This window comes from Paenibacillus elgii NBRC 100335 (genome assembly GCF_004000865.1).
Lineage (GTDB): Bacteria > Bacillota > Bacilli > Paenibacillales > NBRC-103111 > Paenibacillus_G > Paenibacillus_G elgii.
In genome coordinates this window covers 1-57,069 of record NZ_BIMB01000006.1, presented here as the reverse complement: position 1 = coordinate 57,069, position 57,069 = coordinate 1, and the positions used below count along the sequence as shown (strand labels likewise).

Sequence of the window (57,069 nt, the reverse complement as noted above, 5' to 3'; positions counted from 1 at the left end):
ATGCGGGCAAATTGCCGAAGCCCCGCCTCATATTGCGCACGAAGCCCGTCATCCGCTTTGTGCTGCAAGAAATCGATTTGCTCGATAATTTTCCCCAGATTCGTTTCGCCTAGTTTTTGCAACCCGGGATTGATGGCAGCCATCGCTCCGATCAACGGCTCGTAGCTGGCGCGAAACTGCTCTTTCACCTCGGCAAAGCGAGCATCCAATTGAAGCTGGTCCTGCTCCCGAAGCCAAGCCTGCTGCTTCTCATCCAAGCGGTATAGCGCATCGTCGATGGCAAGCCCGTACTTCTGCATGTTTTTCTGGATCGTGCCTTCCACAAGCGTAAAGCCCAGACGCGGTAGAACGATCGGCATCCGCATGCCCACCGTATGAAACGCTTCGCGCGTCAACGCCCAATAAGCGATCTCCGACGGTCCCAATACGGTTCCAAGTACGGGGAACAAATAGTCCTGCATCAAAGGACGCGTCATCACGTTGTTGCTCAGCCGCTCCGGGGCCTCCTCCGCCCATTGCAAAAGCTGCTCCCGTCCGAAGCGGCGTTCCCCCTTGCGGTCCGTGTAACCGCCCTCTCCATCCGCGTAAAGCAGGATGCGCTCACCTTGTTCGTCGAAGACGAATAAGTTCGCGCCATTGCCGGAAACCTCCGCCTGCGGTACATATCCCGCTGCCCGCAGCTTGTCTTGCCCCCGCAGCAGCGCTTCGTTAATCGAGTTGCTTTGCTCCGCCAGCAGGCGGAACATCGGGCTTTCGATCCGCCGCAGCTCCGGATCGTCCGAATCGACCAGTACGAGGCCGTCCCGTCCAAACCAAGCGGAGAGAAGGCGCGCAAAGCTGTCCGTCAAAGAGACGGCCCCGTCGGTCGACGAACGCAGGGCTTCCATCAATCCGTCCTTGAACTCCGTAGGCATAAGCGTCTGCTCAAGAGCAGCCAGAGCCTCGCCCCACTGCTCCGGCGAGATTGGCGTCCGGCTGACGGAGGTGCGTAAGCCGGTCGGATGCTGCAGCTTGATCTTCTGGAGCTGCTGATCCGCCGTCAGAACCGTCACATGGTTCACTTCATCAAAATCATGATCCTCCCCGGCAATCCAAAATACCGGCACCACCGGCCGGCCCAGCTTCTCCGAAGCTTCGCGAGCCGCCCGAATCAGCGTAATCGCCTTGTATATAACGAGCAGCGGTCCGGTAAACAAACTAGCCTGCTGGCCTCCTACGATACACAGCGTACGGGAATCCTTAAGCAGCTCGATCGAACGCAGCGCTTCCGGCGAAGCCCCCGCCCGTTCGTTGAACCGGCGCAGCGTTTCCGCAAGCCGCTGGCGATCAGCTCCATGAATCCGCTCGCGGTCGATCCAAGCCGCACGTGCCTCCCAACAGTCGGCATCCGAAGGATTGTAATCGAAAAACGCGCTTGTTTTTTCGAAACGGTCCGAATAATCGCCTGCCAAAGGTTGGCCGGAATCCCACTGCATTATTTCTATCCGCAATCCGCCCGCCACCCTTCCTTTTAAAATGTAAGCTGCTTCTGGTTTGTAAATAACATGAGCATTACTATTTTACACGTGATCCGGGAAATCGTCAAAAGGTGGGGGAACTGATATGGATCGTTTCATTATAGTTAAAAAGCCCCTGCACATGCAGAGGCTTTCAAGGTTAATATAAATGGCAGGCCGTAAAGTGACCGGGTTGGACTTCTTTAAACTCCGGCATACTTGCCGCGCATTCCGGCATCGCCTTCGGGCAGCGTGTACGGAACGGACAACCGCTCGGCGGGTTCAGCGGGCTTGGAATTTCGCCTTCCAGAATGATCCGCTCGCGCGTACGCTCCACTTCCGGGTCCGGAATCGGGATCGCGGACAACAGCGATTGCGTGTAAGGATGCAGCGGATTCGCATACAGCTCCTCGGAAGTCGTTACCTCGACCAGCTTGCCGAGATACATAACACCGATACGGTCGGAAATGTGCTTCACCATCGCAAGATCGTGCGCGATGAACAAGTAAGTCAGACCGCGCTCTTTTTGCAGCTTCTTGAACAAGTTGACGACCTGCGCCTGAACGGATACGTCCAGCGCGGAGATCGGCTCATCCGCGATGATGAACTGAGGCTCGATAGCCAGCGCCCGGGCAATGCCGATCCGCTGACGCTGTCCGCCCGAAAATTCGTGCGGGAAACGGCTCGCATGCTCCTCGTTCAAACCTACCGCATTAAGCAGCTCGCTAACGCGCTGCTTGCGCTGTTTGCCGTCGGCAAGACCATGAATGTCAAGTCCTTCGGCAATAATGTTGCCAACCGTCATACGCGGGTTCAAAGAAGCGTACGGATCTTGGAACACCATCTGCATATGACGACGGAACTCTTGCAGCTTATTTCCGCGCAGTTTATGCACGTTCTCGCCATTGAACAGCACTTCGCCACCCGTCGCTTCATAAAGACGGATGATTGTGCGTCCGGCCGTCGATTTACCGCAGCCGGATTCGCCTACCAAGCCGAACGTTTCGCCGCGGCCGATCGAAATATTAAGCTTGTCAACGGCTTTTAACGTCTTGCCGCCGCCCAAGTGAAAGTGTTTTTGCAAATCGCGTACTTCCAAAATCGGATTGCCGTTCATCGTGCCGCACCTCCAGCTTCTACAGGTCGCTCTACTTTAGGCGCATCGGGATGCAGGAGCCAGCAGGCTGCCGAATGCGTCTCGGAAAGCTTCGTGTGCTCAGGATCGACTTCCAGACAGGCTTTCATGGCGTAAGGACAACGCGCTGCAAAAGCGCAGCCTTTCGGCGGGGCGAACAAGTCCGGCGGTGTTCCCGGAATCGGCACCAATTCGCCGTCCTTGTCTTGGTCCAGACGCGGAACGGAACGAAGCAAGCCCCATGTATACGGATGTTTCGAATCGTAAAACAGCTCATCTACCGTGCCCTGCTCCACGACTTTGCCGGCGTACATGACGATGACGCGCTGCGCCATTTCCGCAACGACCCCAAGGTCATGCGTAATGACGATAATCGATGCTTCTGTTTGCTCGGACAGCTTCTTCATCAGTTCGATAATTTGCGCCTGGATCGTCACGTCAAGCGCCGTTGTCGGCTCGTCGGCAATAAGCAGTTTCGGATTGCAGGCAAGCGCGATGGCAATCATAACGCGCTGGCGCATCCCGCCCGAAAATTCGTGGGGATATTGAGTGATCCGGCCTTCCGGATTGGAAATGCCGACCATTTTCAAAATCTCAACTGCACGCTTCCGCGCCTCGCTTGCGCTTAAGCCCTGATGCTTAATGAGCCCTTCGGCGATCTGTTTCCCGATCGTCATCGTCGGGTTAAGCGAAGTCATCGGGTCCTGGAAAATCATCCCCATTTCGGAGCCGCGGATTTTTTCCATTTCTCTATTTGAAATTTTGGTAATTTCCGTTTTGCCGTCGAATTTGATCGATCCGCTCTTGATCATGCTCGGAGGCGTCGGAATGAGCCGCATAATCGTTTGGGCCGTAACCGATTTGCCGCAGCCGGATTCGCCTACGATGGCGAGCACTTCCCCTTTTTTGAGGTCGAAGGAAACGCCGCGAACGGCTTGCACTTCACCGGCATAGGTGCGAAACGATACTTTGAGGTCGCGAACCTCCAATATATTTTTGCTCATGATTTGGGCACCTTCCTTACTTCCTCATCTTCGGATCGAGCGCATCGCGAAGGCCGTCACCGAGCAGGTTGAAGCTCATCAGGATCAAGCTGAAAACAATCGTCGGGAAAATAACCCGATGCGGGAAATAACGGATCGAGTTGGCTCCGTCGGACAACAGCGAACCGAGCGAAGCGAGCGGCACGCGGATACCGAGACCGATAAAGCTCAGGAACGCTTCGACGAAAATAGCCGAAGGAACGATAAACGTAATTTGTACGATGATCAAACTAAGCGCATTTGGTACCAAATGGCGGAAAATAATGCGCGCGCCTCCTGCGCCCAGCGTTCTGGCCGCAAGAACATATTCTTGCTCCTTCAAGGTCAGAACTTGACCGCGGACCAGCCGCGCCATCGGCACCCAGCCGGTAATCGCATAGGCGATGATGATCGTCATGAAACCAGGTCCGATAACGATGATCAGCAAGATCGAGATCAGCAGAAACGGGATGGAGTGAATGATTTCGATAATACGCTGCATAATATCGTCTACCCGGCCGCCGTAGTAGGCCGAAACGCCCCCGTAAATCACGCCGAATACGAGGTCAAGCAGCGCGGCAATAATCCCGATTGCCAAGGAAATCCGCGTTCCCCACCATACGCGCACCCACAAGTCCCGGCCGAAATCGTCGGTTCCGAACCAGTGCGCTCCGGAAGGGGGTAAGTTTTTGATATCGTAGTTTTGCGTCGCATAGTCGTGGCTCGAAAAAATCGGTCCGAACGTAGCGAGCAAAATCAAGATGACAAGCGTTGTCATGCCGAACATGGCCAGCTTGTTTTTCTTAAGCCTTCTCCACGCATCCTGCCAGTAGTTCATGGAAGGGCGGACGACAGCTTCCCGGCCGACTTGCTCTCGGACAACCGGCTGGAACAGGTCTTTGGACATCTGCATTACTTGCTACCTCCCTTAACCAAACGGATGCGCGGGTCGATGAAACCGTAGATAACATCGGTAAGAAAAAGCACGATGACAAGAATAAACGCATAGAAAATGGTCAATCCTGTAATCATGGTGTAGTCGTTGGAATAAATGGATTGAACAAAGTGCTTCCCTAATCCCGGCACGACGAAAATTTGCTCTACTATTAGCGTACCGGTGATCAGACCGACAAATACGGGACCCAGCACGGTAACAACCGGAAGGATCGCATTACGGATCGTATGCTTAATAACGATGGCCGACTGGGACAACCCTTTGGCTTTCGCCGTTTTGATATAATCCTGATTCAGCACGTCCAGCATGGATGTCCGCATAAGTCGGGCAAGAATGGCGATCGTACCGAACGATAAGGCGATGGAAGGCAGTATCCTGGATGATGCTCCCGTCCACATCCCCGGAGGCAGCCAGCCTAGCTTCACTCCGACAAAATAAGACAGCAAAGGCCCAAGAACGAAGGACGGAATCGAAATACCAACAATTGCCGTAAACATCGCTGTGACATCAAGGCCTTTGTTATGATTCAAAGCTGCAATAATACCGAGAATCAATCCGACCGTAATGGCAATCGCGAGCGCCCACAAACCTAGCTCCAGCGAAGCCGGGAACGCTTGATGAATAATATCCGTGACTTTACGCGTCGGGAACTGGAAGGATACGCCCAGATCGCCATGGAGCACGTTATTCATGTATTTCAGGTACTGCTTCCAAATCGGTTGATCCAAACCGTATTGAGCATAGAGCAGTTTTCTTTGCTCAATCGTCAATTTTTGCGAATCTTCCCCGAACGGATCCCCTGGCAAGTTTTTCATCAACACGAATGTGAAGGAAACAACCAACCACAGGGTAATTACCATATAAACCAGACGACGCAGCAAGTAGCGAAGCATGGCACACCTCCTGAACTAATTCAAAAAAGACAAGCAGCAAGGCTCGAAAAGGCTCGATTGGAAACAGCCGAACTGCTTCGCAAGCATAGACCGCTCCAAAGCAAGACTATGTTTGCGAAGCAGCTCCGCTTCCTCCGAACAGAGGGCAAAGCGTACAGAAAAAATCGGAGCCGTTCCAAAGATCAGAACGGCCCCCTCGTTGACGAATCAGCCACTACTTACTATAGTTCATCGGGAGAAACGGATTACTTAATGGAAACCCACTTCAGTTCCCACTCTTTGGACATAGGCGGCAAAATCAGGCCTTCTACGTTCGGTTTCTTCGCGTAAGGTCTCGTACGGAAGTAAAGCGGAGAAATCGGAAGATCAGCCATCAGCTGCTTCTCGGCATCAACCAGCATTTTGGAACGTTTCGCCAAGTCGACTTCTTTGTCGGCGCCTTTGACCAAATCGTCATACGCTTTGTTGTTGTATGCTACATAGTTGAAGGATTTGTTGTCGGACAGCCACATGTCGAGGAACGTCATCGGATCGTTGTAGTCGGCGCCCCACAGTGCGAACAAAGCATCGAAGTTGTTCTCCTGCATGTTTTTCACGCGCAGTGCGAAAGGCAGCGGCTCGCCGTCAACGTCAACCCCAAGGTTCTGCTTCCATTGAGCTTGAACGAACTCAATCGTCTTTTTCGCGCCTTCGGTATCGTCAGCCGTCAGCTTGAATTTCGGCAAGGAAGTCATGTTCAGCTCTTTCAAGCCTTCAGCCATGAGTTGCTTCGCTTTTGCCACATCGAAAGCAGGTTCAGTATCACCCGCTACTTTACGGAATTCCTGCTTGTTGCCGTCAAGAACGGTTACCGGAACCAGACCTGTCGAAGGAATGGACGTTCCGCCGTTGACAACTTCGTTGTAAGCTTTGCGGTCAATCGCCATGCCGAGAGCTTGGCGGATTTTCGCGTTCGCAAACGCCGGGAATTTCGAATTGTGGAACATCAGGTAACCCGTTACGAACTCTTTCTTCAGCGTCAAATCCGGCTTGCCTTGGTAAGCTTTAGCCTGCTCGCCGCGAAGCTCCGTCAGGTCGACTTGGTCCGTCTCGTACATGTTAAGAGCCGTGTTGGCGTCTTTCACCACGTTGACGGTTACTTTGTTCAGCTTCACGTTTGCAGCATCCCAGTACTTGTCGTTTTTAACGAGAACGATTTGCTGCTCGTGGTCCCATTTTTCCATTTTGAACGGACCCGCACCGATAATTTTGTCGGCATCGGCGCCGTTTTTGTCGCCTTGCGCTTTGACAAAATCCGGTTTTTGCGGGAAGAAGAGCGGCATAGCCAATTGGTCAGTAAAGAACGCAACCGGTCTTTCCAGCGTAATTTCAAGCGTTTTGTCGTCTTTTGCTTTTACGCCCAGCTCGGCTTTCTTCGCTTCCACTTCTTCCGGCTTCGCTTTATTCAATGCAACGCCACCTTTGATCCAGGAGAGCATCGTTGCGTATTTCGCTTTTGTCGCCGGGTCCAACGTACGTTGGTAAGCCCATACAAAATCGCTTGCTTTCAGCGGAGAGCCGTCGGCCCATGTCAAACCGTCGCGAAGTGTGATGGTATATACGAGACCGTCCGGAGAAATTTTCGGAAGCTCTTTCGCAAGACCTGGTTGCGGCTTGCCTTCTGCATCCAGACGGTACAGACCTTCGTTCACCGCGTTAAGAATCGTAAAGGAAGGGTTCGTCGTTGCGACGGAACTGTCGATTGCCGGCGGTTCTGCCGCAAGGTTGATTCTAATTTCTTGAGCCGGAGCTTTTTTATTGTCTGTGCCCCCCGCTTGTTGGTTATCTGCGTTGCCCGAGCAACCCGCAACGGTTGTGCCAAGCATAGCTGTAACCGATGCGAGGACGAGAAGCTTGTTATACTTCATAAGACTGACTTCCTCCTTTTTAATTTATGTAATTATATGTTAATTCCTGTCGTGTTATATAACATGACATAGAATTCACACCTAACATGACACCCTTTGATGATATAAGATTCCAGCGGAAAAGTAAAGACCCTGTTGGTTGTAACCGTTACCAAATAGAAATTATACAACCAGGGGTTAATAAAATCTAGTGTTATTTTTTGTTTCTGGCCATTTTTTGTAGTTTTTAGTATTATTATATCACTTTTCGTAGTTTAATCACAAAAAAATAAAGAGCCTTCTGGGTTAGACTCTCAAAAATGGCAGCATTTTATTCGTCAAATGCTGCAAAACGGATTTGCATTCTGTCTGCAGCCTCTTGTCCTTCAGGAAGACAAACACGATGTCTTCCATCAATTAATGTACGCACATTCCTTCATATCTTCTTCTATGGGTTGATCATATATTTGCCGATGCCAATGAACAGCAGGAGAATATAGCATGCCGTCAGCAGCACAAAGCCAAGTCGTCCCAGCGTTCTGGCGATTTTGATCAAATCGATCTTTCCCTTAAGCCGGGTTTGCATATTTCCAAGCAAGCCGGCGGCCACAAGAAACAGCAGCACGATCGTCCACAGCACCATTCCCGAATCGAACAAATTCCGGCTCATAAACGCAACGGAGCCGATAAGAAACAACGTGGTGATATCCATGCTGAGGTGCGTGGCTTTGCGCTTATCTTTAGTATAGTAGTAAACGGCAACCCATACACTGAAAAATGCGACGAACGGGACGAGCGCAAGAAACGTATAAAGCTGCTGCAGCCATCCAAACAATGCACTCATGCGATATCACCCCGATTTCAATCGATAATAATGTTCAGCCGTCAGGACCGATGCCTGGCCTCCGCCGCCTTGATCAACCGGTATACGGTAAGATGCGTCGGAAGCGCTATTCCGCTACGACCCGCTTCCCGCAGCAGTCCTCCCGTAATGGCGTCGATTTCCGTAGCACGTCCAGCCGTCATGTCCTGCAGCATAGAGGACCGGTTGTTTGCGGTTCGCCGGCATACCTCCAGCAGCTGCTCCCACAGATCCGGCTCCAACCGGATATCAAGCGCACGCGCCAGAGCAACCCCTTCTTCGTGCAGAGCACGCATCAGCTCGCCGGCTCCCGGCAAACACAGAAGCTCGCCATTCGGCACCCGCAGCAAGGCGGTGAGCGGATTGATGACCGCATTGATAAGAAGCTTTTGCCAAATACGGCTAGAGATGTTTTTCGACATAGATGCGCTAAATCCTGCCAATTGCAGCCAATAAACCAGATTTTTTTGCACGATTTCCGAAAATTCGACCGTTTCGTCCCTCGCTGCGCCTATCCAGGTCGTACCACTCCCCGTATGAACCGCTTCCCCGGCGGAGGAGATCATCGCGCCTTCCGTCGTCACAGCTGCAAGTAACCGCTCCGCCGGTACATGCGCCGCCAGCGTCTCCAGATGCCCGATGCCGTTCTGCAAGCAAACGATCCACACCGAGGGGCCCATCCGCCGTCCGAGTTCCAGCCCGAGCTCCCGGGTTATGGCCGATTGCTTTACGGCTAGCAGGATAAAATGCGGCCCGCTCCCGTCCTCCCCCCCGAATGCTTCCATCTCGTCCCATAAGCAAACGCGGGGAAAAGCAGTAATCACTGCCCGAGCGCTTTTTTCCTCCGGTCCGGAAACAGCATCGATCAAGCGCAATCCTGCAGCTTCCATTTCAGCTCGCCGCTCGGCACGGCGGACGACGATCTCAACCTCGTGCCCCGCTTCGGATAATTTGACTGCAAACAACGTTCCGAGCGCCCCTGCGCCAATCACCGTAAACCGGCCCATCGTCTCTCCCCCGTGCGCTAAAAGTTTGTTCAGTCTATCATAGCAAAAAATGGCGGGACACGCACAAAAACCCCGGAACGGGTGCTCATGGCAACCCGATTCGGGGGGTTCCTTCCTTTTTATGAGACGGTTCCGGTTATTCGATCCGTTCCAGATTCCCGTTTTCATCCATTTTAAAGCGGGTTTTGCTTTCCTCTTCTTCCTCTGCCAGAAAAGCAAGCTTGCGAGCCCGGTCCATAATCTGGATAAGCGCTTTGTAATCGTCGTTCACGACGCGATAATCGGTCGAAACGTCGCTGACCTGCCGGCTCAGTTCGTCGTTGAGATTACGCAGCCGTTCAAGCTCATCCTGCTTGTCGTTCAGTTCCTTCTCAAGCTGCCTTACGTGCCGCACCATTTCCTGGTAGCTTCCTTTCCATTGCCGCAGAAAGCGGATAACGGCGTCGATCGACAACTCTTCCACGATCCCGTCGCTGCGCACCGCGCCTTCCGAGGCCAAGGGGCCTCCCATGCCGCTGCCCGCAATGGATGCGAACGCGCTCGCCTGCTTGCGGTGCTGGTTTCTTTTTTGTCGCTGCGCTTTGGCGATCTGAATCGCCGCCTCGTATTTCTTGCGGACGAAGCTGTTCCAGCGGAAACCGCAAGCGGCCGCCGTTCTACCTATTTTTTCGCCCACTTCCTCAAAAGCGGACAGCTGCGTGCTGCCTTCGCGAATATGTCTTAACGTCACCTCCGCCAATATCAAATCGTCTTCCTCGCTCCAAGCGTCTTGTCTGATTGCCGTCATCAAGCCGTCCTCCTAACCCCTATAGGTTCATCCGCATCTATGTTCGTGATGCATAAAGTGCTGCGTTACTTTATCTCTATGCCCATGGTAGAGTTCATAGAATACTTTTCTAGTAATTTGTATTGCCAATTTTCAAGGCGGTCATACATCGTTTCAGCGGATTTGGGCAACGATATGTTGCGAAGGGCTAAAAATTTGACTAAAATTCGTCACGGATTGGGCGTTTACAGGCAGGAAGGCTTTCGCTATAATGTTGGATAGTACATAAGTATCGATCGTGAACGAAGAGAGGGGGATACAGGATGGATCGCATGTTTCGCGTTCTTGGCTTCTGGACGCTTGTAATCGGGCTCATGGCGTTGGCCGGCGACTTTATTCCAATGGCGCTCATCTTTTTCGCCCAGACGGCGATTTTCACGCTGTTAGGATACATGAAACTGTCTGAACGTGCCTACATATTGATTTTTTGGGGCTACATGATTGTTTCGTTTACAGGGTTTACCTACTGGTCATTTTTCAAAATGTCCATCTAAACCTGCCAGTCCGGAAAAAAGTAAGCGAATACGAGACAAGAAAGGCGAACCGCAAGCTTCAATGCGGTTCGCCTTTTTTTTGAATCAAAACCTTAAACAGCTCGCTCATCTGGTCGCTGAGAAGCAGCTGGCGAATGGCCCGATTGCGCCGGGCCTGCGGCGAGAACGGGTCTCGGGCGTCATGATCGCTCAACTCGTCCAGCAATCCCTGCTCCAGCAAAAATTGCTTCTGGCTGAGCAGGCCCGAAGGCTCCAGCCCCGCTTCCTTCCCGGCATCGATCAACGCGCTGAAATTGACATGAGCGGTCATGTCCTGCTCGCCTGGGAACTGCAGCGGCGTATCGGAAGCCTGATGCTTCCGGTAACACAGCAGCGTTCCGTTCATCCGGTGCGGAGCGTAAAGCTCTTCCCTCACGTGCCCGTAGTCGATCGTCAGCAGCACACTGCCGTTCCCCAAGCTGCCGGCAACCGACCGGAGCCAGCGCAGCGCGTCCAAATTGACTTCGAACCGCTGACCCGCTCTCGGCGGAATCGCTTCCTTGATGATAAAGGCCTCAAGCTCGCCGCCCGATAACGGTCTTTCCACCTCCGTCAGGCAGCTCTGTTCGTCATCCCAGCCCACCATAATTTCCCGCCAGCCCGCTTCACGGCTTACGATCAGGTACACCGGAAAGGCGTCCGGCAGCTCGTTGGACAAAACAAGCGTATTGGGCCAAGGGCCTGCCGCGTGCCACTCCTCGGCTGTGAGGTAGCTCACAAGCCCCATATGAGGCGCTAGCGCCTCCGATTGAAGGCTCCGGTGCACCGGGCTCTTTTCGATGCTGATGAAGCGCAGCCGCGCATACAGCGCGGGAGAGCCGCTCCGGATGGCGTCAAGCATTTGTCTTGCTAAAGTTCCGTCGCCCCCTCCCCACTCTGTTAAGCAGATATCGCCGCTCCGCGTTTCCGCAAAGCTTCGAAGGTAGGCAGCCAGCATGTCGCCAAGCACGCTGCCGACCGAAGCGCTCGTATAAAAGTCGCCAGCCCGGCCGATTTTCCGATTCGAATTCATATAATAGCCCAAGCTCGGATGATACAAGCACAAATCCATATAGTCCCGGAACGAAATCGCCCGGCCCGGCTGCATATCAATCTGTTCCCGAATCGCTTGCAGCAGCGGGGAATCGTTCGCCTGCTCCGTTTTCATACGCCTACCGCCTCTCGCCAAATTACTAAAGACAAAACCGCCCCCACTCGCTATAATAGGATGAGAAAAATAGGAGAGGAAGCAGAGCCTTGTTTAAACCACGAACGATCTTCTGCGCGGCCCTTATAAGCTGCACTGTTCTGCTCACGTCCGCCTGCACCGATCATCAGCAGGTGAAGCAGGATTTGGTGCAAGCTGTCGCCAAGCAGGAGCAAATCCAAAGCTACCGATATGCCGGGGAAGCGGAGCTGAAGCTGGACGCTTCTTTATTTTCAGGCTCGCAACCGGTAACTGCCGCTTTGCTTGGCCTGGTTAAAGAAAGCAAGTTCGAATACAGCGGGCTCGTTTCGCTGGCAGATCCGGTCCGAATGGAAGCCTCGGTCAAACTGACGCCGAAAGGTGCGGCCTCACCCATCGAACTGCCGTTTCTTCTTAAAGATAACAAAATGTATCTGCAGATGCCAGCCATTACGAAGGCGGACGAATATTTGATGCTGCCGCTGGATAAGCAAGCGGACAAGCTCAAGAACACCGGAAGGCTAAGCGCCTCCCTTATCGGCAAGCTGCTCGAAGGGGTCGATCCGAACTGGCTGGAGCCCGGCAGCAAGGACGAGAAGCTTGCCGAGGGCGAACCTGCGAAGCGCATTACGCTTACGGTGACGGACAAGAACAAGCAGGACATGGCAAAATATTTCGCAGCCGCACTGCCATCCGTGCTTAACGAGCTGATGACCAGCGGGCTGAGCGGAACGGGACAAGCCGAGGAATGGAAAAAATCGCTGGAGCGGATCAAGATCGAAGCTCCTACGACGCTAAGTATCCTGATCGACAATCAAGGTTTTATCCGTGAGCAAACCGGAAAGCTTTATTTTTCGGTCGAAGGCGGAAACGACGCAAAAAACAGCGTGGAATGGACGTATAAGGTGCAAGAGATCAATCAGACCCCTGCCTTTACGAAAGAAGCACCGAAGCAGGTCAAACATGCGGAAGACATTTTACGATTGCTCCCTAAGCCTCAAGCGGGCAAAAAGTAACGTGACGGAAGCCCTTCCATGGCACAGCGCCGTGGAATTTTTTTGTCATGTTTTTCCCATTCCTATGATAATCTTTAGTTGAAAGGACGGGAGGGACATGCGTGTGAATATACGCCAATGGGCTATCCTTGCGCTTTTCTCGGTATACGGATGTTTATCCGCCTTATGGCCCTATTCCGCGTATGCGGAGAGCGGACAAGCGGATAGAAGCTTGCTGCAGAAAGGCCTTACCATCTATGAGATCGATCAGGAGCTAAGCCGCATTGCCGATCAGGAAATCAAGCTCCAGGCGCAAATGCAGAGCGCAGAACAGCAAATTCGCGAAGCGGAGCATTCCACAAGCGAGGCGAAAATACATGCCGCCAAAGTCGTCCGCTCTTATTACATGGGCGACCGCGATTCGCTGTGGGTGCTGCTGTTCTCGGTAGGTTCGTTCTCCGATGCGGTGTCGGTGCTCGACTATCTGCAAATGATTCTGCGCAACGATAAACAAGCGCTGCAGCGTCATACGGATGCATGGCAGCGGCTGACTTCGGTCAAAAAAGAGCTGGCTGATGCCCATACCTCCCTGCAGCGGACGAAAGAGCGTTACTTGCAGCAGCGGGAACGGCTTGCCGCGCTCCAAAAAGAAGTGGACGCTCAGTTGGCCGATAGCAAAGAGCAGGCGGCGCTGCTTCAGCAGATGCTCGAGCTCAACAAGCTATGGGAGAACAAGGGCATTCCTCTGTTCAAGACGTACTTTCAGGCGCTGGCGGGTGCGATGCAGCAGCTTCCCGAGCTGGTAACGTCCGGCGGCGACAAAAACAAGAACGGCAATCTGGTCATGAACGGGGTAAATTATACGTTCCAGATGACGGACAGCGAGCTTAACGACTTTTTGCGTAAAAAAAACGAACGGTTCCGCAATCTGACGTTTCATTTCTATCCCGATCAAGTATCGGCCTCCGGGCAGGAAGGCGATATTGCCGTCATGATCCGGGGAAGCTACGAGATGGCCGTGATGGACGACGGCAGCGAAAAACCGTTTATCCGGTTCCGGATTCTGGAAATGCAGTTTAACGGCTTTTCCCTGCCCTCCACGACGGTGGAGGAATTCGAAAAAAGCTTTGATCTGGGGATCTACCCCCAAAATATCGCCTCGTTTTTGCAAGTAACCGGCGTCCGGCTGGAAGAAGGAAAATTAAGCATCCTGCTGAAGCTGGCCTTATAACTTTTAAGCTAAGCCGCCCCGGAAGAAAAGGAGCGTGAAGACGTTGACGGAGCCCGTGCTCAAATATGCTGCAGCCTTGGATCTGCCCGAAGACAAGCAGGCCGGCTATTATGCCCAGATTGTCAAAGCATTGGCGGGAAAGACCGCCTTGTTCGACCGCGACAAGGAGCTGATGATTTTTTCGTCCGCGGATGAGCTGGAGCGGCTCAGGCCGATTTTAGAGCAATATGCCGTTCCTTCCGAAGAGCTAAACGTGCTCCTGCTTCCGGCTCCGGTCACGAAGTATCCGGCCTTCGGCGATTACGGCTTTGTCAGCCGCCTGGAGAACGTTTACCTGTATGCGGATCTCGTCGCCGTATTCCGGCTGCGGGCTGCGACGGAGGCGAATGGTCTGCTCGGGCGGGCCTTCGAGCCGCGGCAGGCGGAAGCTCAGCTTGAGGAACATTTGCTTGCCGCTTGGCCGGAGCCGGGAGGCGGCTCTGCCTTCGCCGTCGATGCCCAACTGGCCGAGCTTGCGGAAGGCATTGCCCGCGCTTACGGCGGCGCTGTGGAATGGATTTATTCGCCGGAACGGTGAAACCGCAGAAACAACAAAAAACGGTGGTGCCGCGATAGATTCCTATCGTTGGCATCACCGTTTTTTTCATTAAGGTAAGGTTCCCTTACAGCAAATCGGCGGCTAGCTGCGCCAGATGCGAGCGCTCCCCGCGCTCCAGCATGATGTGTCCACTGATCGTTTGCTCCTTAAAGCGCTCTACAACATACGTAAGGCCGTTGCTCGACGCATCCAGATATGGGTGGTCGATCTGCTCGGGATCGCCCAGCAGAACGATCTTGCTGCCCGCGCCCACACGAGAAACGATCGTTTTCACCTCGTGCTTGGACAGGTTCTGCGCTTCGTCGATGATGATGAATTGCCCGGGAATGGACCTCCCGCGGATGTAGGTCAGCGCCTCGACTTGAATGCTGCCGAGCCCCGCCAATATTTTATCGATATCGCCCGGCTTTTTCGTATCGAACAAATACTCCAAATTATCGTAGATCGGCTGCATCCACGGCCGCAGCTTTTCTTCTTTTTCTCCCGGCAAGTACCCGATGTCCTTACCCATCGGAACGACGGGACGGGCAATCAGCAGCTTCTTATACTTTCTTTCGTCCTCGACCTTCAATAAGCCTGCAGCAAGCGTCAGTAGCGTTTTCCCCGTGCCTGCTTTGCCCGTCAGCGTGACCAGCGGAATATCGTCGTTAAGCAGAAGCTCGAGGGCCATCCGCTGCTGGGCATTCCGCGCCGCGATTCCCCAGATCGGATCGTTGCTAAGATAAAGCGGCTCCAGCTTCTTCCCGTCGGCATTCACTTTAAGCAGTGCCGACTTGCTGGTACCCATCTCGTCTTTCAGAATGACGAATTCGTGCGGATGAAGCGCATAGCCGAGCTGCAGCGAATTGATGCTTAAATAGCGGTACGTGTAAAACTCGTCGATAACCGAAGGGTGCACCAGCAAGGTCAACTGCCCGGTGTAAATGTCTCCGGCCACGTTCACGACCCGGTCCGTCAAATAATCTTGTGCTGTAATGCCCAGCACGTCGGCTTTGATCCGGACGAGCACGTCCTTGCTGACCAGAATAACCGGCTTCGGGTCGGATTTTTCCTTCTCTTCCAGCAAATAATTTAGTGCCACCGCCAAAATGCGGTTGTCGTTCGTCACTTCGGCGAACACTTCCTGCAGCTTCGCAAAGCTCCGATGGTTCAGCTCCACCTTCAGGCTTCCGCCGCCGGGAAGCCCGATGCCTTCAAACAGTTGGCCGTCGCTGCGGAGCCCATCGAGCATCCGGGAAATTTGGCGCGCATTGCGCCCCAGTTCGTCGGCGTTGCGTTTCTTGGAGTCGATTTCCTCCAAGACGACCGCCGGAATAATAATATCGTTATCTTCAAAAGCGTAAATCGCGTTCGGGTCCTGCAGCAGCACATTGGTATCCAGCACATAAATTTTTTTCATCATGAGTCCCTCCCAGGTTCGGTGGTTGGTTCGGCTCGATACATAGGAATTTCCCCGTCAGGACAAACTAGCCAAAGCCGATGACGAAAAGAAAGGACGATTGTTGATGAAAATGTTTGTCGTGACCCTCTTGATGTTGTCCGCTGTCGTGTCAGGATGTAACCAAGCACCAAAAAATGGAGCTGCCCCCTCGCAGACCGCCGATGCGAACCGGCAAGTACAAGTGAAGCAAACGGCACCGCAGAAAAAAGAAATTCAGGACCCCCGCGCCGTAGCCCACAGGCTGGAGCAAATCGCCGTCAGCGTGCCGAATGTGGAGAGCGCCAACTGCGTCGTCTTCGGCAACACGGCCGTCGTGGGAATCAACGTCCCGCCTGCCATGGACCGCGCGAAAGTCGGAACGATCAAGCTGTCTGTCGCGGAGGCGCTCAAAAAAGATCCATACGGAGTGGATGCGTTAGTAACCGCGGATATGGATTTGAACCAGCGCTTGTGGAACATAAGGCAGCAAGCGATGAACGGTAGACCGATCAACGGCTTCGCTGAGGAAATGGCCGCCATTATCGGGAGAATCGTTCCGCAGATGCCGCGTGACGTGAATCCGCTGCAATCGCATCCGCCCGCTCAAAGGTAATCCGCAGTTCCAGGCAGCAATCTGTACCGGTCTTTTGAGGTGGAAAAAAAGCCTAGGACGTCAAACGGTCTTAGGCTTTTTGCATCGCGTCGAACACTTGCGTGTCCAGCTTCTCAGCGGCACGCTTGTCGTACGTTTTTTCATATTCAGGGGCAACGGAAATGCGCGCTCCGTAGAACATCGCATCGCGCACCGAAGCAATGTCAATATCATAGCAAGCCAGCTTGAACGGAACCCCGTCAAGAGCTTCGGCAACCTGACGCGCGCTTCCGTAAATCACGAAGACGGAGCCGGCGCCGATAACCGTCAAATTTACATGCGCATGCTGCTTGATGTTCGTCAAAATGCGCGAACGCTGGTCGACGGCAAAACGAACCGTCGTCCGGTCTTTAGCGAATAGCCACGAAATGGCGTTTGTCGCAGGCGAACCGGTTTCATGATCGATCGTGCTCAAAAGAGCAAACGAATCCTTTTGGAGTAGATCGAAGAGCTGTTCCGACAAGGCTATGATCGTTTCGGCCATAGGTTCCCCTCCTGTAAAGGTTTGTCTCCGAATCTAAGACCATTATAGCATACGGGCTAGGTAACAGCTACCAGCAGTTATCACGGACACTCCCTTCGGACAATGATATTTTATTGTATCTCATCGTCCGGGGTTATATGTCAATCATTGTATTTCGGATTGGAGTTAATGTCCGTTAAAAGCTGTTCGGCGAGCTCGCGGTCGAACCTTTTCGTATGACGGACGCCTCCGGCCTCTTCGTACTCCACGGTATAGGTCTCTTCATCGGCCGTACGGACGAACCGCTCGAGATGATGATCCTCCCGCAGGATCGTTTCAAAAAAATCTCTCGTTTCCGATGCTGCCATGTCGACCGGCCGGGCCTCCGCCACAATGCTGATCTGCAGCCAATTGAACACCGCATCCTGTAAATTCACAAGCCCTCAGTCCTCTCTCAGCAAAATCACTTGACGGCCGCCTGCCGTCCATGTCCGCATGGCATCCAGCCAGCGCTCCGCCTCCGACTCCGGATCGGCTTCGGCTTGCCGGAGCAGCGCTGCCGCCTCACGTGCCGTCAGTATCCGATTCAAATACGCTTCGGCACAATGGGATAGCCGCCAGGTCGGATGTTCACCCGCATCATCGTTCATAGCTTCCGAAGACTCAGCGGCGGACAATCGAATATCGCCGGATTGCGCGAGTGCGAACGGGAGCTCCTCCGTACCGCAGACCTCGCCCGACTCGTCCTCCGGCAGCAAATGCGCTTTGAACATCATCAACAGCCGCGGGTGGATTCGTCCCATCGTTTCCAGGAAACGCATCCTGAGGTCCTCGGGCTCTAGCCGGAGCCTTCCCCCGCCAAGCACAGCCGTTTCCCCGTTCCATGACAAGGGGACTAGCCAGAAGTCCGACATCAGCCAAGCACCTCCATCGGGCCGAGCCCTTACGATTTGCGGTTTTCCCGCTCCTGAACGTAGTAGCGAATCCGCACCATCAGCATCAAAACGACCGCCACGGTCAGGCTGAGTACGATCGGCAGCCCCGCCAGTTGAAAGAACAACAGCATCCCCGATCCGAGAGCCAGCATTAGGTAAATGATAGCGTCTTTCAAAATCGGCAGCTTCCGCGTCTTGAATACTTTATTGTACACGTAAGTAATCAGCACGAAGATGATGATCCATGTCACAAACGGATGCGCCCTCAGCCATTCGAGCATCGGAATCCTCCTTTTTATGTAGACTTGCAAAGAAAGCTCCGATTGCTCAGAGCTTTCCCGCGTCTTCTTTATTGAGTTGAATTAAGCATTGGCTTCCGCCATTTTACGCTGCTTTTCGAAACGTTCGCGCTCGCCTTTGTTCAATATTTTTTTGCGAAGGCGAATCGATTTCGGCGTAATTTCGCAATATTCGTCGTCATTCAAATATTCGAGCGCCTGCTCCATCGAATAGAGCCTCGGCGTTTTCATTTTGACCGTATCTTCTTTCGTTGCCGAACGGACGTTCGTCAACTGTTTTTCTTTGCAAATGTTTACGATGATGTCGTTATCGCGGTTGTGCTCGCCAACGATCATGCCTTCGTAGACCTCCGTGCCTGGTTCCAGGAACAGCGTACCGCGGTCTTCGACCGATAGCATACCATAGAATGTGGAAGTACCTGTCTCGCTTGAGATCAGCACACCTTCATGACGTCCGCCCACGCCGCTGCCCGCATACGGACCGTAGCTGTCAAACGCGTGGTTCATAACGCCGTAGCCGCGGGTTAGCGTCAGGAAGTAGGTCCGGTACCCGATCAAGCCGCGGGCCGGAATGAGAAACTCCAGACGAACGTTGCCGGAGCCGTTGTTGATCATATTGACCATCTCGGCTTTACGCGTCCCGAGGCTTTCCATCACGGAGCCCATGCTGTCTTCCGGCAAATCGATAATAAGACGCTCGATCGGCTCCATTTTTTGGCCGTCGATCATACGAATAATGACTTCCGGCTTCGATACTTGCAGTTCGAATCCTTCGCGGCGCATATTTTCGATCAAGATGCCGAGATGCAGCTCGCCACGGCCGGATACGATAAACGCGTCGGGGCTGTCCGTTTCATCGACGCGAAGGCTGACGTCGGTCTCCAGCTCCTTGAACAGACGCTCGCGCAGCTTGCGGCTCGTTACCCATTTTCCTTCGCGGCCCGCAAACGGGCTGTTGTTGACAAGGAACGTCATCTGGAGCGTCGGCTCGTCGATCTTGAGCACCGGCAGCGCTTCAGGGTTCGCCGGGTCGGCCAACGTTTCGCCGATATTGATGTCCTTGATCCCGGAGATCGCGATGATATCGCCCGCGCCGGCCTCTTCGATCTCGATGCGCTTCAAGCCCTGGAAGCCGAAAAGCTTCTCGACGCGAGCTTGCTTCACTTGTCCTTCGCGGTTGATGACCGCAATCGGCTGACCTTGACGCACCACTCCACGGTTTACGCGGCCGATGGCGATCCGGCCCAAATATTCGTTATAATCCATGAGCGTAACCAGAAACTGCAGAGGCTCGTCGACCTTCTCGGTCGGTGCCGGGATATGGCTGACGATCGTATCGTAGAGGTCCTGCATGTTTTCGCTCAGCTTTTCCGGGTTCAGGCTCGACATTCCCATAAGACCCGATGCGTAAACGACCGGGAAGTCAAGCTGGTTGTCGTCCGCTCCCAGTTCGATGAACAGATCGAGCACTTCATCGACCACTTCGGCCGGTCTGGCGTTCGGACGGTCGATTTTATTGACGACGACGATCGGCGTCAAATGCTGTTCCAGCGCTTTGCGCAGAACGAATTTCGTCTGCGGCATCGTTCCTTCAAAGGCATCGACGACAAGCAGTACGCCGTCGACCATTTTCATAATCCGTTCCACTTCGCCGCCGAAGTCGGCGTGGCCCGGGGTATCGACGATATTGATCAAGTAGTCCTTGTATTGGATGGCCGTATTTTTCGCCAAAATGGTAATGCCGCGTTCCCGTTCGATATCGTTCGAGTCCATGGCGCGTTCCTGCACCGCCTCGTTTTCCCGGAACGTTCCGGATTGCTGAAGCAGCTTATCCACCAGCGTTGTTTTGCCGTGGTCGACGTGGGCGATGATGGCGATATTACGAATTTTGTCTCTCGAATGCATGTAGTCTCAAAATCCTCTCTTTGAATTTGGCTAAAATCGTGCTCCTTGTTGCCGGAGCGCAGCCCGTTCACAAAAGAAGCGTCGGACGTAAGCGCCGACGCTACAATTCACACTTTATTATACGTGCAGATGCCGCAAAACGCAAGATAGCTTGCAGGATTAACCGATTATTTACAATACCTTTTCATGACTGGAAAGCGGCGTTTCCGAAGTCCGCCAGCACGCTAAGTATGCCGTTGACGCGGCCGGAACACCCATTTCTTAAGCACGCCGGATGCAAGTACGATCAACGTCGTGACGATCGGCAGCACATAATGCGAAGTATCCCCGAGCAGTCTGGTTGCCAGTTCCTCGTCGGCGATAAACATCTCCCCTGCGGTATAGCCAAGAATGCCGGCTCCCAAATAAACGAAAATGGGGTACCGCTTCAGCAAATTGACGACCAAGGTGCTCCCCCAGACGATGATCGGAATGCTAAGCCCGATCCCGAGAATGATTACTCCGACCTCTCCCTTCGCTTTGGCTGCAATGGCCAATACGTTGTCGAGGCTCATGACGAAATCGGCCAAAATAATCGTGCTGACCGCTTTGCCGAGGGTAGCCGCTTGCTTCACGTTGGAATGATCCTCTTCGTCGATCAGCAGCTTGATGGCAATCCAGAGCAGCAGCACCGAGCCGAGCGCTTGAATGAACGGCACCTTCAAGACATAGACGGCAATAACGGTGAGCACGACCCGCAGGGCGATCGCCCCGAAGGCCCCCCACCAAATCGCCTGCTTTCGCTGATGCAAAGGCAAATTTTTACTCGCCAAAGCAATGACGACGGCATTGTCGCCGCTCAGCACGATATTGATCAGCATAATTTGGAGAAACAAAATGAACCAATCCAGCATGGTCGTTACCCTCCATCTCATTCAATTCGATCTGGAGTCCGGCGAACGATGGCATAGGATAATCTAGAAAAAAGAGGAGAATCGATCTTCTTGTTCCGCCCGACGGTCCGTATCTATCCATAGGGTTTCCGTATTCCGCACCGCTTCATCCATTTCTTCCTGAAGCCAGGGCATTCCCTCTTCGATGCTTTCGACAACCTTCAAGTTCGGGTTAGTGCTCGGACTTGGCGGCAAAAACAACGTGCAGCAATCCTCATAAGGCAAAATGGATACTTCGTACGAATCAATCACCTCGGCGAGGCGGATAATTTCCAGCTTTTCCATACAAACGAGCGGACGGATCAACGGAAGGTGCACGGCCCGGCCGATGGCATTCATGCTGGCCAGCGTTTGGCTTGCCACTTGTCCCAAGCTTTCCCCGGTAACGATCGCGCCCGCCCCATTCGCCTCGGCCAGCTTCTCTGCGATCCGCATCATGGCTCTGCGCAGCACCGTGATCAGCAGATTTTCCCGGTACGTCTCGTGAATCTTGGTCTGCACGCTCGTGAACGGCACCATGTGCAGCTTGATCGGCCCGGCGTATACGGCAAGCTTCCGAACCAGCTCCTTCACTTTCTCTTGCGATCTTTCGCTGGTGTAAGGATAGCTGTGAAAATGGACAGCTTCCACAGCCAGCCCTTGGCGCATGGCCAAATAGCCCGCTACCGGACTGTCGATGCCCCCGGACAGCATGAGCACCGCTTTACCGTTCGTGCCGAGCGGAAACCCGCCGGCGCCCCGGTCTACTTGGCTGTATACGAGCGCTTGCCGTTCGCGAAGCTCGACTTTCAGCTCCGCTTCCGGCCGGTGCACGTCCACTTTCAGGTCGGGCATAGCCCTTAAGACATAGCCTCCGACAAGCCGGTTCATCTCTTGCGAATCGTGCGGAAAGCTTTTGTTCACGCGGCGCACGCTGACCTTGAACGTTCGCGGCTGCGTGTCCATGGCCCGCATCGCCATGAGCGCCGTTTCCTGCACGCGCTCCAGCTCCAATTCCGTCGTAAGCACGGGGCTGAACGACACTATGCCGAATACCGTCTTGAGCGGCTCGTGCACCGCTTCGTAAGGCGTACCGTTCAAATGCAGCGTAATTCGCCCGAATTCTTTTTCATACTTGATGGCTCCCCAAGGACGCAATACCCGTTTCAGCTGCTGCAAAACCGCTTGCTCGAACCGGTGGCGGTTGCGTCCTTTAAGCGTCAATTCCCCCAAACGGAGGACGACCTGTTGCGGTGTCATAAGTTACCTCCGTTCGTTCTTGCCGGCCATGGCCGGTTTTAACTCTTCTACAAGCTGTTTAAGCACGCGGCAAAAGCGGTCCGCATCGTTCTCGGTCTGCTGAAGCGAGTAACTGAGCCGGATGCCGCTCACCGCGACCGCCGGGTCCGCCCCCATGGCCGACAGCACGCGGCTGGGCTTCTCCGCTCCCGAAGAGCAGGCCGAACGGGTCGACACATAAATACCGTGCTGTTCCAAAGCATGCACGAGCACTTCGGACTTCATTCCGGGAAACGAAAAATGGACAATATGCGGCGCCATATCCTCCGGCCGATCCGAACCGTTCAAGAGAAGCTCCGGAATTTGGCGGATTCCCTCGGTCAAACGGGAGCGCAATCTGGCCGTATGCGCCGCAAAGGAAGGCTGCTCCTGAACGGCCATCCGCACCGCTTTGGCCATTCCTACCACAGCCGGGACATTTTCCGTTCCCGAACGAAGTCCCTCCTCCTGCCCGCCTCCAAATAGAAGCGGCTGCAATTCTACCCCGCGCCGGCAGTATAAGAACCCGATGCCTTTCGGACCGCGAAGCTTATGGGCGGCACAGGACATCAGATCGATGCCATGCCGCTTCGGGTCGACCGGAAGCTTCCCGATAGCTTGTACAGCATCGACGTGAAACAAGGTCTTGGGACGGTCGCGCAGCATGGCACCGATCGCTTCAATCGGTTGAATTCGGCCCACTTCATTGTTTACATGCATCACGCTGACCAGAATCGTTTCGTTGGTCAATGCTTGCTCAAGGTCTGACAACCGAATTTGACCTGTAGCGTCGACCGGCAAATAGGTGACTTGAAAGCCCTCTTCTTCCAGTTTACGAAAGGTTTCGTAAACTGATGCATGCTCGATGGACGAAGTGATCAAATGATTGCCCCGGGACCGGTATCGGTAGGCCGCTCCGCGGATGGCCAGGTTGTTGCTCTCCGTTCCGCCGGACGTAAACCGAATCTCATTCGGGTCGCAGCAAAGCGCGTTCGCAATCGTTTCACGCGAACGGCTTACGAGCTGCTCGGCTTCCAGGCCCAGCTTATGTAAGGAAGACGGATTGCCGAAGTGCGATTTCATCACTTCGGTCATGACGCCGATGACTTCGTCATACATAGGCGCGGTAGCCGCGTAATCCATATACAGCATTTGTCATTCCCCTTTTTGTAAGTCTCGACGTGGTCCAGGAAGAAAATAAGACCAATGGTCGGCCCCGCAAACGGAGTGCCTACGATTGGTCTCGCTCATTTTATGCCTCGTAGTGCTCTTTCAATGCCAATACTTTGCGTACGTACTGCTGGGTTTCGGCAGGCAGCAGATGCAGCTTTTCGGCTAGGTCCTGATCGTTTCGAATGCCGAGCCGATCCAGTCTGGTAGGTCCTGCATTGTAAGCGGCGAGCGCGGTGCCCAAACTGCCACCGTATTTGGAGAGCAGGTTGGATAAATAGCGGGTTCCGCCGTGGATATTTTGCGCCGGGTCGAACGGATTGTCCACTCCCAGCCCTTGGCCGGTTGCGTCCATCAATTGCATTAAGCCTTTAGCTCCCGCACCCGAAACGGCATTGGCATTAAACGACGACTCCGCATGGATGACCGCTTTCACTACGCTCGGCTCGACGCCGAATCGGCGGCTGGCTTCCTGAATCAGCGGGTCGTAGGCTGACGGCTTCGAAGCCGGGGCGAACTTCCTTGTAAGTGCGCCGGCGGAAGCGGTAGATAACCCGCTTAGCATAGCCGGCCCCCAAGCTTGTCCCGGGACGAGCCCGGCTCCTGCGGACATGCCGGCCAGCATCCCGTTCAATATGGAGGCAAAGTCCGTATTATCGCTTTGCTCGGTAACGGAATTTCTGCCCGAGGTCAGCAAGCTTAATTGGTTCATCACCTGAAGCTGCAGCAGCTCTTTAATCGTATAGGGATCGATAGCTTTTGTCGATAAGTTCATCGGTTGCGGAAGTCTCCTTATACCGGGATTCTTTTCCCATTGTACACTTTTTTGGGCGGTTCAGCCACTATAAAATTTAAAAGAAAAACGGCAGACCGGTTGCCGGCCTGCCGTCTCCGCCTCAAGCGTATAATGGAACCAAAATGAAATAACCGGCCAGCGCGATCAATCCGATGATGATCGACCAAGTGCCCAGCGAACGCTCGCCCAACATATAAGCAAACAGCCCTAATAAGGCTGACGTCGAGCCGAGCAGCGCCGGATAAAGAAACCATGCGAGAATAGACAGCACGAGCGCCGTGTATCCGAGCCAGCGGTAAGACGTTTCCGCCTTCTCCTTCGTACCGTTTTCCGTTACGGCCACAGGGTGCATAATGCGGGATCTCTCCTCCCGCGACCCGCCGCCTCGATAAGCGAGCTCCGCAGCGAATTCCTCGCGCGTTTTGCGGCCGGTTTCCCTCCGAAGCTGCTCGTTCTTGAACTTCCGCAGCGACTTGTCATCCCGAACCGAACCGGGATGTCTTCCGAGCTTCCGTTTCATTCGGTCCCCTTCCCTTCCTGAGAGAAATGAACGCTTGACACTTCCGAAAAAAACGGTGCTTATTTCGATTTTTTCGGCTCGAAGGTGTGACAACAGGTGTTCTGCGAGCTGGCGGCCCGGTCTTGATGATCTTCGAACTCGGCTCCGAACTCGGTGTCATACTGGACGTCCGCATGCTTGTCGATCTCGATCATAATCGCGTTGGCGTTGCAATTGTTTCCCTGCGCCCAATATTCGCAGTTAGCGACGCTGCATTTGACATCTGGCATCGTAATCACCCCTCTCTCAGCTTTCCCGCATCGAAAAGGGGATATACTCTAGGCCTTAGCCCGCAGCTTGTAATATAGCACCATGAACATCGCATGCGACCACAGCAGCGGCGTTGCCGGAGGCCCCCAGCGGCGAACCCAATCGTCATAGACTTCCTCATTGCCCTGGGAACGCCTCACCTGCTCCGGAAACCGGCCCAATTCGTCCGCCCGCGCTGCTATCCACTCGAGCGAACGTACGGCTTCCTCCCGGTTGCCCATCTTCAGTTGAACCAAGCCGTACCAAGCCGCCAGCAGCAGCCACTCTCCCCCGCCGTAATAGGTATCGCTTACGTAACGACGGACGCCTCCGGTCTCTGAGCGCAGCTCATTTTTGATTGCTTCGATCGTTTTCTGCATAGCCGGATGCTGCGAATCGAATACGCGAAACGGCTCCGCCAGCCATAGCAAGCTCGCGTCCACTCCGTCGTAACCCGTTACGTATGTTATAGAATCCCCTTGGGGGACAGGCGTTATATTTTTGACAAAATGGCCGTTTTCGGCATGTACGCCATGCTGCAGCAGAAAATCCTTTATTTCCGTGCAAATATGATGCAGCTCCGCATTGCCGTCCAGCCGGGCAACTCCCTCCAGCCCGCCGTAAATACAGGCCAGCGTCGAAGGATGTACGTGCTCGCCGTACTCCTCCCAGCAATCGAAGTTCGGATACCGCCAAAACGCGCGCAAATAATCGACCGCAGCATCCACGCTAATCCGGTACGAATCCGGAATCCGGTCCGAACCGACCGCGCGAAGGTGTTCCGTCAATCCCCAGAGCCACGCCCCGTAGCCATCCAGTTGAAAATGCCCCCATTCCGAGCTCGTATCGTCCCGGCCGTCCAGATGATAACGGGTATGTAAAAATTCATGAAGCGCCACGTGCTCCCCGCGGGCTTGCTTGTCTGTCAAATAGCGGATATGACCTTGCTTGGAAGCGATAATCCGGTTGGCCCAGTCATAAAATAAAGCGGCGCTGTCATGCTCTCCCGCCGTATCCATGGCGTATGCGACGAAGCTGCCGTCCCTTAGCCAGCCGTAAGCGTAGTGCGCAAATAGCGGACAGGCGACGTATCCCCCTTCCGGATGCTGGTTTAACCGGATCAGCTGTATGGATGCTTGCACCAGTTCTTCCTCATTCATCTTTGGCCGCATCAGAGAACCCCTTCCTTCAGCTTAATGAAACAAAAAGAGATGCCCGCATCGAAGCATCTCTTCACAATATGTCTCGGATCGGACGAATTATACTTTCTCGCCCTGCATCCGTTTTTGCGTAATATAGTCGGTTTCGTAATAAGCCAAATCTTCACGCAGCGTCTCAAAAATTTTGGACAGCTCGATCGTCAAGTCGCGCACGTCGCGTACAGGCTTTTTACGGAAGCGGATGGCATCCTGACCGGTATAAGCATAGCGGCCGTCTTCGGAATAGCATTCGTTTTTTGGATAAAAAAAGCTGTTCACGCAGCTATGATAAACGTCGTAAAGCACTTTTTCGGCATAATCTACGTTAAAATTCGGACGCCGCAGCGCTACGCCGAGCTTCTCGTACGTCACCTCGGAAAACACTAACAAATGTCTCGTATCGGTCAAATAACCTTTATAAAATTCTTCCATCGCTTCGTCATTATCGGTACTCAGCTGCTGCAAAGAATGTCCGTTCAGGAATTGTTCCATTTTGGCGATTGCCTCGCTCAGCTTGGTCCTTGTCGTTTCACAAAGAGTTTTTACATGAAATACTGCCATCGCTTAAAAGACCTCCTCAACTTTAAAACAGAACGATATGGGCAAAACGACCTCTCCATCCCATCGTACCACAAAACGCATGTAAAAGTAATATGAAAAACATCCATGAGACCTTTGTTTCGGACTGCTCCTTTTTGGATAACTTTGCTGCTTTTTAAACTGCTCGCGAAGGGGACTCTAATTGACGTACACACTGTTTCGATCAGGAGGCAACGGCCCATGTGGAAATACGCTTTATCGATCGCTCTTGTTATTGCCGGGGTAGCGATTCTTTTCCCCCGCGGCGATCAGGCCCCCGCACCCGAGAGGGTTACGCCTGCCGCCGAGCTGAAAATGAAACAAACGATGCTGAATCAGGATGTGGCCCGCACAGATGAGCTTTGCCGCAATCAGTGCAGCCTGGAATTGCATCGGATTGTTCAGGACACACAGGCACAGACGGACGGCAAAGCGCGGGAAACGCTGCAAGCGACCCAAGCGGAGCATCCGCATATGGAACGTCTGATACGCATCAAACGGGACCAAACCTTGGACCAGGGCATCGCCGCAGGCACGCTGAACGAGGCGGCGGCAAAAGCTTCGCGGCCCTATATGGAAGAAGCGAAGCGGCAGGTTGACGGCGGAAAGACGTATCAATCTCCGCCGTTTCAAGTGGACGGCAGCACCTATTTCGTTCTTGGCGTTCCTGCAGCGGATGGCGCATCTGGAATCGTCGGCGCGGTGCACCAGCAAATTCTGGCTCAGGTAGCCGATCACCAGAAGAAAAATTTGAGAATCGAGCCGTACCCGGCCGCAGGCCGCTATAAGATTGAATCGGTCGATTCGAAATCGCTTCAGAACGTACAGGTTCGCCATCCTGAAGATAACCAGGGAACGAGCCATTATCACACGAATCAAGTCGTCGTCAAATTCAAGCAGCCGCCTTCCGAGAACGATCTCGCCCGCATCCGGCAAGAAATTGGCGGAGGCCATGTCCACAAGCTCGGCTATACTTACGTCTTCGAATCGCCGGGCATGGAAGCCAAGCAGCTCATGGGGTATTTCGGAAAATGGAACATCGATTACGCCGAGCCGCATTTTCTTTACTTGACGAACGATATTGCGCCCGTTCCGCACCCGAATTCGGCAGCGGTGATTACGCCGAACGATTCGCTGTACCGGAGGTACCAATGGAACTTGCCGCAGATCGAAACGGAAGCTGGCTGGAACGTCTCCAAAGGGTCGACGGACGTCATCGTCGGGGTCGTCGATACCGGGGTCGATGTGAACCATTCGGATTTGAAAGGCCATTTGATGACCGGCTACAATGCCGTTCAGCCCGGAGCCAGACCGCTTGACGATGTCGGGCACGGCACGCATGTGGCCGGAGTTATCGGGGCCGTCGTGAACAATAACTTGGGCGTCGCCGGCATGAGCTGGTATAACCGCGTCTTGCCGGTCAAAGTACTGGATTCCAGCGGCGCAGGCAGCACCTATGCCGTTGCGCAGGGCATTATTTGGGCAACGGATAACGGGGCCAAGGTCATCAACATGAGCCTTGGCAACTATGCCGACGCCCAGTTCCTGCACGATGCCATCAAGTATGCCCACGACCGTGACGTCGTTTTGATTGCCGCTACCGGTAACGATAATACGGATCGGCCCGGCTACCCGGCCGCTTATCCGGAAGTGCTTGGCGTGGCTGCGGTGGATGCGAGAAAGCAGAAGGCGGCCTTCTCCAACTTCGGCGACTATGTCGGCGTAGCCGCCCCGGGCGTCAACATCGCCAGTACGTATCCGAACAACCAGTATGCGGCACTATCTGGAACTTCGATGGCCAGCCCGCACGTTACCGCGCTGGCGGCGCTCATCCGTTCGGTCAATCCGGCGCTGAAAAATACGGAAGTGGTCCGGATCATCAAAGAAACGGCGATGGATCTGGGGCCAGCCGGAAAAGACAAATATTTCGGTTACGGCCTGATCGACGTGGTCGCCGCGCTCAAGGCAGCGGATCCCAAAACTTCCGGCCAAGCGGCCAGCGCCCCAACCGAGACGGCTCCGAAGCCGGGATGGCCGGACTGGATGCAGCGCTGGTTCAGATGATAATAGAGGATGAGAAAAAGCAAAAAACCGCCTCCTGAGGCGGTTTTTTGCATGAAGCTCTATTGCGTAAGCGGCTGAAAGAAAGTTTGCCGTAAGCCGGGTTCTGTGCTTCCGGTGGTCGTAGCGGGTGCCACCCTGCCACCATTGAAGCGACAATCATCTATCTAGGCCGTCCATTGCTGAACAGCTCAAGCGACCAACCCGAACGCGTCTCGGGCAAAGACTGTCCCTTGCGGGACGTGCGTTCCTCTAGGTCTTGCTCCAAATGGGGTTTACCAGGAACTATGTCACCATAGCTCCTCGTGGTCTCTTACACCACGGTTCCACCCTTACCTGTGCCGGCGGCGATCGAAGATCGCATGCACGGCCATCGGCGGTCCGTTTCTGTGGCACTAGCCTTCAGCTCGCGCTGACTGGACGTTATCCAGCATCCCGCCCTATGGAGCCCGGACTTTCCTCTCGTGGCGAACGCCACCAGCGATTGTCTGTCAAACTTTCCTTTGCAATAGATGCATTTGCTAGTATACAAGGAATCGGAGCAAAACTCAACTGCCGGATTCCGGCAAATTACACGAATTGGAACGGTTCCGTATCGATTTGCGAAGCGATGACCTCCGTAGCCCACTTTCGCTCCTCCAGCTTCCGCCGCAAGTGGTCGGCGACGCCGCGCTTCATAATTTTTTCAACGTTGTGCCCCGGGTCGATCAGCGCGATCCCCGCCGCTAAAGCGTCATGCGCCGTATGATAATCGATATCGCCGGTGACTAGCACATCGGCCCCGGCGAATTGCGCATGCTTCACGTAGCGGCTGCCCGATCCACCGAGAACGGCCGCTTTGCGCACATTCCGCGATAGATCGCCGACGACGCGCAGCATCGGCACGTCAAATACCTGCTTGACCCGTTCGCACAGCTCCTGCAGCGTTACCGGCTGCGGAAGCTTTCCGGATCGGCCGAGCCCGAACGTGCGCGTCTTCAAATCGAGCGAATACAGATCGTAAGCGACTTCCTCATACGGATGCGCCTTCAGCATCGCCTGCACCACTCTGCGTTCGACACTCTGGGGGACGATCGTTTCGACGCGTATTTCCTGCGCCGTCTCCAGCTTCCCGGGCTGACCGATAAACGGATTCGTCCCTTCTTCCGGCTTGAACGTTCCGACGCCTTCGATGTTGAAGCTGCAGTGGCTGTAGCGGCCGATGCCGCCCGCTCCCGCTTCGAACATCGCCTGTCGTACCGCATCGGCATGCGTCGTCGGCACGAAGACGACGAGCTTTTTCAGCTTATCGGTATGTACTTCGTCAAGCGGCTGCGTATCGGTCAGGCCGATCGCTTCCGCCATCATGTCGTTGATTCCCCCGTCGGCCACATCCAGATTCGTATGGGCGATATAGACGGCGATGTCGTGCTTGATCAGCCGTTCGTAAAGCCGCCCTGCCGGCGTATCCGTCTGAATATGCGGCAGCGGACGGTAAATGATAGCGTGATGCGCAATAATCAGATCGGCTTGCTCATGAATCGCCTCGTCTACTACTTCTTCCGTCACGTCGAGAGCGACAAGCACCTTGCGGATTTCCTTATGCAGTGTGCCAATTTGCAGCCCGATTTTATCGTTCTCTACGGCGTACGATTTGGGCGCGAGCTCTTCCATCAATTGAATTACGGCTTGGCCTTTGGCGTACATGCGGCTAATACCTCCTCGATTCGTTTCATCTCGGCGCGAAATTCCGCTTCCTTGCTGCGGGACGCTTCCGTTTCGGAGCCGGCCAGATTATCGCATATTTTACGTAGCTTATCCAATTCATAAGTCCACTTCTTCGTCCAGATGGCGGAAGCCTCCCGCACTAAATACGGCCCCATGCTCAGGAGAACTGCACGATCCGCGGTTATTCCGTCCGCCAGGGTCAGCGGTTCATACAGCGATTCCGGGTCTGCCCCAGACTCCGTTCTAGGAACCGCCGTCAAAATTTCATAGATTTTTCCGTCTTCCTCCAAAATGTGCTCTCCGGTCAAAAACCAGCCGTTCCCAAGCAGCCATTCCCGGACCGCCGCTTCGCCGACATTCGGCTGAAGCACCAAGCGGCGCACGCCTTCCAGCTTCGCCTTTCCCGCTTCCAGAATCGAAGCGATCAGCACTCCGCCCATCCCCGCGATCGTAATGACATCCGCCTCGCCCGGCGCGATGACGGCCAGACCGTCGCCCAGCCGGACGTCGATGACCTTCTCCAGCCCCGACGCGCGCACCTGCTTCACCGCAGCGTCATACGGACCGGGATTTACCTCGCCGGCAATCCCTTGTATGATCGTGCCTTGCTTCGCCAAATAAGAGGGGAGCAGCGCATGGTCCGAGCCGATGTCCGCCAAGCGGCTGCCCGCGGGAACCTCCTGTGCAATTTTACCCAATCGTTTTGATAATCGTATCATCTCAGACAACCCATTCTGTCCATTTTTTTCTCCACACAAACAGCAAGGAAGCCTCCGTCACAATCTTCACCAACAGCATCCATTGCAGCGTCGTTTCGCCGTACTGCTCGGCATACAGCATACCATATAATTCAGGCATATACCAAACGATCAAACTAAGCAAAAAGAAGACGAGTCCCATATGGCGGCTCTTCTCATGAACCATCCATCCCATCCAGCAGAACAGGATGCTGAGCGGCACCCAGCTCAGCTCCAGCGTAACCCAACTGATCGAATCAAGCTGATAATGCAGCAGCCAGCCGTAGCAAAATACAAGGCTCACCCATCCGCCGAGATGGAACGGTACATGCCTTGCGAGCAGACCCGTGACAATCCACACCAGGCTGCATAGAAACACGTAGGTTACGACGAAAACGGACGATTGCATCCCGTGGAGCTTCATCAGATAAACACCAATAAAGAGCAAAAACAACGAAGCCATGCCGATCAAAATTTGCGAGCCCATCGGGTCCTTTTCCCGCTTGTACCCCCCATAGCCGTAACAGCAAGCGAGAAACAAAAGCGAGACCCCTATTTGCATTGGTAATTGAAAAGCGTTAAAATGAAGAACAGTAAAAGAAAAAGCGCATGCGACAACCAAAAGTAGAACCCATATTTTCCAATTGCTGTCGCTTATTTTGGACGCGGTAATTCCGAACAATCCACCGGAGCTTCCCGGCTTTTCTTGATCGTCTTCCAAGTAAATATTCAGCAAAAAGTCACAGTACTGCCCAGGCAGCAGCTTGCTTCGCCGCCAATGCTCAATTTCGCGGATAATCGTTTTCTTTTTATCATCCATAGCTTATTGGTTCCTCCGAAGCCCGTCATCGCTTAATACATAGGATACATGATACATAATTCATTCATCGGCTTGGAGCCCGCAAAAAATTAGACCTTCCCGCAGACGGCGGAAAGGTCGTAGTGACAAGCTAATTATTCAAGAAAATCTTTCAACCGTTTGCTGCGGCTCGGATGGCGAAGCTTGCGCAGCGCCTTGGCTTCGATCTGGCGAATCCGTTCCCGGGTAACCCCGAATACTTTACCGACTTCCTCCAGCGTCCGCGTCCGGCCGTCATCGAGTCCGAAACGCAGCCGAAGCACGTTTTCCTCGCGCTCAGTCAACGTATCGAGGACATCTTCCAGCTGCTCTTTGAGCAACTCGTAAGCCGCGGCGTCCGCCGGAGCCAGCGCTTCCTGATCTTCGATAAAATCTCCGAGGTGCGAATCGTCTTCCTCGCCGATCGGCGTTTCGAGTGATACGGGTTCTTGCGCGATTTTCATAATCTCACGCACTTTGTCCGTACTTAGATCCATTTCCTTCGCAATTTCCTCCGGCGTAGGTTCGCGCCCCAGCTCCTGCAGCAGTTGACGGGATACCCGGATCAGCTTGTTGATCGTCTCCACCATATGTACCGGAATCCGGATCGTGCGCGCTTGGTCGGCAATCGCGCGCGTAATGGCTTGACGAATCCACCACGTGGCATACGTACTGAATTTGAAGCCCTTGATATGATCGAATTTCTCAACCGCTTTGATCAAGCCCATATTGCCTTCCTGGATCAGGTCGAGGAACAGCATCCCCCGGCCGACATACCGCTTGGCAATACTGACGACAAGACGCAGGTTCGCTTCCGCCAAACGGCGTTTCGCTTCTTCATCGCCCTGTTCGATCCGCTTCGCCAGATCGATCTCGTCCTCTGCGGAAAGCAGCGGAACCCGGCCGATCTCCTTCAAATACATCCGTACCGGATCATTGATCTTAATGCCAGGCGGCAAGGACAAATCGTCGTCAAAATGGAACTCGTCGTGCTCATGCTCCATCGGAGTCAGTTCGTTGTCATCGTCCGATTCGTTCCCGACATCGATCCCCATCTCTTGAATTTGCTCAAAAAATTCATCGATTTGCTCCGGGTCCTGATCGAACGGCGCGAGCTTCTCCATAATTTCTTTGTACGTAATTGCCGAACGTTTCTTGCCTTGTTCGATCAACTGTTCTTTTACTTGTTCGAGCGTCAACTCTGTCTCTAGTTCCGTACGTTGATCGTTCGCCATAATCCAACTCCCTCCTCCCTGGAATACACCCCGGCACCGTCTCGAGACGAATCAGGATGATTTCAACTGCTTTTCCAAGGATATAATCTCACTGCCTAGTTGCAGGGCTTTGGGAATATCACCCAAACGTTCTGCTTGCTTGATTTCTTCTCTTTTTCGTTCCAATGTCTGCAAGAGCGGGAACTTTTTGATTTGCCGGATGTAATCGTCAATTACGGCATCGTTGATACCGCTACGATTGTCTATTAAGGTTAAGGAGCTAGCCAAGCTCTCAAGCTTGTCATCCTGCAGCATGCCGATGAACGTGCTGGCGTTGGGCTCAAATCCTTGTGCATAGTAAGCGTACAAGTAAGCGGCAAGCGCCGCATGAGCTTCCATATTGAATTCGTCTCCCAGCTGACGCTCGACATAACCGGATATGTCCCGGTCCAGCATCATGACGGCAAGCAGTTGACGCTCTGCATTCTGATAGGCAGGGACCATCGAAGGGGGTTGCGCGCGAAGCCTTCCGTCATTCATAACATTATTCCACGAATTGTCTTTATTATCCCCGGAACGGTCCTTTTTTTCGGCTTGGAGCCTGATCTCGTTCAGATTTTGCATCGCGGATTCAAAGGTTAGTTGAAATTCGGAACTAAGCTCTCTCACATAATGCTCTCTCTCAATGGGTGAAGTCAGTCCTGCGATCAAGCGGAGCGCTTGTTGAATGTAGCGAAGCTTTTCCCCATCCTCCTGCAGTTTATAATTTTTACGATAATAAAAAAGTTTATATTTGATCGACGGTACGGCGGTTTCAATAACCTCTCGTACGAATCGTTCAGAGCCGTGAGCGGAAATATATTCGTCCGGGTCCAGCCCGTTCGGCAGCATGGCAATTCTTACAACGCACCCTGCATTTTCCAGCAACGGGATGCTCTTATAAGCTGCGGATTGTCCGGCATTGTCCCCGTCGTAAGCGACGACCACCCGTTCCGCAAGACGCCTGATCGCTTCCGCATGCTCCGGTGTGAGCGCCGTTCCCATGGTCGCCACGCCGTTGTGCACTCCAGCCTCCCAAGCGCGAATGACATCCATATAGCCCTCGAACAAAACGAGCTCCTGGCTTTTCCGGATTTGGGGTCTGGCGGCATTCAGATTGTACAGCGTACGGCTCTTATGGAAAAGCATCGATTCTGGACTGTTCAAATATTTGGGCTGTACGTCGCCCATCGCTCTTCCTCCGAAGGCGATGATATGCCCTTTCCAATCGCGAATCGGAAACATGACGCGGTCTCGAAATTTGTCGACATACCCGCTTCCGTCCTGCTTCGCCGAGATCAGCCCTCCTTGCTCCACCAGGGGCAGCGGAAACTGCTTCTTATCCAGCAGATTCGTCAGCGTATCCCAGCGCGATGGCGCGTAGCCGATGCCGAACGTTTCGATCAGCTTATCGGTCATTCCCCGGGCGTGCAAATACTGCTTCGCCTCTTTGCCCTGCTCGGTGTTGTGCAGAAGATATTCGTACAACTTGCCGGCAAGCTCATGAGCATCGATCAGTTTCGCCCGGTCCGCGTGCTCCTTCGTTTCGGCTTGGCCTTGCTGCGGCCCGAGTCCGATGTCGAGCTTCGCTTCATCGGCTAATTTCCGGAGCGCCTGACCGAAAGACAGCCCTTCGACTTCCGAAACGAACCGAATGGCGTTCCCGCCCGCCCCGCAGCCAAAGCAGTGATAAATCTGCTTTTCGGGCGTGACGGTAAAGGAAGGTGTCTTCTCTGAATGAAAAGGACAAAGACCTTTGAGGTAATGTCCCTGCTTCGTCAAATGAACGTGTCTTCCGACGACTTCGACAATATCGTGGGCTTTTAAGACCGCGTCGATGACTTGCTCGGGAATGCGTCCGTTACTCATCCTATCCACCTTCATTCAAATTAACACGTATAGGTATTCGCTACTTTGCCCGATTCTCCTGCAAGCCCGACAAAACTTTTGTCAAAGTTTGTAGAAAGGCTTGGCGATCCTCGTCGGTGAACGCCTTAGGACCTTTCGTATGCTTGCCTCCGCGGCGCTGTTTCGCCTGCTCGTGCCTTCGTTCCAGTAAAAAATCAATCGTCCGTTCATTGTACGTTTGGCCGCGATTCGACAGCGCCAGCGCTTTTTTGCCAAGCGCCAAAGCGGCCAGCCCGAAATCCTGCGTGACCAGCACATCTCCGGGTGCGATACAATTGACAATATACAGGTCTACCGACTGATCCGACCGGTCCACTTGAACGATATCGACGCCGTCCATCGGCTGCAGCCGATGATCGAACGAGGCGACCATTAGCACCGGGATTCCGAAACGTAAGGCCGTTTGCGCAATTTCCGTCTTCACCGGGCATGCATCGGCATCCACTACAATTTTATACGTCATAGATCCCCGCCGACTGTAAAATTCAATACTGAAGCATTACCGTAATATTATATACGATGAAAGGATAAAAAATCCTGCTTCCTTTCCTCAAAATAGACCGCTACCGCGAACGGTACATATCGATGATGATGCTGGCCGTTTCTTCAACCGCCTTGTTCGAAACGTCGATCACCGTGCAGCCGATTTTTCTCATAATCTTATCCGCGTACTCCAATTCCGCGTGAATCCGCTCGGTGTTTGCGTAGGTGGCATTCCCCGGCAAGCCCAGCGTCTTAAGCCGTTCGGTGCGAATGACATTCAGCTTGACCGGGTCGATCCGCAGACCGACGATCTTCTTCCCGGACACCGTAAACAGCTGCTCGGGTGGCTGAATTTCCGGAACAAGCGGTACGTTGGCCACCTTGAATTTCTTGTGTGCAAGGTACATCGACAGCGGGGTCTTCGACGTGCGGGATACCCCGACAAGCACGATGTCCGCCTGCAAAATCCCGTTAAAATCCCGGCCGTCGTCATACTTGACGGCAAACTCGACAGCTTCCACTTTTTTGAAATAATCTTCGTCCAGCTTGTGGATCATGCCCGGCTGATGCCTTGCCTCCTGATGCAGCGTTTGCTCCAGCGTCCGTATGATCGGACCGAGCAGGTCGATATAAGGAATTCTGTAGCGCTCCGCCTGTTCGATCAAATAATCCCGCAGCTCGGGAATGACGAGCGTAAAAACGATCGCGCCGCTGCGCTCAATGACTGTCCGGATCATCCGGTCGATATCCGACGTATCAATCAGGAAAGGCACCCGGCGAATATCCACCTGCTGAGGATGAAACTGCACGGCCGCCGCCCGAACTACCGCTTCTCCCGTTTCCCCTGCCGAATCCGATGCTACAAACACTACCGGCTTAACCGCCCGTTCCATGCGAACCCGCCTTTCGTTCTGGCTTTTTACAGAGATGGCTGCAACAAAGGCCGATCATTAGGAGAAGATCGGCCTGTCTATTACTACTACGTTGCAGTGGCAAAAAATGTTTCAAGTCTTCGGTCAAACGTCTGCCCCGGAAAAGAGCTTCTCTTTCCGGACAGCAAAAAACCCCGCTGACAAAGTCATAGCTGAGACTTCGTAACAAGAGGTTTTCTAATGGATGTATCATATTATAATAGCAAACGGGTAAAAACATGTCAATTATTTAGTTACACGCCGTATTTGTCCATTTGATCCAAAAAATCTCGCGATTTCAGCTTCAGTCCGACATGCGTATCGAAGTAGGCCCGTAAAATCGTCTTGAGCAGCTGTTTCGTTTGCGGCTTCACGTCGATTTGACCGAGCCGGCGCACATCCATTTGAATGAACAGCCGAAGGAGCTTGTATACCCCGGGTGTCAACGGAATGGCCTGCGGGTCCCGCAGCTTGCAGCGCTCGCAGAGCATTCCGCCCATGCCGACACTAATGGCGAACGGTTCCGCATTCTCGCGGCAAACGACGCATTGCTCCAGCTCGGGGGTATATCCGGCCAGGACGAACATTTTCATTTCGTACAAGTGGTCGATAATTTGCAAATCCTTGTCTTCCTGGATCGCTTGCAGGCTGGCTTTCAGCTGATCGTATAAAAAAGGCTGTCCCTCTTGATCCCCCAACATCCGGTCGGTCAGCTCCGACAGATAGGAAGCATGGGCAGCCTTGTGCAGATCTTCCCTTATTTTATGAAAAGGCTCGATAATTTCCGCATGATTCAGCGTGCCGAGCTGCCCGGACTTGAAAAACAAGTAGTCGCCGCACGTAAACAGCTGAGCAGAGGACCCGTAACGGCTCTTCACTTTTTTGGCGCCCCGGGCCACGACGCTAAGCTTTCCGTGTTCCCGGGTGAACAGCGTAATAATTTTGTTGCCTTCCCCGTAGTCCATGCTTCGGATGACGATACCTTGTACTCTGTACTGCACCTTACAGCCTCTCCCCGCGTTACCGTACCGGTAACCTGATATTGGGCGAAACTTACTGTACCCAATCGGAAGCGTCCAAGGCGTCCTCTTCTTCCGGCTCCGCCTCGTCGCCGTCCCGGGTATTCACTTCTTTGTATAGCAGGTAAGCATCCACATCTCCGGTCATTGAAAAGTACTTCCACGAAAAGTCTCTCATGGTACATCCTCCCCTTGATGACATGACTACAACCTGTTTCTAGGATTAGGATGGATCGATCCGATGCGAAGTATGCTCTGCAAAAACTGCCATGTATTCTTTGCCTGGTTATGATGGATTAAACGCGGCGGAGCCTGATTGAAACAGGCCGGAGCGCCGGTTTACTCATGCCGGAAGCCGAGATCCCGCAGAACCCGGTCCTGATTGCGCCAGTCCTTCTTCACTTTGACCCACAGCTCCAAGAACGTCTTCGAGCCGAGAAGCGCTTCGATATCAGCGCGCGCCTTTTGTCCGACTTCTTTCAGCAGCGCACCCTTTTTACCGATAATGATGCCTTTCTGCGAATCGCGTTCGACATAAATAACAGCCGAAATATGAACGACGCCGTTGGCCTCCACACGCATGTCTTCAATAGAAACCGCGATCGAGTGAGGAATTTCCTCCCGGGTCAGATGCAGGATTTTCTCCCGGATCAGCTCCGCGCAGACAAATTGCTCCGGATGGTCCGTCACTTGATCCGCAGGGTAATACTGCGGTCCTTCCGGCAAAAATTTGATAACCTGCTCCAAAAGCGTATTGACGTTATTGCCGTGCATCGCCGAGATCGGCACAATTTCGGCAAACGGGTACAAATCCTTGTAGGTCGTAATGACCGACAGGAGCGCTTCCGGGTGAATCTGGTCGATTTTGTTCATCACCAGAATGACCGGCGTTTTCACCTTTTTCAGCGTCTCGATAATGTACCGGTCCCCGCCGCCCAAGCCTTCGACCACATCGATCAAAAACAGGATCGCGTCGACTTCGCTAAGCGCGCCTTCCGCCGCCTTGATCATATAGTCGCCGAGCTTCGATGACGGTTTATGAATGCCGGGCGTATCCAAAAAGACGATTTGTGCCTGGTCGGTCGTGTAGACGCCGTGAATTTTGTTCCGGGTCGTCTGCGGCTTATCGGACATGATGGCAATCTTTTGGCCGATCACCTGGTTCATCAGCGTCGATTTGCCGACATTCGGCCGTCCGATAATCGCTACAAAACCGGATTTGAATTTAGAGTCAGCCTTGCTATTCGAAGACATTAATCAATCGTTCCTCCGTCCAAATCTAAAGATGTGAATGCGCCGGGAAGCAGCTCGGCTACGGTCGTCTCGCTGATATCCCCTTTCAGATTAGCCAGATATACCGGCATATCCGGAGGACACAGCTCGACCAGCACCTGCCGGCATACGCCGCAAGGCGAGATCGGCTGAAGCGTATCCCCGATAATCGCCATGGCCCGGAACGACTTCGCCTGTTCGCCGTCCGCGATTGCACGGAATAACGCCGTACGTTCGGCGCAGTTCGTCGGCCCGTAGGCGGCATTTTCCACGTTGCAGCCGAGATGTACCTGTCCTTTGGAATCCAGCAAAGCGCTGCCGACTTTAAAATGAGAATAAGGTGTATATGCTTGCTCTCTCGCCGTTTTGGCCAATGCGATCAATTCCGTTTTTTCCAAGAGAAGCGCCCCTTTCGCAACCTACATGGGATATAAATAATAGGCGAGTACCGTAATGAATCCTCCAAGCAGAGCACCAAGCAGCAGCGAGCTGAAAGGCCGCTTGCGTTTGTCGTGAAGCGCCAGCAGCAGTACCGTAGCCAATAAAAAGCCCAGCAATGCGACAAGCGTATCTTGAACCCGGCAGGCGATCAAGGAGGCGACCGCAAAAGCGACGGCCGTCAGCAGGCTCGGCTTCACCCCATTTCCTTTAGAGGAAAAGCGAGTCTGCACCGCAATCACTGTCAGGATGACCAGGCAAAGCAAAATCCATACCGTTCCCGCGGTGATGGGATGGGCTCCCGCCCGGCCGGTTTGAATGAGCCGTTCGATCGGATCGTAAAATACGATCATTCCCGTTACGGCAGCAAAAGCTGCCGTGACCAATACGGAAGCCGCAGCCACGTCCTTGGCGATTTTCGCCAACGGATGCAGGTCCGGCATAGCCAGATCGACTGTTTTTTCGATGGCGGTGTTGATCAATTCCGTCACGATCATAAGCGTCACGGCAAGTAAAATGAATAAAATGTCCGTCTTCGGCAGGCCGAAGAACAAGGCGAGCGCCAGGATGACCAACGCGGCGAAAAAATGAAATTTCATGTTCCGCTGGGTCGCGAGGGCGTATTTTACGCCTTCGTAAGCATACCGAAAGCTGCGCTGCCATTTGACCGGCTGCTTCACCGCGTCAATCCCGCCTGCTGCAGGATGTGCTCCTGCTTGCCGAACATGACCTTCTCTTCTTCCTCGTCCTGATGATCGTAACCGATCAAATGCAGAAAGCCGTGAACGAACAGAAACCCGAGCTCCCGCTCGACGGAATGGCCGTATTCGTCAGCCTGGGCGATCGCCCGCGGTACCGAGATGATAATATCGCCGAGAGGCTCTTCATAGCCGTCGTCGTCGCTATCATCGTCCTCTGTCGTCCCGGCCTCTTCTCCGTCCGTCTCGTCCGCGTACTCCACTTCCTCGAAGCCGTCGTCGCCATAAATGATCTCGATCTCGTCTTCGCCCATTTCCCGCATGGCGAATGAAAGCACGTCCGTCGGCTTATCCAGTCCCCGGTATTGCTTGTTAAGCTCTTGAATAGCCTCGTCGTCGACGAATGTCAACGCCACTTCGCCATCCGGCACCTCTTCCTGCTTGCCGGCAAGGCTAAGCAGCGTTTTCAGCTTCTCGATGAGAGCCGGCGTAATCTCGTAAGCGGTCTGCTCGCTGTTCCATGAAAGCTTCAGGCTCATGGCTTCACCTCTTTCTTCATTTCCGACATCTTCGCTTCGGACTTCGCCTTTTCCTGCTTCGTCGCCGTTTTCTGCTCCGGCATATCCGCGGGATATTCGATTCGCGAGTGGAAAATGCCCAGCAGCGTCTCGTTCAAAATCTTAACGATCTGATCCAGTTCCTTGATGGTCAGATCGCATTCGTTAAACTGGCCGTCGTCAAGCCGGTTTTTAATAATTTTGCGCACCATCGAGTCGATCTGTTCGACGGTCGGATTGCGCAGGGAGCGGACGGCTGCCTCGACGCAATCGGCGATGCCGACGATCGCCGCTTCTTTCGTCTGGGCTTTCGGACCGGGATAGCGGTACTCCGCCTCTTCCGGCGGTTTCTCCTGGCGCTCTTCGGCGAGCTTTTTCGCTTTATGATAAAAATATTGCAGCAAGGTCGTGCCATGGTGCTGCTCCGCAATATCGCGGATCGGCTTCGGAATGTTGTGATCCTTCAGCATTTCGACGCCATCGCGCGCATGGGCCACAATGATCGATTTGCTCAGCGCCGGTTCGATTTTATCGTGCGGGTTTTCCGAGTGCGACTGATTCTCGATAAAATAACTCGGTCGCTTCGTCTTCCCGATATCGTGATAATAGGCTCCGACCCGGCAGAGCAGCCCGTCGGCACCGATCGCGCCGGCCGCGGCTTCCGATAAATTGCCGACCATGACGCTGTGATGGTAGGTACCCGGCGTCTCCGTCAGCAGCTTGCGCAGCAGCGGATGGTTCGGGTTGGAAAGCTCGACCAGCTTGAGCGGCGACAAAATGCCGAACGCGACTTCGAAAAACGGCAGTAGGCCCATAACGAACACAGCGGTAAGCAGCCCGCTTCCCAAGGCGAAGGAACCGGCAAACAGCGCGTTCGTTCTCGTTTCGTGATCTTCGAGCAGCAGCAGCGCGGATACGAGTGCCAGAGCGAAGAGCGAGACCATGATCCCCGCTTTCAGGATCGAGGAGCGCTGGCTTGCCCGCTGGATCGAGAAGATCGCCGCAAACGAGCTGGTCAGCGTCAACAAGCCGTATTTGAATTCGAACGACTGCAGATGATCCGAGTTAAAAATGACGCTGGAAATGACGCTCAACACGACCGCGGTCACAAAAGCAAGGTGCGAGTTGAGCAAAATCGTCACCATCATGGCTGCCATCGCCGTCGGGGCCAAGTAGCCGATATACGGGTAATCCAGATTTTGCAGCAGCGAGAACAGCTTCATCCCGGCAATCGTTAGGACGACAATCAGCACGTACATAAACAGCTGAGCGTTATTCTGATTGATCGGGAGCGAGCTTTGTCTGACATACATATACAAAAACGCGCAGCATAAGACGATAAATAAAAAGAGACCGAGATTTGGCCAATAGCTGGCCTCGTCTTTCAGCAAATCGAGCGAAGCCAAACGTTGATACAGTTCTTCCGTTACTTTTTCGCCCTTGGGAACGAGCACTTCGTTTTTGTTGATCATCACTTGCTTGACGTTGTCACGCGCGTGTCCCTTGGCTTCCTCGGTTCCTTTTTGGTCGTAAAATTTGTTCGGCGAAAGCGCCGCCCGCACGAGCTCCTGAACCAGCTCACGCGCATTGTTCTTGGTCAGCGTCGAAGAGTTCACCAATTCCGGCACCTTAACTCTGGCCGTCTGCGCATCCGTAATCTGGTCGCTCATCAGCTTGATGACAATTTCTTTGGCCACAGGCTCCATCGCGGTCAGATCTTCTTTGGTGAGCCGGGGAATTTTGTAAAACGATTCCTCCGGAATCCGGTACTGCTGCTCACGGATGCTTTTGCGCATTTCCGCCAGCAGCAGGTCGTTGTATTGACCGCTGTCCGTGAAGCCCTTGATCTGACGGTCCAAGTGGTCCTGAATAATCGTCGGAATGACCGTTTTGTAAATATTGACTTTGTCGGCGACGGAAACCTCCGCATCGCTGTTGATCTGCTGAAGCTTCTCAAAAATCGCTTCGACCGCCACTTCGTTGCGCAGCGAGGCGATCTTATACACCGGCTGCACCCGTGCGGCCGCTTCTTCCTTCGCTTTTTCCGTTGCGACTTCGTTCGCAATCGCCCTGGGGGCCAGGATATCTTTCTCCGTAACGCTTCCGAGCTGTATGTCGTACGTCTGCGGCACAATCCGGTGCAGCAGAGCGACGTAAAACACGACGGCAAGCGCTAAAAACAGAAGAAAGCGCACGATGGCGCTGTATCTCCAGCCGGCAAGCCGGTATTGAAATTTGCCTTGAATGGAAACGCGGTTGTTCATGACGAAAGGTCAACCCTTCCTCAGCCTTCTTTGTCCTCATTATAGGCCATGATGATTTTTTGCACCAATGAATGTCTGACAACGTCCTGTTCGGCAAACCGGATAAATCCGAGCTCTTCAATGTTCCTCAGGATGCGCTGCGCCTCCACCAGCCCCGACGACTTGCCCCGCGGGAGGTCGATCTGCGTTACGTCGCCGGTAATGACCATCTTCGAGCCGAATCCGAGGCGCGTCAAAAACATCTTCATCTGCTCCGGCGTCGTATTTTGCGCTTCGTCCAAAATGATGAACGAATCGTCGAGCGTCCGGCCGCGCATATAGGCGAGCGGAGCGATCTCGATGAGGCCACGCTCCAGCGATTTGAGCACCTGCTCCGGCCCGAGCACGTCGTTAAGAGCATCATACAATGGACGCAAATAGGGGTCAACCTTTTCCTGCAGGTCGCCGGGCAGAAAGCCAAGACTCTCGCCCGCTTCGACCGCGGGTCTCGTCAGTACGATCCGCTTCACTTTGCCTTCCTTGAGCGCGGAGACGGCGAGCACGACGGCGATGTATGTTTTGCCCGTACCGGCCGGTCCGATCCCGAAGACGATATCTTTTTTCTTGATTTCGTTGACATACTGCTTTTGCCCGATCGTCTTGATGCGGATCGGCTTGCCTTTGTGGGTAAGGGCGATTTCGCCTTTAAACAAATCGAGCAGCTGATCGGCCTTCATTTCTTTGGCCAGGTCGATCGCGTAATGAATATCCCGCTCCGTCAGCGCGTATTGGTTGCGGACCAGTTCCAGCAGCACGGTGAACAGCTGTTCGAGGCGAGCCGTATCGGCCGCTTGGCCTTGGATGACGATCTCTTCCTCGCGGGTAAAGATGGCGGCCTGCGTATGCTGCTCGATCAGGTGCAGGAATTTGTCCTGCGGCCCGAAGAGCGCGAGGGCTTCGGCCGTATTTTTGAGTGTGACTTTTGCGGTGGTCTGTTGATCCATGTACAGGGCTTAATCTCTCCTCCGGGTTTTCGGCGGGAAGGCGATTCATTCACCAGAGTGGCGCGGTGCTGCGAGCAAGACATTGCTGCCTCCGGCCGCTCTTGAATTCGGATTCTATGAATATATAAATGATCGGGAAGAATCCGAATTCAAAGGCGGCACGTAAACTCTACGGCAGCAATGTGCAGCTCTCCGCCCGCACTACGTTGATGAAATAAAAAACCTTCCGGCCGTAAACCGCTCCGTCAGTAGTATTTATGGGACGATCGGTTGTTCGGTTGCGATCGGTTCTTCCACTTCCAAAAGCACTTCCATATAAACTTTACCATTCTCCGCCTTTTCATGCAAAATTTTTTCCGAAACGACACGCGATTCGCTGCCCGCCGCCGACAAAATTTGCGTTTTAGCCTGCTCGATACCGAGCTCCGAGGCTTCCTTCGGGTCAACCGCCTGCTCGACAATCTGCACCTCGAACAGCTTTTCGCTGAGCCACCCGATCGGGAGTGTGTAGCCTCGCCAGCTGAGCGTTTTCCGCTCGGGGATGGATTCATACTGCTCGAACGGAATTTTTCCGTAGCCGCTTAGCTGAAGGCCGCGGCCGCCCAGGACGAGGTACGAGCGGTTTTTCGTTTCGCCCGTATAGGTCTTGTACTGGAGCGTAAGCGGCACTTCGACGGTCGGCTTGTACCACACAATTCCCTTCACCCTCCCCGCGGCGACAACGTTCTGCTGGTTCGTCTCGACGCCGATGATGCCGGATATCAGGATGTCTCCTTTGCGCACGTATGTATTCGGCTTAACGAGCGGCCTGCCCTTTTCGGCGAAAATTTCGGTGACCAGCGCACTTTTGGAAGCGACCAAATGCCTTGGGCTAAGCAGCGGTGGTTTATCGGGCACAGTCGATTCGACGACCTTAATAATCACATGCGTGCCGCTTACCTCCACACCGACCCAAGCGGTGCCCGGCAGCTCCTGTTGCAGCGCCCTTGATAGTTCGGCCGGGTCTTTCAGGCGGAATTTCCACTGCAGCTTGTAAATGCCTTGCTGCTTCGCGGCTAGCAGAATCTGCTCCTTGCTCAGCTTCTCGTTGCCTTCCACGCGAACATGCCATACGAGCGAGGACAGCACATAAATTCCGATAACGAAAGCAAGCACGCCTATGGCAAAAAATTTGCGTTTCTCCAGCTTGTCTATCCAAAAAGGAAACCCCTCTTTCTGGCGAATCCGGGAACGGGAGCCTGTCTCCTTCAGTAGCGGGCGAAGCCGGAAAAAGTCGCGGATCGTGATCGATAGCTCGGCTTTATTTTCCGCCGTATACCGGATATCCCAGACGGCCATCTTCCGCTCCGTCATGCGGTTCAGCAGCTTCTCGATCTGCCCGCCTTTCACTTCGATCCGAACAAAGCCGCGCAGGCGGTGGATATACGAAGATTTCACGATCGACCTCTCCTTTCCGGGCTACGGAATATATTTGATATCTCGGATCATGCCTTCGATGAATACTTCTTCTGTCAAAATGGCGCGAATGACAAGCTCCGAGCCATGTACCTCCACCCGCCCCGTCGTGAGCGCCAGCTTGAGCACCTCGTTGGAAAAATGCAATACGCCGCGGTGATTTTCGATATAAAGCTGCCGGTTCCCGATCATGGTCATGCGGGGCAAGTCCATCACGACATCCTGCGGCAGGTCGAGTAATTTCGCAGTAAATTGATTGAATCGGCGGGTCAGCTTTCGCATAGTCAACCTCCTCCGCAGTCCAAAAAGCATAACACGGCTATTTACACCTTATGCCGGGAATTGGAAAATATGACCCGGAACGCAGCATGCCCCTCTCATGCGGCAAAACAAAAAGCGCCTTCCCGCGAACCCCGGAAACCGGGATCGAAAGGAAGACGCTTCGTATGAAATCTTAACGCCGGAAGGGGCGTTTGGCTCGCGGAGGGCCGAGAATTTCGGCCCACATCACGCCGCGCGCCGCGTCCTGCGGCGTCAGGCCGCCGAAGGGAGCGGCTGCGTTTTCGCCCGGGCCCTGCGGCTCGGCGAAAGAAGGCGCTGTGGCGGCCGCAGAAGGCCGCTCAGGCGACGGTGCAGCCGCAGCGTTAGCTTCGGGCAGAGGCGCAAGCCGCGACCGGCGGCGGTCCATTTCGGCCGGCTGAGGACGGACGCCGCCCGATTGGGCCGGCCGCGCTTGGACCGGCTGGGCCTTGGGCATTGGCTTCGCCGAGCCAGGCCAGCCGGAGACATCGCCGCCGAAGGGCGGCATGCTGCCTTTCGGCTCTCGTTTCTGAGGCTGCGGTACGCCTCTTCCACCCTTGCCGCCTGTCTTTAATTTTCTCACGATACTGCTTAGCACGATATACAAAATAACTACGACAAACCAGTTGCTCATAATCAGATCCAAGATGGTGCGCATCGGTTATCCCGCCTTTCCGCCTGGCTGGGGGCTATTAGGCATTGTCTCCGTTTTTACCCGGATCGTTCATTTTGCCGAGGCTGGAGCGCATTTGCGTGTCTGCGTCAATGTTCTTAAGGTTCATGTAGTCCATGACGCCGAGTTTCCCTTCGCGCAGCGCTTCCGCCATCGCGAGCGGCACTTCGGATTCGGCTTCCACGACCTTCGCTTTCATCTCCACGACCTTCGCCTTCATCTCCTGCTCTTGGGCGACGGCCATTGCACGGCGCTCCTCCGCCTTCGCCTGCGCAATCCGCTTGTCGGCTTCCGCTTGCTCCGTTTGCAGGTGCGCCCCGATGTTTTTGCCTACGTCCACATCCGCAATATCGATGGACAAAATCTCAAACGCCGTACCGGCATCCAGCCCTTTGCCCAATACCGTCCGGGAAATCATATCGGGGTTTTCAAGCACGTCCTTGTGCGAGCTGCTGGAACCTACCGTCGTGACGATCCCTTCGCCGACGCGAGCGATGATCGTTTCTTCTCCCGCGCCCCCGACCAGCCGGTCGAGGTTGGTACGTACCGTCACCCGTGCGATAACTTTCACTTCAATCCCGTCTTTGGCGACGGCGGAGACGACCGGCGTCTCGATCACTCGAGGGTTGACGCTCATCTGTACGGCCTGAAGCACGTCGCGGCCGGCCAGATCGATCGCCGCCGCACGCTCGAATTCCAAGTGAATGTTGGCGCGGTGCGCCGCGATCAACGCATTGACTACGCGGTCAACGTTACCGCCGGCCAAAAAGTGGCTCTCCAACTGGTTAATGGTTAGATCTAGTCCGGCCTTGGTCGCCTTGATCATCGGATTGACGATCCGGCTCGGGATAACCCGGCGCAGCCGCATCGCCACGAGCGTAATGATGCCGATCCGCACCCCGGACGCCAGCGCGGAAATCCACAGCATGACCGGGACAAACGTAAAAAATACGGATAGGGCGATGATCACAACGGCCGCCAGCAAGAAAATTGAAATAAGGGATGTATCCATTGTACAAATTCCTCCTTTGTTGTAAGTCCATCGACGTAATGGCAAGGCGTTCTGCTTACGGTTCTTTAACTTCCTTTACGACGACCCGGACACCTTCGACATGCGTGACCGTCACCATTCGGCCGGATGCGACAAAATCCCCCACCGTGACGACATCGACGCGCTCGTCGCCGAACATTGCGGTCCCGGCCGGCCTGAGCGGCGTAACCGCCTTGCCTGTCCGGCCGAGCAGATCGCTGCGGGACGACGCGGACACGTAGCCTTTCTCTTCGGTGAGCTTTTCCCGCAATACAAACCGGTTCCAGACGCCGCGATGCTTAAAAATTTTCACGACAACGGCGACGACGACGACCGCAACGACGAAAGCAATCCCCAGATTCACCGCGGCCGCTTTCGTGTTGTAGGCGGCAAGCACGACGCCGCTGATCAAGCAGGCAGCGCCGAGAAAGCCCAATATCCCGAAGCTGGACACGAACACCTCGATCAATAGCAGCAAAATGCCGGCGATAAACAGGGCGATCTCCTCGAACCCGGCGAATCCGGCGATATAATGTCCGAAAAAGTACAGCCCGAAGCCGAGCACGCCGATGATTCCGGGTAGCCCGAAGCCGGGGACGAACAGCTCGATCGCGATCCCGGCGATCCCTATGATGAGCAGCAGCGTCGACACCCAAGGCTGAGTCACGTACCGGGCGAACGATTCCGCCAGGCTCGGCTTCAGCTTGACGAGCGGATGCTCTTCCCCGCCGATGAACTGTACGACCTCCTGCAGGCTGGCGGCCATTTTCTCCGCATAACCGACTTTAAGCGCTTCCTCCGCCGTGAGCGTCAAAATTTTGCCCTTAGGCACCGTTCGGCCAATCTCCGGCATGGACACGCCGACGTTTTTGTCGACCATCGCTTCGGCGATTTGTGTCTTCCGTCCGCGCAGCTCTGCGGCGGCCTTCATCTGGCCAGACCAATACGAAACCACCTTGACGCTTTCGATTTCATTCCCGGCCCCGTCCACAACGGCTGCCGCACCGAGCGAGCTTCCCGGCTCCATGGCGATTTTGCCGGCATTCAGCGCAATGTAGCTGCCTGCCGAGATGGCTTTGCCGTGCACATAAGCAATCGTCGGAACCGGGCTGTTTTTGATCAGTTGACCGATTTCCTGCGCCGAATCGACGCGGCCGCCAAGCGTATCGACGTCCAGCACGACGTAATAGGCGCCCATCGCTTGCGCTTCCTGCAGCGCCCGCTGTAAAAAAGTTTGCAGCCCGTTCTCCACCGCTTGATGCACCGGAATCACGACAACCGGGGCGGCTTTCGGCGGCGAGGACGACGATTCGGCGCTCGCGGGTTCCGCAGGCAAAAATCCAATTAGAGCGGACAATAAAAGCGCCGCTGCAAGAAAATAGACAAGCGGAAGCCGAAAAAGCAGCGCCGAGTGCTTATTCCCGAGTGTATGCACAAGATGACCTCCTTTTCGCGCGTTTTGCAATGCTCCCAAGAGGTACTACGCGACAGCGGCAAGTTCGATTCACAAAACTGCAACAAAAAAAGAAAAACACTCCAATAAGAAGGAGTGTTTCCCGCTGTTGTTAAGACAATAACTGTTGGACGAACTGATTGACGACTTTGCCGTCTGCTCGTCCTTTAACCTTTGGCATTAATGCGCCCATGACTTTGCCCATGTCCGCTTTGGAAGAAGCCCCCACTTCTTGGATGGTCTGCTGTACAATGGCTTTTACTTCTTCATCGGTGAATTGCTGCGGCATGTACTCCATCAGTATGGCGACCTCGGCCTTTAGGTTTTCCGCCAAATCGTCACGACCGGCCTTTTCAAATTCTTGGAGGGAATCTTTGCGCTGTTTGATCTCGCGATTCAAGACGTCAAGTACTTCTTGTTCATCTAAGGTTTTACGCTGATCTATCTCAAGATTCTTGATAGCTGCACGAACCATACGGATTACGGAGAGTTTAAACTTGTCTTGACTCTTCATCGCAAGCTTCATGTCGTCGTTTAGTCTGTCGCTTAAGCTCATCGATTAAGCCTCCTAGAACTTTCTCTTGCGAGCAGCCTCTGACTTCTTCTTGCGTTTCACGCTTGGCTTCTCATAATGCTTGCGTTTTTTGACCTCCGCCAAAACGCCATCTTTGGCGATGGAACGCTTAAAGCGACGAAGTGCAGCATCTATAGTTTCGTTCTTGCGAACTCGAGTTTCTGACACCAGTTTTCCCTCCCTCCGAACAGACCGTCCAAGACGAAAAAAGACATTCATCAAACTTCATTATAGGTGATAAGGAAACTGGGTGTCAACCTATCCGGAACAAAACTTCAAAAATCAGTCGCACCGGGGTTTAACGGGCGTTGAGCGGCCCCAGTTTTTCTCCGCCAAGCAGGTGATAATGGATATGAAATACCTCCTGCCCGCTGTGCTTGCCGCAGTTGTTGATCAGACGGTAGCCGGATTCGGCAACGCCCTGTTCTTTGGCGATTTGCTGCGCCGCGCTGTGGATTTCTCCAAGCAGATGCCAGTCGTCCGCTCCGACGTCGTTCATCGACGCGATATGTTTTTTGGGAATGATTAGAATATGTACGGGAGCGGCCGGATAGATGTCGTGAAAGGCAACGACATGCTCGTTCTCGAACACTTTTTTCGAAGGGATCGACCCTTCGACGATTTTGCAAAAAATGCAGTCCACGTTCTCCCCTCCTTCCCATATCAGGATCAGGCTTGTCTCCTTTCACTATACCCGAAAACTTGGCAAAAAGAAAACTCGTCGCGGCAAAAAAACAAGGACACGATTTTTGGCATTATTCGTCTTGTTTTCGTAATAAAACATTGTTTTTTTGCACGGTTCCGTCCATTGTGACCTGATCGTTCTCAAAATGTGATCTATTTTAACGAAAATAAGCATCGATTTTGGCCCGAAAACAGGGATTCATTTATAGACTATCGGTCTAATATTATCTATAATACTAAACGGAGCGATTCAATGCTTGGCAAACGGTGTTAACCAAAGGGGGTTTAGGGGTGGACCGGTTCATGAGAGCGTCGACGCGGAAAAAACGCGACTACCTGATGGATGTCGCCCTGAAGCTGTTTGTGGAACGCGGGTACGAGCATGTGTCGGTGGACGATATCATCGCCGCGACTCAGACGTCCAAAGGAACGTTCTACCATTATTTTGAAGGCAAAGACGAAATTTTGCGGGAAATCCCGAGAAAACAAATGGAGCTTATTCAAGTCTGGTGCAGCCGCACGCCTTCGCAGGTGCGGTCGCTGGAAAGCCACGTCAACCGGCTGATGCTGGATTTGGCCGAAGCGCTGGGCGCCTACAGGCGGCTGATCCGAAGCTGGATCGCCCTTTCGATGCAAAACGAAAGCCTGAAGGCCGCCATGGAAGAGCTGAAACAAACGCTGTATGAAAGCTTGCTGCGCTGGCTGCCCGAGCCGGGCAAAGCCAAAATGCTGACCACCGCTTATTTCGGCACGGTCATGCTGTGGTGCGCGATTGAGGAAGAGACTAATTTGACCGAGCGGATGCGGGAGCAGCTCGCTTGGGTTTGGACAGGGCTTCGCCATAACAAGGAAGCGGAACCGATTCTACTGGAAGCAGAACGGAAAGGAGAACACAACATGAAGGTTGCTATCATCGGAGGAGGGCTTGCGGGGTTGACCGCAGCCGCTTATTTATCGGAGCATCAAGGAATCGAGGGCGTCCTGTTCGAGCGCAGTCCGCAGCTTGGCGGACGGGCGTTTACTTATGAGAAAGCGGGCTTTACGCTGAATTACGGCGCGCACGCGATTTACGGCATCGACCGTCACACCATCGGCGATCTGGAGCGCGAGCTGGGACTGTCGTTCAGCTCGAAGCAGGTGGATAAACGGCGGGTCATGTATTACAAGAACGACCAATTAACGCCGGCCCCGCTCGACTTCGTCAACCTGATGCGGACAGAGCTGCTGAATCCGATCCAAAAGATGCGCTTCGTCGGGGAAATTACGGCGATCATCGCCAACATTCACAACGTGCGCAATTACGATACGCTTGGCGATTACCTGGCGCAGTCGGACGCGGACGAAGACGTGAAAGAGCTGTGGGAGCATCTCGTCTGTTCGAACTTCTTTATCACACCGGAGGAGGCGCGTAAGGTTTCGGGCGCGGTGATCAGCGACTACTACCACAACCTCTTTTTGTCGGGCCGCCCGGTCAACTACGTGCTCGGCAGTTGGGCCGTCATTACGAACCAGCTCAAGCAAAAAATCGACCTGACCTCCCGCTGGGAAATTGCGCTGCGCGAAGGCGTAGACGGCATCCGTTACGCAGACCGAAAGTTTTGGCTGCAGACGAAAACCCGCGAGCTTGAATTCGACCGCGTTATTTTCGCCATGCCGGTACAGCAGGTCTGTAAGCTGCTCAAGGACACGCCGTGGGAGCCGTTCATGGCCCCTTACGAGGATAACACGGCGACGGAGGTCATGGTATATGACATCGGCATGAACCGCGTTGTGGCCCGCCCGTTCAGCTACATCAGCGACATGGACAACAAGCTGTTCATCAGCGACGTCTCCGCGACCGACCATACGCTCGTTCCGGAAGGCGGGCAGTTGCTGCAGGGTATCGCATACCTGAACGACAGCTTCGAGGGCGAAGACGAGCGTAAGGCATACTTGGATAAAAAGACCGAACAGATGGAAGCGTTGTTCGATCAGCACTATCCGGGTTGGCGCGAAGCGACGGAAGTAAAGCGCGTTTCGAAAAAAGCGATGGTGTCGAGCGTCAAAAATATCGCAAGCAACCGGCTGCTGCCGAACCGGATCGAGAACGTGCCGTTCTACTTCTGCGGCGACGGCTGTCAAGGCAAAGGCGAGCTGGCGGAACGCGCCTTCTCCAGCGCGCGGCTGGCCGCTAAAGCGATCCTGGAGGAAATGCCGCAGCTTCAACGAGCCTAATCGGATTATAGTCGTGCGAATAAAAAAGCTCGAATGGGCTTGGTTCCGTGAAAAGCGGAATCGGCCGTTCGAGCTTTTTTTTACATCAGATCGTTCCAAAGCTTGGTTAGCTGCTGCCCCAACCAGCCAAACCATGCGCCGACTGCCTGAAGCGGCCCCGGTTTGGTGTCGGACGGCGAGTTATGCTCTGCTGAGAGAGCCTTGACGGTGGACGAGGATTTCACTGCTGTACGCGAAACCGGGAGTTCCTGCAATGCCGTTCCGCTCTCTGCCCCCGATCCGGTGCCGATTCGCACCGTTTGCGTCTCCCCGTCCCACTCGACCTTGCCGCCAAACGCCTCGCCGATAAAACGGGCCGGGACCATCGTATGGCCGTTGACCAACCTGGCGGGAGCTTCAAGCGGGAAAGCTTCGCTGTTTATGCTTGCGGCACCGCTGCCGATCGTCACGGAGACGGTCGTCGAGCCTTTTTGCCCTGTGGCCGTCCGGGTCGCCTCGTTCCACTCCACCTTTGCCCCCATCGCTTCGAAAATCGCGCGCAGCGGCGTCAGCGTGTTGCCTTCGATCAGAACCGGAGGCTGCTCGAACGGCACGGCTTTTCCGTCTACATCGACGGAAATCCTGGAGGTGATCGGAAACGAGCGGGAGCCGCTCTTCTGTCCTTCGCGATTATAGACTGCGAGTTCAATAACCGAACCCTCAGGAATCGCGCCGGCTATCAAGTCGATCCCAAATGGCGGAGCCGTCTGCGTCGCAAGCAAGGTTCCGTTCAAATAATATTCAAGTTTACCGATGTAGATATCGGGGATTTTGACGAACGGAATAAGCTTGGCCGCCCGCGCGACAGCGCTGTCTTTCCCCAGCGGGACAAACCCTGCATGGTCGGAAGGCTTCGCCCCTTGCTCCACCTTGGACAAGTAATACGGCGAAGAGATAAGCTGCTTATACAGCTTCAGCATCGCCTCGTTGTCGCGAAGCAGGTAGTTGTTTTTCGATTCCTTCATATCCAGATTGACGTTAAAATACGTAATCGACTTAAGCCGAGGATATTTGAAGGGCATCACTTCGTACAGGCGCTGCAGGTTAAGCAGCCCGTAGTCAGTAAACGACTCCTGCGGCAGGTTGGCGTAATGGGAGACGGCCGTTTCGCTGATCATCAGCGGCTTGCGCTCGGCGTACGTTTTGTACAAATGATCGAGCCGCTCGACGGGACTCGTCGCCTGCATATTGCCCTGCTGCGGATCGCCGTTCTCATAAGGCTCCGTATACATGCTTACGCCGACCCAGTCGACGTAAGCGTCGCCGGGATAATAAGCATCCATCGAATACATCGGCACGTCGCCGGGGCTCCATACCATCGCGACGTTCGGCGCTTCCTCGGCCATGATGTCGTGAACCATTTTGAATTTGTCGATATATTTTTGCGGATCGCCGTGCCAGACGACCCAGTCGCCGTTCATTTCGCTGGCGTAGCGTAAAAAAATCGGAATGCCGGCCGCTTTCGCTTCCTTCGCCCATTGACGGACGACTTCGTCTGTCACGGCGTCCAAGCCGTTTGCCGGCTCCCAGCCGATCTGCAGCGCTGCGCCGGCCTGCTTGGCCCGGGCCGCATGCTGCTTCGGAAACGGCTTGCCGACTTGCGAATAAGCGAGATACAACGCATGCTTTTTGCCGTACAAGCTTTCCGAGCGGTCAAAATAATTCTGCATCCCCGGGTCCCGCTCGGTGTACATGCCGATGTACATCCCGTATTCCGGCTCGAACTTCGCCAGCTTGCCGTTCTTCGGAGCCGCTTGCCGCCGTAGCACTTCGGTATCCTGCGTCCCGATGTACGCGTCGATGGTCGTGCGGATCTGCTCCGCCCGCTGCAAGTCGACCGCTCCCCAATCTTTTCCCGCCTTCAGCCAATAGTCGTTTTCCTGCTCGTAGTAGCGTATTGCCTGTTCGTAATCTTTTACGGCATCGAAATGCTGGTTGAGCTTGCCGCTGAACAACGCGGCATTCTCCCAATCTCCGGCCGCCGCATAATGCTCCGCGAGAAATTTCCAGTGCGGCACGGCTGACGCCGCATCTCCTTTGGCCACGGCGGCATCCGCCGCCTTCCAGCGGTCCCAGATGGCGTCGGCCTGAACCGGCAAGCCTTGTCCGAGGAGCAAGCCCGCGCCCACGACGGCGGCAGCCAATAGGCGCGCGCTTCGGCGGTTCATTCCGGGCTCCTCCGGACGGTACGGCTTGCGATTGGCGTTGGTCATTCCTGTTCCCCCTTGCGCTACGGCTTGTTCTATTTATTATATCACTAGCTATGACCGTCCGCGTAGAAGTATGCTACATCGTTTCCAGGGTCACCCGGCTGCCTCGTCCGTTCGGCTCGGCGGGGTGAACGACCAGCCTGCGCGGTAGCCGCGCTCTCAGTTCCGGCACGTGGCTGATGACGCCGACGGTCAGCTTGTCCAAATGCAGCTTTTCCAGCGCGGTGATGACGGTATCAAGCAGCTCTTGGTCCAGCGTGCCGAATCCTTCGTCCAAGAAGAAAAATTCGAGCGGATGCTCCCCCTTCAGCTGGATTTGCGTCGAAAGGGCGAGTGAAAGCGACAGCGAGGTCAGGAACGTTTCGCCGCCGGACAAGGTGGTCACCGGTCGCCTCACGCCGCCGTTCGCGTTGTCGCGGATGACGAAGCCGCCGCCGGAGTCGACCTCGATCGCATATTTTTGCCGCGTCAGCTGACCGAGCCGTTCCGATGCCGCACGGCTGACGTGCATAAGCTGCTCCTCCGCCAAAAATTCGACGAAGGTGTTGCCGCGCAGCACGCTTTGCAATTTGCCAAGCAGGGACAGCTCCTGCTGGCTTTTCTCCCGCTCCGCCTCCAGCTCGCTCCACCGGGCATGCTTCGCCTGCAGCTCCTCGTGGTCGCGCTCCGCCTTGGCCGTCGCCTGCAGCGCCGCTTCGTCCTCGGCCTTGCACCGGGCCAGCTCTTCCTCCAGCGCCGTCCACTCTTCTTCGGTGACCTGCCGTCCCGCCAGCTCGGCATCGAGCTCCGTTTGCCGCGCGGCGAGCTGGTGCTCCTGCTTGCCGTGGGCTTCCACCTCGGCAGCCCATGCCTGCTGCTGCTCCGGCGGGACTAGCGCTTGCGCCACTTCGTCGGCCGTGGCAAAGCCTTCCGCGGACGCTTGCTGCGCCCACTCCGCTTCCGCTTCCTCATAGGCGAGCCGCGCCGATTCGACCGCTTGCCGCGCCGCGGCTTCCGCCTTCGCTTCGGCCTGCTGACGGGCCTGTGCGTCTTCGAGCAGCTGCGCAGAGCGCTGCGCTTCAGTTCGCAGCTTGTGCAGCTCCGCCTGCGCCTTGGCAGCCAAAGCGGAAGCGTCTTCGTCTCCTACCCAAGCCCGCAGCCGCTCCGCCTGCTGTCCGGTCTGCTGCTCAAGCGCTTGCCGTTCCGTCGTTAACCTGACGAATTCTTTTTCCGTCTCACCCAGCTCCTGCTGGAGCTGCTCCATCCGGCTCCGCTTCTCGTCCAAAAACTCCACGCTTTTGTCCAAACGACCTCGCAGCTCCTCGGCCAGTTGGTCCTGACGCTTCAGCCGCTCTGCCAGCTCGTCCAGCTCATCCGCCCGGAGCTCGGGAAATTTGGCCTGCCAGCCGGAACGGACGGCATTCAGCGCTTCGCGGGTCTCGCCCGCTTTGGCCGCATGGGTGTCGAACAACGTTTGCGCCGTCTGCTTGCGCGCTTCGCCGTCATGCCGCTGCTTGTCCAACTGCCGCTTGCTTTGCAGCAGCTCTTGCAGCTTTGCCTGCAGCCGTTGAATCCGGCGGCTGACACCGGCAGCCGACTCCGCTGTTTCGCGCAGCGTCTCTGCGATTCGTTCGCCGGGAATGCCGGGCGCGGAAGATTCCGTTGCGGAAACGGCTGTAACGGCCGCTTCCCCTAGCGCAACGGGCAGCCCTTGAGACTCTTCCTCCACTGCCTGTCGCCACTGTCTTTCCAGCGCTTGCAGCGACTGCAAATGGCCTTGGACCGCAAATCGGCTCTCACGGGCTTCGTTCTGCTGCCGCTCCAGCATCACCGCTTCGTCTTGCGGTGCGGCCAGGTTTCCGGCCAAAGCTCCCACGGCTTGCGGCAGCGCCGGATTCGGATGCGCCACGGAGCCGCAAACCGGGCAAGCTTCGCCCTGATGCAGATGCGCCGCTAACGCCTCGGCCATCGCCGACAGCTCCGCTTGCTGCTGAGCTTTGCGTCGGCGCGCAATCTCCTCCGCGATGCGGCTCTCCAGCCCCGTCAACCGGCTTTCCGCCTCACGCGACGCCTGATAAGCCGCGAGCAGTTCCTGCGACCATTCTGCCGCAAGCTGCTCCCATTCCCGCTGCGTCGCATGCAGCGACGTCTCCGCCTGGCTCAGCCGCTGCAGCTCCGCTTGCAGGCGGTTCGTTTCCGCCTGCTGCTCCGCCTCCAGCTTCGCGAGGCGCTCCAGCTCGCGCTTCTCCTGCAGCGCCTCTTGCAGGCGCTCGCGGTGCGCGGCGGGCACCTCCGCCCGCTTCAGCTCGT

At 54.6% G+C, this 57,069-nt stretch carries 56 protein-coding genes and 1 other RNA gene (1 of these 57 only partly in view); 7 read left to right on the top strand and 50 right to left on the bottom strand.

The window, feature by feature from the left end; all coding sequences use genetic code 11:
* The 9 genes from bshC to PEL01S_RS06495 all read right to left on the bottom strand — a co-directional run.
* Nucleotides 1-1,490 carry the 5' portion of a bacillithiol biosynthesis cysteine-adding enzyme BshC gene (bshC, locus tag PEL01S_RS06535; protein WP_127459765.1) on the bottom strand. The gene continues 148 nt to the left of window position 1, outside the view, so only the first 1,490 of its 1,638 coding nucleotides appear in the window; its start codon is at nt 1,488-1,490; the stop codon falls past the left edge of the window.
* A gap of 166 nt (nt 1,491-1,656) precedes the next feature.
* Nucleotides 1,657-2,613 carry an ABC transporter ATP-binding protein gene (locus PEL01S_RS06530; RefSeq protein WP_010491906.1) on the bottom strand — a complete coding sequence of 319 codons (957 nt, stop codon included), beginning with the start codon at nt 2,611-2,613 and terminating at the stop codon, nt 1,657-1,659.
* Nucleotides 2,610-3,635 carry an ABC transporter ATP-binding protein gene (locus PEL01S_RS06525; RefSeq protein WP_063184254.1) on the bottom strand — a complete coding sequence of 342 codons (1,026 nt, stop codon included), beginning with the start codon at nt 3,633-3,635 and terminating at the stop codon, nt 2,610-2,612. Before PEL01S_RS06525 ends, PEL01S_RS06530 begins: the two co-directional genes overlap by 4 nt.
* Before the next feature lie 16 nt (nt 3,636-3,651).
* Nucleotides 3,652-4,566, bottom strand: coding sequence for an ABC transporter permease (locus tag PEL01S_RS06520; protein ID WP_063184255.1), 915 nt, complete (start codon nt 4,564-4,566; stop codon nt 3,652-3,654).
* Entirely contained in the window at nt 4,566-5,501 is a 936-nt protein-coding gene (locus tag PEL01S_RS06515; protein WP_063184256.1) for an ABC transporter permease, read from the bottom strand. The genes PEL01S_RS06520 and PEL01S_RS06515 overlap by 1 nt, the downstream gene beginning before the upstream one ends.
* A gap of 245 nt (nt 5,502-5,746) precedes the next feature.
* On the bottom strand, nt 5,747-7,408 hold the full coding sequence (locus PEL01S_RS06510) for a peptide ABC transporter substrate-binding protein (protein ID WP_127459764.1): 1,662 nt from the start codon (nt 7,406-7,408) through the stop codon (nt 5,747-5,749).
* 427 nt (nt 7,409-7,835) lie between these two features.
* A complete protein-coding gene (locus PEL01S_RS06505) occupies nt 7,836-8,231 on the bottom strand; it encodes a DUF3397 domain-containing protein (RefSeq protein WP_127459763.1) in 396 nt (131 codons plus the stop codon).
* Nucleotides 8,232-8,272: 41 nt separating this feature from the next.
* The gene (locus PEL01S_RS06500; protein WP_127459762.1) at nt 8,273-9,256 is read right to left on the bottom strand and encodes a ketopantoate reductase family protein; all 984 of its coding nucleotides are present in this window, start codon (nt 9,254-9,256) and stop codon (nt 8,273-8,275) included.
* 136 nt (nt 9,257-9,392) lie between these two features.
* The gene (locus PEL01S_RS06495; protein ID WP_063184260.1) at nt 9,393-10,043 is read right to left on the bottom strand and encodes an RsfA family transcriptional regulator; all 651 of its coding nucleotides are present in this window, start codon (nt 10,041-10,043) and stop codon (nt 9,393-9,395) included.
* A gap of 302 nt (nt 10,044-10,345) precedes the next feature.
* Between PEL01S_RS06495 and PEL01S_RS06490 the strand changes: the two genes are divergently transcribed.
* Complete coding sequence (locus tag PEL01S_RS06490) at nt 10,346-10,576, top strand: DUF2626 domain-containing protein (protein WP_010491888.1); 231 nt, start codon at nt 10,346-10,348, stop codon at nt 10,574-10,576.
* Between the two features lie 58 nt (nt 10,577-10,634).
* Here the strand turns inward: PEL01S_RS06490 and PEL01S_RS06485 are convergent, their stop codons facing one another.
* A complete protein-coding gene (locus PEL01S_RS06485) occupies nt 10,635-11,762 on the bottom strand; it encodes a class I SAM-dependent methyltransferase (protein WP_127459761.1) in 1,128 nt (375 codons plus the stop codon).
* 89 nt (nt 11,763-11,851) lie between these two features.
* On the opposite strand from PEL01S_RS06485, the gene PEL01S_RS06480 reads away from it, so the two are divergent.
* The 3 genes from PEL01S_RS06480 to PEL01S_RS06470 all read left to right on the top strand — a co-directional run bounded on the left by PEL01S_RS06480 (nt 11,852) and on the right by PEL01S_RS06470 (nt 14,583).
* Nucleotides 11,852-12,796 carry a hypothetical protein gene (locus PEL01S_RS06480; RefSeq protein ID WP_127459760.1) on the top strand — a complete coding sequence of 315 codons (945 nt, stop codon included), beginning with the start codon at nt 11,852-11,854 and terminating at the stop codon, nt 12,794-12,796.
* Between the two features lie 97 nt (nt 12,797-12,893).
* Nucleotides 12,894-14,006, top strand: coding sequence for a coiled-coil domain-containing protein (locus PEL01S_RS06475; RefSeq protein WP_127459759.1), 1,113 nt, complete (start codon nt 12,894-12,896; stop codon nt 14,004-14,006).
* A gap of 34 nt (nt 14,007-14,040) precedes the next feature.
* Nucleotides 14,041-14,583, top strand: coding sequence for a hypothetical protein (locus tag PEL01S_RS06470; protein WP_255320079.1), 543 nt, complete (start codon nt 14,041-14,043; stop codon nt 14,581-14,583).
* A gap of 85 nt (nt 14,584-14,668) precedes the next feature.
* Here PEL01S_RS06470 and PEL01S_RS06465 read toward each other — a convergent pair whose 3' ends face one another.
* Nucleotides 14,669-16,003, bottom strand: a complete 1,335-nt coding sequence (locus PEL01S_RS06465) for a PhoH family protein (RefSeq protein ID WP_127459758.1) — start codon at nt 16,001-16,003, stop codon at nt 14,669-14,671.
* A 106-nt stretch (nt 16,004-16,109) separates the two neighbouring features.
* On the opposite strand from PEL01S_RS06465, the gene PEL01S_RS06460 reads away from it, so the two are divergent.
* Nucleotides 16,110-16,637, top strand: a complete 528-nt coding sequence (locus PEL01S_RS06460) for a YhcN/YlaJ family sporulation lipoprotein (protein WP_010491876.1) — start codon at nt 16,110-16,112, stop codon at nt 16,635-16,637.
* A 70-nt stretch (nt 16,638-16,707) separates the two neighbouring features.
* Here the strand turns inward: PEL01S_RS06460 and PEL01S_RS06455 are convergent, their stop codons facing one another.
* The 13 genes from PEL01S_RS06455 to PEL01S_RS06395 all read right to left on the bottom strand — a co-directional run bounded on the left by PEL01S_RS06455 (nt 16,708) and on the right by PEL01S_RS06395 (nt 27,001).
* Nucleotides 16,708-17,160, bottom strand: coding sequence for a pyridoxamine 5'-phosphate oxidase family protein (locus PEL01S_RS06455; RefSeq protein ID WP_127459757.1), 453 nt, complete (start codon nt 17,158-17,160; stop codon nt 16,708-16,710).
* 140 nt (nt 17,161-17,300) lie between these two features.
* Nucleotides 17,301-17,576, bottom strand: a complete 276-nt coding sequence (locus PEL01S_RS06450) for a hypothetical protein (protein WP_127459756.1) — start codon at nt 17,574-17,576, stop codon at nt 17,301-17,303.
* Nucleotides 17,577-17,582: 6 nt separating this feature from the next.
* Complete coding sequence (locus PEL01S_RS06445; RefSeq protein ID WP_127459755.1) at nt 17,583-18,053, bottom strand: hypothetical protein; 471 nt, start codon at nt 18,051-18,053, stop codon at nt 17,583-17,585.
* Nucleotides 18,054-18,082: 29 nt separating this feature from the next.
* Entirely contained in the window at nt 18,083-18,355 is a 273-nt protein-coding gene (locus tag PEL01S_RS06440) for a YlaH-like family protein (protein ID WP_063184268.1), read from the bottom strand.
* 81 nt (nt 18,356-18,436) lie between these two features.
* Nucleotides 18,437-20,278, bottom strand: coding sequence for a translational GTPase TypA (gene typA, locus PEL01S_RS06435; protein WP_063184269.1), 1,842 nt, complete (start codon nt 20,276-20,278; stop codon nt 18,437-18,439).
* A 224-nt stretch (nt 20,279-20,502) separates the two neighbouring features.
* The gene (locus PEL01S_RS06430) at nt 20,503-21,171 is read right to left on the bottom strand and encodes a TerC family protein (protein WP_063184270.1); all 669 of its coding nucleotides are present in this window, start codon (nt 21,169-21,171) and stop codon (nt 20,503-20,505) included.
* 63 nt (nt 21,172-21,234) lie between these two features.
* Nucleotides 21,235-22,449 (bottom strand): tRNA uracil 4-sulfurtransferase ThiI, encoded by a 1,215-nt coding sequence (thiI, locus tag PEL01S_RS06425; protein ID WP_127459754.1) that lies wholly within the window; start codon nt 22,447-22,449, stop codon nt 21,235-21,237.
* 3 nt (nt 22,450-22,452) lie between these two features.
* The gene (locus PEL01S_RS06420) at nt 22,453-23,619 is read right to left on the bottom strand and encodes a cysteine desulfurase family protein (protein ID WP_127459753.1); all 1,167 of its coding nucleotides are present in this window, start codon (nt 23,617-23,619) and stop codon (nt 22,453-22,455) included.
* A 100-nt stretch (nt 23,620-23,719) separates the two neighbouring features.
* Nucleotides 23,720-24,412: a lytic transglycosylase domain-containing protein gene (locus tag PEL01S_RS06415; RefSeq protein ID WP_127459752.1), complete on the bottom strand. Its 693-nt coding sequence runs from the start codon at nt 24,410-24,412 to the stop codon at nt 23,720-23,722.
* A gap of 121 nt (nt 24,413-24,533) precedes the next feature.
* Nucleotides 24,534-24,953 carry an MFS transporter gene (locus PEL01S_RS06410; protein ID WP_063184274.1) on the bottom strand — a complete coding sequence of 140 codons (420 nt, stop codon included), beginning with the start codon at nt 24,951-24,953 and terminating at the stop codon, nt 24,534-24,536.
* Between the two features lie 59 nt (nt 24,954-25,012).
* Nucleotides 25,013-25,222, bottom strand: a complete 210-nt coding sequence (locus tag PEL01S_RS06405) for a DUF1540 domain-containing protein (RefSeq protein ID WP_063184275.1) — start codon at nt 25,220-25,222, stop codon at nt 25,013-25,015.
* Between the two features lie 48 nt (nt 25,223-25,270).
* Nucleotides 25,271-26,413, bottom strand: coding sequence for a glycoside hydrolase family 15 protein (locus PEL01S_RS06400; protein ID WP_127459751.1), 1,143 nt, complete (start codon nt 26,411-26,413; stop codon nt 25,271-25,273).
* Between the two features lie 87 nt (nt 26,414-26,500).
* Nucleotides 26,501-27,001 carry a YpuI family protein gene (locus PEL01S_RS06395; RefSeq protein ID WP_127459750.1) on the bottom strand — a complete coding sequence of 167 codons (501 nt, stop codon included), beginning with the start codon at nt 26,999-27,001 and terminating at the stop codon, nt 26,501-26,503.
* Nucleotides 27,002-27,220: 219 nt separating this feature from the next.
* On the opposite strand from PEL01S_RS06395, the gene PEL01S_RS06390 reads away from it, so the two are divergent.
* Entirely contained in the window at nt 27,221-29,083 is a 1,863-nt protein-coding gene (locus PEL01S_RS06390; protein ID WP_127459749.1) for a S8 family peptidase, read from the top strand.
* Between the two features lie 77 nt (nt 29,084-29,160).
* Here the strand turns inward: PEL01S_RS06390 and rnpB are convergent.
* The 24 genes from rnpB to PEL01S_RS06270 all read right to left on the bottom strand — a co-directional run bounded on the left by rnpB (nt 29,161) and on the right by PEL01S_RS06270 (nt 50,276).
* Nucleotides 29,161-29,580, bottom strand: an RNA gene (gene rnpB, locus PEL01S_RS06385) — RNase P RNA component class A.
* A gap of 70 nt (nt 29,581-29,650) precedes the next feature.
* Entirely contained in the window at nt 29,651-30,766 is a 1,116-nt protein-coding gene (locus PEL01S_RS06380) for a Nif3-like dinuclear metal center hexameric protein (RefSeq protein WP_127459748.1), read from the bottom strand.
* Entirely contained in the window at nt 30,742-31,506 is a 765-nt protein-coding gene (locus PEL01S_RS06375; protein WP_127459747.1) for a tRNA (adenine(22)-N(1))-methyltransferase, read from the bottom strand. The genes PEL01S_RS06380 and PEL01S_RS06375 overlap by 25 nt, the downstream gene beginning before the upstream one ends.
* 1 nt (nt 31,507) lies before the next feature.
* On the bottom strand, nt 31,508-32,344 hold the full coding sequence (locus tag PEL01S_RS06370; RefSeq protein WP_063184281.1) for a hypothetical protein: 837 nt from the start codon (nt 32,342-32,344) through the stop codon (nt 31,508-31,510).
* Nucleotides 32,345-32,478: 134 nt separating this feature from the next.
* On the bottom strand, nt 32,479-33,597 hold the full coding sequence (rpoD, locus tag PEL01S_RS06365; protein WP_063184282.1) for an RNA polymerase sigma factor RpoD: 1,119 nt from the start codon (nt 33,595-33,597) through the stop codon (nt 32,479-32,481).
* Nucleotides 33,598-33,648: 51 nt separating this feature from the next.
* Complete coding sequence (gene dnaG, locus PEL01S_RS06360; RefSeq protein ID WP_063184283.1) at nt 33,649-35,484, bottom strand: DNA primase; 1,836 nt, start codon at nt 35,482-35,484, stop codon at nt 33,649-33,651.
* 40 nt (nt 35,485-35,524) lie between these two features.
* Nucleotides 35,525-35,986 (bottom strand): YaiI/YqxD family protein, encoded by a 462-nt coding sequence (locus tag PEL01S_RS06355; protein WP_025853474.1) that lies wholly within the window; start codon nt 35,984-35,986, stop codon nt 35,525-35,527.
* A gap of 100 nt (nt 35,987-36,086) precedes the next feature.
* Complete coding sequence (locus PEL01S_RS06350; RefSeq protein WP_127459746.1) at nt 36,087-36,899, bottom strand: pyruvate, water dikinase regulatory protein; 813 nt, start codon at nt 36,897-36,899, stop codon at nt 36,087-36,089.
* 272 nt (nt 36,900-37,171) lie between these two features.
* Nucleotides 37,172-37,918, bottom strand: a complete 747-nt coding sequence (recO, locus tag PEL01S_RS06345) for a DNA repair protein RecO (protein WP_036677193.1) — start codon at nt 37,916-37,918, stop codon at nt 37,172-37,174.
* 52 nt (nt 37,919-37,970) lie between these two features.
* Nucleotides 37,971-38,114, bottom strand: a complete 144-nt coding sequence (locus PEL01S_RS06340; RefSeq protein WP_082420751.1) for a YqzL family protein — start codon at nt 38,112-38,114, stop codon at nt 37,971-37,973.
* Nucleotides 38,115-38,275: 161 nt separating this feature from the next.
* Nucleotides 38,276-39,190, bottom strand: a complete 915-nt coding sequence (era, locus tag PEL01S_RS06335; protein ID WP_010491832.1) for a GTPase Era — start codon at nt 39,188-39,190, stop codon at nt 38,276-38,278.
* Nucleotides 39,190-39,606 (bottom strand): cytidine deaminase, encoded by a 417-nt coding sequence (locus PEL01S_RS06330; protein WP_063184285.1) that lies wholly within the window; start codon nt 39,604-39,606, stop codon nt 39,190-39,192. The genes era and PEL01S_RS06330 overlap by 1 nt, the downstream gene beginning before the upstream one ends.
* Nucleotides 39,607-39,627: 21 nt before the next feature.
* On the bottom strand, nt 39,628-40,326 hold the full coding sequence (locus PEL01S_RS06325; protein ID WP_063184286.1) for a diacylglycerol kinase family protein: 699 nt from the start codon (nt 40,324-40,326) through the stop codon (nt 39,628-39,630).
* Entirely contained in the window at nt 40,323-40,883 is a 561-nt protein-coding gene (gene ybeY / locus PEL01S_RS06320; protein WP_127459745.1) for an rRNA maturation RNase YbeY, read from the bottom strand. Before ybeY ends, PEL01S_RS06325 begins: the two co-directional genes overlap by 4 nt.
* A complete protein-coding gene (locus PEL01S_RS06315; protein WP_127459744.1) occupies nt 40,880-43,165 on the bottom strand; it encodes an HD family phosphohydrolase in 2,286 nt (761 codons plus the stop codon). The genes ybeY and PEL01S_RS06315 overlap by 4 nt, the downstream gene beginning before the upstream one ends.
* A 20-nt stretch (nt 43,166-43,185) precedes the next feature.
* Nucleotides 43,186-44,148 carry a PhoH family protein gene (locus PEL01S_RS06310; RefSeq protein WP_127459743.1) on the bottom strand — a complete coding sequence of 321 codons (963 nt, stop codon included), beginning with the start codon at nt 44,146-44,148 and terminating at the stop codon, nt 43,186-43,188.
* 255 nt (nt 44,149-44,403) lie between these two features.
* Nucleotides 44,404-45,585, bottom strand: a complete 1,182-nt coding sequence (yqfD, locus tag PEL01S_RS06305; RefSeq protein ID WP_127459742.1) for a sporulation protein YqfD — start codon at nt 45,583-45,585, stop codon at nt 44,404-44,406.
* Between the two features lie 21 nt (nt 45,586-45,606).
* Nucleotides 45,607-45,885 (bottom strand): sporulation protein YqfC, encoded by a 279-nt coding sequence (gene yqfC, locus PEL01S_RS06300; protein WP_036677169.1) that lies wholly within the window; start codon nt 45,883-45,885, stop codon nt 45,607-45,609.
* Nucleotides 45,886-46,057: 172 nt separating this feature from the next.
* Nucleotides 46,058-46,561, bottom strand: a complete 504-nt coding sequence (locus PEL01S_RS06295; protein ID WP_127459741.1) for a hypothetical protein — start codon at nt 46,559-46,561, stop codon at nt 46,058-46,060.
* 34 nt (nt 46,562-46,595) lie between these two features.
* Entirely contained in the window at nt 46,596-47,588 is a 993-nt protein-coding gene (gene floA / locus PEL01S_RS06290; protein WP_127459740.1) for a flotillin-like protein FloA, read from the bottom strand.
* Nucleotides 47,589-47,643: 55 nt separating this feature from the next.
* The gene (locus PEL01S_RS06285) at nt 47,644-49,041 is read right to left on the bottom strand and encodes an NfeD family protein (protein ID WP_127459739.1); all 1,398 of its coding nucleotides are present in this window, start codon (nt 49,039-49,041) and stop codon (nt 47,644-47,646) included.
* A gap of 130 nt (nt 49,042-49,171) precedes the next feature.
* Complete coding sequence (locus PEL01S_RS06280) at nt 49,172-49,615, bottom strand: GatB/YqeY domain-containing protein (RefSeq protein WP_010491814.1); 444 nt, start codon at nt 49,613-49,615, stop codon at nt 49,172-49,174.
* Between the two features lie 12 nt (nt 49,616-49,627).
* Nucleotides 49,628-49,801: a 30S ribosomal protein S21 gene (gene rpsU, locus PEL01S_RS06275; protein WP_010491812.1), complete on the bottom strand. Its 174-nt coding sequence runs from the start codon at nt 49,799-49,801 to the stop codon at nt 49,628-49,630.
* A gap of 130 nt (nt 49,802-49,931) precedes the next feature.
* The gene (locus PEL01S_RS06270; RefSeq protein ID WP_010491808.1) at nt 49,932-50,276 is read right to left on the bottom strand and encodes a histidine triad nucleotide-binding protein; all 345 of its coding nucleotides are present in this window, start codon (nt 50,274-50,276) and stop codon (nt 49,932-49,934) included.
* Between the two features lie 344 nt (nt 50,277-50,620).
* Here PEL01S_RS06270 and PEL01S_RS06265 point away from each other — a divergent pair, with 344 nt between their 5' ends.
* On the top strand, nt 50,621-52,531 hold the full coding sequence (locus PEL01S_RS06265; RefSeq protein WP_204343537.1) for an FAD-dependent oxidoreductase: 1,911 nt from the start codon (nt 50,621-50,623) through the stop codon (nt 52,529-52,531).
* A gap of 80 nt (nt 52,532-52,611) precedes the next feature.
* Here the strand turns inward: PEL01S_RS06265 and PEL01S_RS06260 are convergent, their stop codons facing one another.
* Both PEL01S_RS06260 and PEL01S_RS06255 read right to left on the bottom strand, forming a co-directional pair.
* Nucleotides 52,612-54,783 (bottom strand): stalk domain-containing protein, encoded by a 2,172-nt coding sequence (locus PEL01S_RS06260; RefSeq protein ID WP_127459738.1) that lies wholly within the window; start codon nt 54,781-54,783, stop codon nt 52,612-52,614.
* A gap of 73 nt (nt 54,784-54,856) precedes the next feature.
* On the bottom strand, nt 54,857-56,728 hold the full coding sequence (locus tag PEL01S_RS06255; protein ID WP_127459823.1) for an SbcC/MukB-like Walker B domain-containing protein: 1,872 nt from the start codon (nt 56,726-56,728) through the stop codon (nt 54,857-54,859).
* Nucleotides 56,729-57,069 lie beyond the last annotated feature (341 nt).

Excerpts from the sequence above, each read along its gene's own strand:
- PEL01S_RS06475 (WP_127459759.1), top strand. The coding sequence starts at position 12,894 with ATGCGTGTGAATATACGCCAATGGGCTATCCTTGCGCTTTTCTCGGTA.
- PEL01S_RS06265 (WP_204343537.1), top strand. The coding sequence starts at position 50,621 with ATGAGAGCGTCGACGCGGAAAAAACGCGACTACCTGATGGATGTCGCC.
- PEL01S_RS06510 (WP_127459764.1), bottom strand. The coding sequence starts at position 7,408 with ATGAAGTATAACAAGCTTCTCGTCCTCGCATCGGTTACAGCTATGCTT.
- PEL01S_RS06465 (WP_127459758.1), bottom strand. The coding sequence starts at position 16,003 with ATGAAAAAAATTTATGTGCTGGATACCAATGTGCTGCTGCAGGACCCG.
- typA (WP_063184269.1), bottom strand. The coding sequence starts at position 20,278 with ATGCATTCGAGAGACAAAATTCGTAATATCGCCATCATCGCCCACGTC.
- PEL01S_RS06295 (WP_127459741.1), bottom strand. The coding sequence starts at position 46,561 with ATGCGCACCATCTTGGATCTGATTATGAGCAACTGGTTTGTCGTAGTT.
- PEL01S_RS06490 (WP_010491888.1), top strand. The coding sequence starts at position 10,346 with ATGGATCGCATGTTTCGCGTTCTTGGCTTCTGGACGCTTGTAATCGGG.
- PEL01S_RS06505 (WP_127459763.1), bottom strand. The coding sequence starts at position 8,231 with ATGAGTGCATTGTTTGGATGGCTGCAGCAGCTTTATACGTTTCTTGCG.
- PEL01S_RS06415 (WP_127459752.1), bottom strand. The coding sequence starts at position 24,412 with ATGAACTTATCGACAAAAGCTATCGATCCCTATACGATTAAAGAGCTG.
- PEL01S_RS06390 (WP_127459749.1), top strand. The coding sequence starts at position 27,221 with ATGTGGAAATACGCTTTATCGATCGCTCTTGTTATTGCCGGGGTAGCG.
- ybeY (WP_127459745.1), bottom strand. The coding sequence starts at position 40,883 with ATGAGCCTGAAGCTTTCATGGAACAGCGAGCAGACCGCTTACGAGATT.
- thiI (WP_127459754.1), bottom strand. The coding sequence starts at position 22,449 with ATGACACCGCAACAGGTCGTCCTCCGTTTGGGGGAATTGACGCTTAAA.
- PEL01S_RS06405 (WP_063184275.1), bottom strand. The coding sequence starts at position 25,222 with ATGCCAGATGTCAAATGCAGCGTCGCTAACTGCGAATATTGGGCGCAG.
- PEL01S_RS06440 (WP_063184268.1), bottom strand. The coding sequence starts at position 18,355 with ATGCTCGAATGGCTGAGGGCGCATCCGTTTGTGACATGGATCATCATC.
- PEL01S_RS06350 (WP_127459746.1), bottom strand. The coding sequence starts at position 36,899 with ATGGAACGGGCGGTTAAGCCGGTAGTGTTTGTAGCATCGGATTCGGCA.
- PEL01S_RS06355 (WP_025853474.1), bottom strand. The coding sequence starts at position 35,986 with ATGACGTATAAAATTGTAGTGGATGCCGATGCATGCCCGGTGAAGACG.
- PEL01S_RS06255 (WP_127459823.1), bottom strand. The coding sequence starts at position 56,728 with ATGGCCGAGGCGTTAGCGGCGCATCTGCATCAGGGCGAAGCTTGCCCG.
- PEL01S_RS06455 (WP_127459757.1), bottom strand. The coding sequence starts at position 17,160 with ATGGCCGAAACGATCATAGCCTTGTCGGAACAGCTCTTCGATCTACTC.
- PEL01S_RS06280 (WP_010491814.1), bottom strand. The coding sequence starts at position 49,615 with ATGAGCTTAAGCGACAGACTAAACGACGACATGAAGCTTGCGATGAAG.
- PEL01S_RS06395 (WP_127459750.1), bottom strand. The coding sequence starts at position 27,001 with ATGGCAGTATTTCATGTAAAAACTCTTTGTGAAACGACAAGGACCAAG.
- PEL01S_RS06460 (WP_010491876.1), top strand. The coding sequence starts at position 16,110 with ATGAAAATGTTTGTCGTGACCCTCTTGATGTTGTCCGCTGTCGTGTCA.
- PEL01S_RS06410 (WP_063184274.1), bottom strand. The coding sequence starts at position 24,953 with ATGAAACGGAAGCTCGGAAGACATCCCGGTTCGGTTCGGGATGACAAG.
- dnaG (WP_063184283.1), bottom strand. The coding sequence starts at position 35,484 with ATGAGTAACGGACGCATTCCCGAGCAAGTCATCGACGCGGTCTTAAAA.
- PEL01S_RS06310 (WP_127459743.1), bottom strand. The coding sequence starts at position 44,148 with ATGGATCAACAGACCACCGCAAAAGTCACACTCAAAAATACGGCCGAA.
- PEL01S_RS06375 (WP_127459747.1), bottom strand. The coding sequence starts at position 31,506 with ATGATACGATTATCAAAACGATTGGGTAAAATTGCACAGGAGGTTCCC.
- PEL01S_RS06315 (WP_127459744.1), bottom strand. The coding sequence starts at position 43,165 with ATGAACAACCGCGTTTCCATTCAAGGCAAATTTCAATACCGGCTTGCC.
- PEL01S_RS06370 (WP_063184281.1), bottom strand. The coding sequence starts at position 32,344 with ATGGATGATAAAAAGAAAACGATTATCCGCGAAATTGAGCATTGGCGG.
- PEL01S_RS06520 (WP_063184255.1), bottom strand. The coding sequence starts at position 4,566 with ATGCAGATGTCCAAAGACCTGTTCCAGCCGGTTGTCCGAGAGCAAGTC.
- PEL01S_RS06340 (WP_082420751.1), bottom strand. The coding sequence starts at position 38,114 with ATGAGAGACTTTTCGTGGAAGTACTTTTCAATGACCGGAGATGTGGAT.
- PEL01S_RS06445 (WP_127459755.1), bottom strand. The coding sequence starts at position 18,053 with ATGTCGGACTTCTGGCTAGTCCCCTTGTCATGGAACGGGGAAACGGCT.
- PEL01S_RS06400 (WP_127459751.1), bottom strand. The coding sequence starts at position 26,413 with ATGCGGCCAAAGATGAATGAGGAAGAACTGGTGCAAGCATCCATACAG.
- yqfC (WP_036677169.1), bottom strand. The coding sequence starts at position 45,885 with ATGCGAAAGCTGACCCGCCGATTCAATCAATTTACTGCGAAATTACTC.
- PEL01S_RS06500 (WP_127459762.1), bottom strand. The coding sequence starts at position 9,256 with ATGGGCCGGTTTACGGTGATTGGCGCAGGGGCGCTCGGAACGTTGTTT.
- rpoD (WP_063184282.1), bottom strand. The coding sequence starts at position 33,597 with ATGGCGAACGATCAACGTACGGAACTAGAGACAGAGTTGACGCTCGAA.
- PEL01S_RS06495 (WP_063184260.1), bottom strand. The coding sequence starts at position 10,043 with ATGACGGCAATCAGACAAGACGCTTGGAGCGAGGAAGACGATTTGATA.
- PEL01S_RS06430 (WP_063184270.1), bottom strand. The coding sequence starts at position 21,171 with ATGCTGGATTGGTTCATTTTGTTTCTCCAAATTATGCTGATCAATATC.
- floA (WP_127459740.1), bottom strand. The coding sequence starts at position 47,588 with ATGGATACATCCCTTATTTCAATTTTCTTGCTGGCGGCCGTTGTGATC.
- PEL01S_RS06260 (WP_127459738.1), bottom strand. The coding sequence starts at position 54,783 with ATGACCAACGCCAATCGCAAGCCGTACCGTCCGGAGGAGCCCGGAATG.
- PEL01S_RS06420 (WP_127459753.1), bottom strand. The coding sequence starts at position 23,619 with ATGCTGTATATGGATTACGCGGCTACCGCGCCTATGTATGACGAAGTC.
- PEL01S_RS06525 (WP_063184254.1), bottom strand. The coding sequence starts at position 3,635 with ATGAGCAAAAATATATTGGAGGTTCGCGACCTCAAAGTATCGTTTCGC.
- PEL01S_RS06515 (WP_063184256.1), bottom strand. The coding sequence starts at position 5,501 with ATGCTTCGCTACTTGCTGCGTCGTCTGGTTTATATGGTAATTACCCTG.
- PEL01S_RS06485 (WP_127459761.1), bottom strand. The coding sequence starts at position 11,762 with ATGAAAACGGAGCAGGCGAACGATTCCCCGCTGCTGCAAGCGATTCGG.
- PEL01S_RS06530 (WP_010491906.1), bottom strand. The coding sequence starts at position 2,613 with ATGAACGGCAATCCGATTTTGGAAGTACGCGATTTGCAAAAACACTTT.
- PEL01S_RS06380 (WP_127459748.1), bottom strand. The coding sequence starts at position 30,766 with ATGTACGCCAAAGGCCAAGCCGTAATTCAATTGATGGAAGAGCTCGCG.
- era (WP_010491832.1), bottom strand. The coding sequence starts at position 39,190 with ATGTCTTCGAATAGCAAGGCTGACTCTAAATTCAAATCCGGTTTTGTA.